The sequence below is a fragment of the Sandarakinorhabdus sp. AAP62 genome (assembly GCF_000331225.1).
Classification (GTDB): Bacteria; Pseudomonadota; Alphaproteobacteria; order Sphingomonadales; family Sphingomonadaceae; genus Sandarakinorhabdus.
Genome location: NZ_ANFY01000004.1, coordinates 1 through 55,580, shown reverse-complemented (window position 1 = coordinate 55,580; position 55,580 = coordinate 1). Strand labels below are relative to the sequence as shown.

The 55,580-nt window shown below is 65.4% G+C and carries 57 protein-coding genes (1 of these 57 running past the window's edge); 27 read left to right on the top strand and 30 right to left on the bottom strand.

The window, feature by feature from the left end; translation table 11 throughout:
* On the top strand, positions 1–193 hold the final stretch of the coding sequence (locus D619_RS0103630) for an MBL fold metallo-hydrolase (protein ID WP_017667208.1). The gene continues 857 nt to the left of window position 1, outside the view; 193 of the gene's 1,050 nt are visible here — the last part of the coding sequence; its start codon lies off the left edge, out of view; it ends in the stop codon at positions 191–193.
* A gap of 1 nt (position 194) precedes the next feature.
* Complete coding sequence (locus tag D619_RS0103625; protein WP_017667207.1) at positions 195–818, top strand: DUF1275 family protein; 624 nt, start codon at positions 195–197, stop codon at positions 816–818.
* Here the strand turns inward: D619_RS0103625 and D619_RS0103620 are convergent.
* Genes D619_RS0103620 through D619_RS15445 form a run of 4 tightly spaced genes read right to left on the bottom strand, consistent with a single transcriptional unit; the run spans position 815 to position 4,055 of the window.
* Complete coding sequence (locus D619_RS0103620; RefSeq protein ID WP_017667206.1) at positions 815–1,465, bottom strand: DsbA family protein; 651 nt, start codon at positions 1,463–1,465, stop codon at positions 815–817. The two genes, D619_RS0103625 and D619_RS0103620, sit on opposite strands and share 4 nt — an antisense overlap.
* Complete coding sequence (locus D619_RS0103615) at positions 1,462–1,899, bottom strand: DUF1330 domain-containing protein (RefSeq protein ID WP_243442602.1); 438 nt, start codon at positions 1,897–1,899, stop codon at positions 1,462–1,464. Before D619_RS0103615 ends, D619_RS0103620 begins: the two co-directional genes overlap by 4 nt.
* Positions 1,877–2,782 (bottom strand): haloalkane dehalogenase, encoded by a 906-nt coding sequence (locus tag D619_RS0103610; RefSeq protein WP_017667204.1) that lies wholly within the window; start codon positions 2,780–2,782, stop codon positions 1,877–1,879. Before D619_RS0103610 ends, D619_RS0103615 begins: the two co-directional genes overlap by 23 nt.
* A complete protein-coding gene (locus tag D619_RS15445; protein WP_243442601.1) occupies positions 2,757–4,055 on the bottom strand; it encodes an MFS transporter in 1,299 nt (432 codons plus the stop codon). The genes D619_RS0103610 and D619_RS15445 overlap by 26 nt, the downstream gene beginning before the upstream one ends.
* Positions 4,056–4,166: 111 nt before the next feature.
* On the opposite strand from D619_RS15445, the gene D619_RS0103600 reads away from it, so the two are divergent.
* From D619_RS0103600 to D619_RS0103580, 5 genes are all read left to right on the top strand, one after another.
* Positions 4,167–5,600, top strand: coding sequence for an NAD-dependent succinate-semialdehyde dehydrogenase (locus D619_RS0103600; protein ID WP_017667202.1), 1,434 nt, complete (start codon positions 4,167–4,169; stop codon positions 5,598–5,600).
* A 37-nt stretch (positions 5,601–5,637) separates the two neighbouring features.
* Entirely contained in the window at positions 5,638–6,369 is a 732-nt protein-coding gene (locus tag D619_RS0103595; protein ID WP_017667201.1) for a 3'(2'),5'-bisphosphate nucleotidase CysQ, read from the top strand.
* Positions 6,370–6,482: 113 nt separating this feature from the next.
* Positions 6,483–7,424, top strand: a complete 942-nt coding sequence (locus D619_RS0103590; protein ID WP_017667200.1) for a hypothetical protein — start codon at positions 6,483–6,485, stop codon at positions 7,422–7,424.
* Positions 7,421–7,969: a DUF2141 domain-containing protein gene (locus D619_RS0103585; protein ID WP_017667199.1), complete on the top strand. Its 549-nt coding sequence runs from the start codon at positions 7,421–7,423 to the stop codon at positions 7,967–7,969. The genes D619_RS0103590 and D619_RS0103585 overlap by 4 nt, the downstream gene beginning before the upstream one ends.
* A 56-nt stretch (positions 7,970–8,025) precedes the next feature.
* Positions 8,026–9,234 carry a glycosyltransferase gene (locus tag D619_RS0103580; protein WP_243442600.1) on the top strand — a complete coding sequence of 403 codons (1,209 nt, stop codon included), beginning with the start codon at positions 8,026–8,028 and terminating at the stop codon, positions 9,232–9,234.
* On the opposite strand, the gene D619_RS18005 is transcribed toward D619_RS0103580, so the two are convergent.
* Both D619_RS18005 and D619_RS0103570 read right to left on the bottom strand, forming a co-directional pair.
* Positions 9,235–9,402, bottom strand: a complete 168-nt coding sequence (locus D619_RS18005) for a hypothetical protein (protein ID WP_017667197.1) — start codon at positions 9,400–9,402, stop codon at positions 9,235–9,237.
* 49 nt (positions 9,403–9,451) lie between these two features.
* Complete coding sequence (locus tag D619_RS0103570; protein ID WP_017667196.1) at positions 9,452–10,588, bottom strand: aminotransferase class I/II-fold pyridoxal phosphate-dependent enzyme; 1,137 nt, start codon at positions 10,586–10,588, stop codon at positions 9,452–9,454.
* 338 nt (positions 10,589–10,926) lie between these two features.
* Between D619_RS0103570 and D619_RS0103560 the strand changes: the two genes are divergently transcribed.
* Positions 10,927–11,901 (top strand): nitronate monooxygenase family protein, encoded by a 975-nt coding sequence (locus D619_RS0103560; protein ID WP_017667194.1) that lies wholly within the window; start codon positions 10,927–10,929, stop codon positions 11,899–11,901.
* Complete coding sequence (locus tag D619_RS0103555; RefSeq protein WP_017667193.1) at positions 11,898–12,725, top strand: enoyl-CoA hydratase-related protein; 828 nt, start codon at positions 11,898–11,900, stop codon at positions 12,723–12,725. The genes D619_RS0103560 and D619_RS0103555 overlap by 4 nt, the downstream gene beginning before the upstream one ends.
* Here D619_RS0103555 and madM read toward each other — a convergent pair.
* The 10 genes from madM to D619_RS0103505 form a co-directional block, all read right to left on the bottom strand.
* Positions 12,722–13,483 carry a malonate transporter subunit MadM gene (gene madM / locus D619_RS0103550; RefSeq protein ID WP_017667192.1) on the bottom strand — a complete coding sequence of 254 codons (762 nt, stop codon included), beginning with the start codon at positions 13,481–13,483 and terminating at the stop codon, positions 12,722–12,724. The two genes, D619_RS0103555 and madM, sit on opposite strands and share 4 nt — an antisense overlap.
* A 10-nt stretch (positions 13,484–13,493) precedes the next feature.
* Positions 13,494–13,853 carry a malonate transporter subunit MadL gene (madL, locus tag D619_RS0103545; RefSeq protein ID WP_017667191.1) on the bottom strand — a complete coding sequence of 120 codons (360 nt, stop codon included), beginning with the start codon at positions 13,851–13,853 and terminating at the stop codon, positions 13,494–13,496.
* Positions 13,853–15,349, bottom strand: a complete 1,497-nt coding sequence (locus tag D619_RS0103540) for an amidase (RefSeq protein WP_033372898.1) — start codon at positions 15,347–15,349, stop codon at positions 13,853–13,855. The genes madL and D619_RS0103540 overlap by 1 nt, the downstream gene beginning before the upstream one ends.
* A gap of 123 nt (positions 15,350–15,472) precedes the next feature.
* Positions 15,473–16,237 carry a hypothetical protein gene (locus tag D619_RS0103535; RefSeq protein WP_193743245.1) on the bottom strand — a complete coding sequence of 255 codons (765 nt, stop codon included), beginning with the start codon at positions 16,235–16,237 and terminating at the stop codon, positions 15,473–15,475.
* 113 nt (positions 16,238–16,350) lie between these two features.
* A complete protein-coding gene (locus D619_RS0103530; protein WP_017667188.1) occupies positions 16,351–16,875 on the bottom strand; it encodes a hypothetical protein in 525 nt (174 codons plus the stop codon).
* Complete coding sequence (locus D619_RS0103525; protein WP_020480377.1) at positions 16,875–17,342, bottom strand: hypothetical protein; 468 nt, start codon at positions 17,340–17,342, stop codon at positions 16,875–16,877. Before D619_RS0103525 ends, D619_RS0103530 begins: the two co-directional genes overlap by 1 nt.
* A gap of 89 nt (positions 17,343–17,431) precedes the next feature.
* Entirely contained in the window at positions 17,432–17,959 is a 528-nt protein-coding gene (locus tag D619_RS0103520; RefSeq protein ID WP_026090677.1) for a hypothetical protein, read from the bottom strand.
* Between the two features lie 42 nt (positions 17,960–18,001).
* A complete protein-coding gene (locus D619_RS0103515; protein WP_017667185.1) occupies positions 18,002–18,292 on the bottom strand; it encodes a hypothetical protein in 291 nt (96 codons plus the stop codon).
* A gap of 399 nt (positions 18,293–18,691) precedes the next feature.
* Positions 18,692–19,750 carry an LLM class flavin-dependent oxidoreductase gene (locus D619_RS0103510; RefSeq protein ID WP_017667184.1) on the bottom strand — a complete coding sequence of 353 codons (1,059 nt, stop codon included), beginning with the start codon at positions 19,748–19,750 and terminating at the stop codon, positions 18,692–18,694.
* On the bottom strand, positions 19,747–20,682 hold the full coding sequence (locus tag D619_RS0103505; protein WP_026090676.1) for an aldo/keto reductase: 936 nt from the start codon (positions 20,680–20,682) through the stop codon (positions 19,747–19,749). The genes D619_RS0103510 and D619_RS0103505 overlap by 4 nt, the downstream gene beginning before the upstream one ends.
* 29 nt (positions 20,683–20,711) lie before the next feature.
* Between D619_RS0103505 and D619_RS0103500 the strand changes: the two genes are divergently transcribed.
* Entirely contained in the window at positions 20,712–21,797 is a 1,086-nt protein-coding gene (locus D619_RS0103500) for a Gfo/Idh/MocA family oxidoreductase (protein ID WP_017667182.1), read from the top strand.
* Positions 21,798–21,966: 169 nt separating this feature from the next.
* Positions 21,967–24,300: a TonB-dependent receptor gene (locus D619_RS0103495; protein WP_017667181.1), complete on the top strand. Its 2,334-nt coding sequence runs from the start codon at positions 21,967–21,969 to the stop codon at positions 24,298–24,300.
* 248 nt (positions 24,301–24,548) lie between these two features.
* Here D619_RS0103495 and D619_RS0103490 read toward each other — a convergent pair whose 3' ends face one another.
* Entirely contained in the window at positions 24,549–24,944 is a 396-nt protein-coding gene (locus D619_RS0103490; protein ID WP_017667180.1) for a metallopeptidase family protein, read from the bottom strand.
* A gap of 27 nt (positions 24,945–24,971) precedes the next feature.
* Between D619_RS0103490 and D619_RS0103485 the strand changes: the two genes are divergently transcribed.
* The gene (locus D619_RS0103485; protein WP_017667179.1) at positions 24,972–25,277 is read left to right on the top strand and encodes a 4a-hydroxytetrahydrobiopterin dehydratase; all 306 of its coding nucleotides are present in this window, start codon (positions 24,972–24,974) and stop codon (positions 25,275–25,277) included.
* Between the two features lie 71 nt (positions 25,278–25,348).
* Here D619_RS0103485 and D619_RS0103480 read toward each other — a convergent pair whose 3' ends face one another.
* From D619_RS0103480 to mutM, 7 genes are all read right to left on the bottom strand, one after another.
* Positions 25,349–25,528, bottom strand: a complete 180-nt coding sequence (locus tag D619_RS0103480; protein WP_017667178.1) for a YegP family protein — start codon at positions 25,526–25,528, stop codon at positions 25,349–25,351.
* A gap of 55 nt (positions 25,529–25,583) precedes the next feature.
* Entirely contained in the window at positions 25,584–26,465 is an 882-nt protein-coding gene (locus D619_RS0103475; protein ID WP_017667177.1) for an SIMPL domain-containing protein, read from the bottom strand.
* 409 nt (positions 26,466–26,874) lie between these two features.
* A complete protein-coding gene (locus tag D619_RS0103470) occupies positions 26,875–27,654 on the bottom strand; it encodes an SDR family NAD(P)-dependent oxidoreductase (RefSeq protein WP_017667176.1) in 780 nt (259 codons plus the stop codon).
* A 75-nt stretch (positions 27,655–27,729) separates the two neighbouring features.
* Entirely contained in the window at positions 27,730–28,590 is an 861-nt protein-coding gene (locus D619_RS16945) for a DMT family transporter (protein ID WP_017667175.1), read from the bottom strand.
* Positions 28,591–28,629: 39 nt separating this feature from the next.
* Positions 28,630–30,000 carry a chromosomal replication initiator protein DnaA gene (gene dnaA / locus D619_RS0103460; RefSeq protein WP_017667174.1) on the bottom strand — a complete coding sequence of 457 codons (1,371 nt, stop codon included), beginning with the start codon at positions 29,998–30,000 and terminating at the stop codon, positions 28,630–28,632.
* A 717-nt stretch (positions 30,001–30,717) separates the two neighbouring features.
* Positions 30,718–30,987, bottom strand: coding sequence for a 30S ribosomal protein S20 (rpsT, locus tag D619_RS0103455; protein ID WP_026090672.1), 270 nt, complete (start codon positions 30,985–30,987; stop codon positions 30,718–30,720).
* Between the two features lie 93 nt (positions 30,988–31,080).
* Positions 31,081–31,920 carry a bifunctional DNA-formamidopyrimidine glycosylase/DNA-(apurinic or apyrimidinic site) lyase gene (gene mutM, locus D619_RS0103450; protein ID WP_017667172.1) on the bottom strand — a complete coding sequence of 280 codons (840 nt, stop codon included), beginning with the start codon at positions 31,918–31,920 and terminating at the stop codon, positions 31,081–31,083.
* 71 nt (positions 31,921–31,991) lie between these two features.
* Between mutM and D619_RS0103445 the strand changes: the two genes are divergently transcribed.
* The 6 genes from D619_RS0103445 (at position 31,992) to D619_RS0103420 (ending at position 36,920) form a co-directional block, all read left to right on the top strand.
* Entirely contained in the window at positions 31,992–32,723 is a 732-nt protein-coding gene (locus tag D619_RS0103445) for a class I SAM-dependent methyltransferase (RefSeq protein WP_017667171.1), read from the top strand.
* A gap of 1 nt (position 32,724) precedes the next feature.
* Positions 32,725–34,263, top strand: a complete 1,539-nt coding sequence (locus D619_RS0103440) for an AarF/UbiB family protein (protein ID WP_017667170.1) — start codon at positions 32,725–32,727, stop codon at positions 34,261–34,263.
* 52 nt (positions 34,264–34,315) lie between these two features.
* Positions 34,316–34,546: a phosphoribosylformylglycinamidine synthase subunit PurS gene (gene purS, locus D619_RS0103435; RefSeq protein WP_026090671.1), complete on the top strand. Its 231-nt coding sequence runs from the start codon at positions 34,316–34,318 to the stop codon at positions 34,544–34,546.
* Positions 34,543–35,208, top strand: coding sequence for a phosphoribosylformylglycinamidine synthase subunit PurQ (purQ, locus tag D619_RS0103430; protein ID WP_017667168.1), 666 nt, complete (start codon positions 34,543–34,545; stop codon positions 35,206–35,208). Before purS ends, purQ begins: the two co-directional genes overlap by 4 nt.
* Before the next feature lie 226 nt (positions 35,209–35,434).
* Positions 35,435–36,358, top strand: a complete 924-nt coding sequence (locus D619_RS0103425; protein ID WP_017667167.1) for an MBL fold metallo-hydrolase — start codon at positions 35,435–35,437, stop codon at positions 36,356–36,358.
* Positions 36,359–36,638: 280 nt separating this feature from the next.
* Positions 36,639–36,920 carry a hypothetical protein gene (locus D619_RS0103420; RefSeq protein ID WP_017667166.1) on the top strand — a complete coding sequence of 94 codons (282 nt, stop codon included), beginning with the start codon at positions 36,639–36,641 and terminating at the stop codon, positions 36,918–36,920.
* 32 nt (positions 36,921–36,952) lie between these two features.
* Here D619_RS0103420 and D619_RS0103415 read toward each other — a convergent pair whose 3' ends face one another.
* Positions 36,953–37,735 carry a queuosine precursor transporter gene (locus D619_RS0103415; RefSeq protein WP_152417278.1) on the bottom strand — a complete coding sequence of 261 codons (783 nt, stop codon included), beginning with the start codon at positions 37,733–37,735 and terminating at the stop codon, positions 36,953–36,955.
* A gap of 95 nt (positions 37,736–37,830) precedes the next feature.
* On the opposite strand from D619_RS0103415, the gene D619_RS0103410 reads away from it, so the two are divergent.
* Both D619_RS0103410 and D619_RS18000 read left to right on the top strand, forming a co-directional pair.
* A complete protein-coding gene (locus D619_RS0103410) occupies positions 37,831–39,111 on the top strand; it encodes a hypothetical protein (protein ID WP_017667164.1) in 1,281 nt (426 codons plus the stop codon).
* Positions 39,112–39,227: 116 nt separating this feature from the next.
* A complete protein-coding gene (locus D619_RS18000; protein ID WP_017667163.1) occupies positions 39,228–40,442 on the top strand; it encodes an NF038122 family metalloprotease in 1,215 nt (404 codons plus the stop codon).
* Positions 40,443–40,509: 67 nt separating this feature from the next.
* On the opposite strand, the gene hemN is transcribed toward D619_RS18000, so the two are convergent.
* Both hemN and D619_RS0103395 read right to left on the bottom strand, forming a co-directional pair.
* Entirely contained in the window at positions 40,510–41,817 is a 1,308-nt protein-coding gene (hemN, locus tag D619_RS0103400) for an oxygen-independent coproporphyrinogen III oxidase (RefSeq protein ID WP_017667162.1), read from the bottom strand.
* A gap of 334 nt (positions 41,818–42,151) precedes the next feature.
* Positions 42,152–43,483 (bottom strand): NAD(P)/FAD-dependent oxidoreductase, encoded by a 1,332-nt coding sequence (locus D619_RS0103395; protein WP_017667161.1) that lies wholly within the window; start codon positions 43,481–43,483, stop codon positions 42,152–42,154.
* 276 nt (positions 43,484–43,759) lie between these two features.
* On the opposite strand from D619_RS0103395, the gene D619_RS0103385 reads away from it, so the two are divergent.
* The 3 genes from D619_RS0103385 to D619_RS0103375 all read left to right on the top strand — a co-directional run bounded on the left by D619_RS0103385 (position 43,760) and on the right by D619_RS0103375 (position 47,424).
* Positions 43,760–44,644 (top strand): TSUP family transporter, encoded by an 885-nt coding sequence (locus tag D619_RS0103385; protein ID WP_017667159.1) that lies wholly within the window; start codon positions 43,760–43,762, stop codon positions 44,642–44,644.
* Between the two features lie 32 nt (positions 44,645–44,676).
* Positions 44,677–46,881: a phosphoribosylformylglycinamidine synthase subunit PurL gene (gene purL / locus D619_RS0103380; protein WP_017667158.1), complete on the top strand. Its 2,205-nt coding sequence runs from the start codon at positions 44,677–44,679 to the stop codon at positions 46,879–46,881.
* 186 nt (positions 46,882–47,067) lie between these two features.
* On the top strand, positions 47,068–47,424 hold the full coding sequence (locus D619_RS0103375) for a DUF4112 domain-containing protein (protein WP_020480376.1): 357 nt from the start codon (positions 47,068–47,070) through the stop codon (positions 47,422–47,424).
* On the opposite strand, the gene nadC is transcribed toward D619_RS0103375, so the two are convergent.
* Genes nadC through D619_RS0103360 form a run of 3 tightly spaced genes read right to left on the bottom strand, consistent with a single transcriptional unit; the run spans position 47,425 to position 50,121 of the window.
* Positions 47,425–48,279 carry a carboxylating nicotinate-nucleotide diphosphorylase gene (gene nadC, locus D619_RS0103370; protein ID WP_033372884.1) on the bottom strand — a complete coding sequence of 285 codons (855 nt, stop codon included), beginning with the start codon at positions 48,277–48,279 and terminating at the stop codon, positions 47,425–47,427.
* Complete coding sequence (gene nadA, locus D619_RS0103365) at positions 48,248–49,240, bottom strand: quinolinate synthase NadA (protein ID WP_017667155.1); 993 nt, start codon at positions 49,238–49,240, stop codon at positions 48,248–48,250. Before nadA ends, nadC begins: the two co-directional genes overlap by 32 nt.
* Positions 49,240–50,121: an MBL fold metallo-hydrolase gene (locus tag D619_RS0103360; protein WP_017667154.1), complete on the bottom strand. Its 882-nt coding sequence runs from the start codon at positions 50,119–50,121 to the stop codon at positions 49,240–49,242. The genes nadA and D619_RS0103360 overlap by 1 nt, the downstream gene beginning before the upstream one ends.
* Positions 50,122–50,229: 108 nt before the next feature.
* On the opposite strand from D619_RS0103360, the gene D619_RS0103355 reads away from it, so the two are divergent.
* From D619_RS0103355 to D619_RS0103340, 4 genes are all read left to right on the top strand, one after another.
* On the top strand, positions 50,230–51,465 hold the full coding sequence (locus D619_RS0103355; protein WP_017667153.1) for an FAD-dependent oxidoreductase: 1,236 nt from the start codon (positions 50,230–50,232) through the stop codon (positions 51,463–51,465).
* Positions 51,466–51,478: 13 nt separating this feature from the next.
* Complete coding sequence (locus D619_RS0103350) at positions 51,479–52,597, top strand: histidinol-phosphate transaminase (protein WP_017667152.1); 1,119 nt, start codon at positions 51,479–51,481, stop codon at positions 52,595–52,597.
* A 78-nt stretch (positions 52,598–52,675) separates the two neighbouring features.
* Positions 52,676–54,313: a choline dehydrogenase gene (locus D619_RS0103345; protein WP_017667151.1), complete on the top strand. Its 1,638-nt coding sequence runs from the start codon at positions 52,676–52,678 to the stop codon at positions 54,311–54,313.
* Positions 54,310–55,452 (top strand): epoxide hydrolase family protein, encoded by a 1,143-nt coding sequence (locus D619_RS0103340; protein ID WP_017667150.1) that lies wholly within the window; start codon positions 54,310–54,312, stop codon positions 55,450–55,452. The genes D619_RS0103345 and D619_RS0103340 overlap by 4 nt, the downstream gene beginning before the upstream one ends.
* The last annotated feature ends 128 nt before the right edge of the window (positions 55,453–55,580 follow it).

Genomic DNA, 55,580 nt, shown 5'->3' with positions numbered 1-55,580 from the left:
CGTCGCCGCGCAAGCGGGTGTGCAGATGCTGATGCTCACCCACATCGTGCCGCAGGTGCCGAACCGCTTCTTTGAAGCCGCTTTCCTGGGCGATGCGCCGGCACGGTTCAGCGGCCCCATCCGCATGGCGCGTGACGGCAGCGTGCTGCACCTGCCGGCCGGCAGCACAGCCATCGCCGAAGACACGCTGTAGCATGCACGATCACCCGCGCCGCGATCAGGCGATTGCCGCCGCGCTGGCGGGCCTTGCCGGCTATGTCGATGCTGTCGGCTTCATCGCCACCGGCGGCCTGTTCGTCAGCTTCATGAGCGGCAACAGCACGCGGCTGGGCATTGGCCTGGCGCAAGCGCGCGAGATCGCGGCGCTGGCCGGCAGCCTGCTGGCGGCGTTCGTGGCCGGGGTGACGCTGGCCACGTTGTTCGGCCGCCGGCTGAACAGCCACCGAAGGCGGGGGCAGTTGCTGCTGGTGGCGGCGCTGCTGGCCGGCGGCTTCGGGCTGGGCCAATCGGGCTTCACCTGGCCGGGGCTGCTGCTGGCGGCGATGGCGATGGGCGCGGAAAATTGCGTGTTTGAAGCCGGCGGCGACGTACGGATCAGCCTGACCTTCATGACCGGCAATCTGGTCAAGATCGGCCAGCGCATCGCCCTCGCCTTCGCCGGTGGGCCAGTGTTGGCCTTCCTGCCGTGGCTGCTGCTGTGGCTGGCGATGATCGGCGGCGCCGTGGCCGGGGCGCTGGCCTGGCCGCTGCTGGGGCTGGCCAATCTCGGCGTGGCGGCGGCGGTGGCGGCGGGGCTGGCCGTGCTGATTGATCTCTAACGCGCCTCCAGCCCCTTCTGCTTGAGCCGCCACACCAGCTGATCAAAGCGGTCCTGGCCGAAGAAGGGTTCGCCATCCAGCGCCATCAGCGGCACGCCATAATGGCCGGCGGCGCGCTGCGCCTCCTGATTGGTCTCGATGGCGGCCCGATAATGATCGGGATTTGCGGCAATGGCGGCATCCAGGGCGGCCAGATCAAGCCCGGCGCGGGCGGCAGCTTCAGCCAGATGGTCGCCTTCGTGCCAGTCATCGACGGTGCCCGACCAGATGGTGTGGGACACTTCGCGGATGAATGCCAGGCCGCGCCCGGCTTCGGTCGCCGCGATGCCAAGATGCGACAGGCGGTGGATGTGCGGCTGTTCCGGCGGATAGAGCCGGGTTGCCGGGTCCATGTACACCGGGTCGGGCTTGGGCCAGCGATAGGGCATGCCCAGATATTCCGCCTCCCGGTAGGTGTCCCGCATCAGGTAGAAGACCCACAGCGGATCGACCTTCTGAAAGAAATCCGCCTGCCGCACCGCGATCGGATAGACGATGCGCACGTTGCAGACGACGTCGTGCGCCGCCACCAGTTCCACCACGCGCGGCAGCAGCAGATAGGAATAGGGCGAGCGGAACGACCAGAAGAGGTCGAAATTGAGGCTCATTGTGGCGCTTTCGTGCGGATGTTCAATTGCCCGGCCAGCCCGGCATAGCGGTGGATCTCGATGGCCTGATATTCCGGCAGCGCCACCATCTGCAGCATGGCCTGCGGGCTGGGATAATAGGCCAGCGCGACGGCATCCCACAGCTCCTCGACATCGCCGAGGATGATGCCCGAGACCGGCCCGGAATAGACCACCCGGCCGCCGACCTTTTCAAGACAGGCCACCACGCCGGCGCCATAGCGATCATAGGCCTCACGGCCCGAAAGTTCGTGATCGCGGCCATCGGGATAGGTTGCCTTGTCCTTGAACTTCAGCAGGTTGACCATCACCATCGGGCCATGATCGGCATCGCTGAAAAAGGCCTGGGCCAGTTCCGGTCGCGGCGCGGTTTCGTTCTTCACCTGCATGGTTTCAACCCCGGTTGATGTGGTCAAGGATGATGCGCACCAGTTCTTCGGGGGCATCTTCCTGCAGGAAGTGCCCGCCGCCCTTCACGATGGTGTGCGGCTGGCCGTGTGCGCCCGGCACGCGTTCGATGAAGACCTTCTCGCCGCCGTGGGTCACCGCATCCCTGTCGGAAAAGCAGGTCACCACCGGTTTCCCGAAGCGGCTCAGCACCTCCCACGCCGCCTTGTTTTCGGCGACGCTGGCATGTTCGGGCGTGATCGGCACCAGGGTGGGGAACTGGCGGGCGCCTTCCTTGAACGTCTCGTCCGGGAAGGGCGCATCATAGGCCGCCACTTCGGCCGGCGTCAGATCGCGGGTGCAGCCACCGTTGACGATGAAGCCAACGGGGAAGGTCTCCACCTTCTGGCTGAATTCCAGCCACGCCTTGAAGCCTTCGGACCAGCCGGTGCCGATGGGAAGGCCGGTGTTGCCGATGACCAGCCGCGCAAACCGCTCCGGAAAGGCCGCCACCAACCGGAGGCCGATCAGCCCGCCCCAATCCTGGCAGAACAGGGTGATGTCGGTGAGGTCCAGCGCCGTCAGCCAGTCGCTCATCCATTCGACATGGCGTTCATAGGTGTAATCATTGCGGTCCGCTGGCTTGTCTGACTTGCCGAAGCCGATCAGATCGGGCGCGACAACACGATGCCCGGCGGCAACCAGCGGCGGCACGAACTTGCGATAGAGGTAGGACCAGCTCGGCTCACCATGCATCAACAGCACGGGCGCGGCTTCGCGATTGCCTTCATCAACATAGTGCAGGCGAAGCGGCGTGCCGGTCGCGCGGTCCGTCAGCGCCAGATAATGCGGGGCAAAGGGATAATCGGTGATGCCGGCAAAGGCTTCATCCGGCGTGCGCAACACCTGCATCAGTCATGTCCTTTCCATTGGCTTCGCGGCCCAGCGCCCGCGCGCCAAGCCAGAACAGCAACGCCGGCACCAGCCCGGCCCAGGCGGCGAAATAGAGCACCATGCGCACCGACTGGATGCCATATTCGGGCTTCAGCATGTCAGACAATGCACCGAACAGCAGCGGCCCCAGGCCCAGCCCGATCAGATTCTGCGCAAACACCATCCACGCTGCCGCCATCGCCCGCGTGTCGGGCCTGGCCAGCACCTGCGCCGCGCCATAGGCCGGGCCGTAATAGGCGCTGTTGGCCACGGTGGGCAGGATCAGCAGCGCAATCGCCAGCCGCCAATCATCGACCATATAGCCGGCAAAGAGCACTGGCGCTGCCAGCACCATCGCCCAGGCCGGCAGGGTGAGCATGTGACGGCGATCCCTGGATCCGAACTTGTCGGCCGCCCAGCCGCCGAGCCATGTGCCGACGATCCCGGCAATCCCCAATATCACGCCCACCCACAGCGCCGTCTGCCCCACCGACAATTTGTGCGTGCGCTGGAAATAGATCAGCACCCACACGCCCTTGCCATAGCTGAGGAACGCCACCAGCGACGCACCCGACAGCACCAGGCAATAGGCCGGCGAGGTTGCCAGCAGTTTGAGACTCGCCCACATCGAAAGCCGCGGTGGCGCATTGGCCGGCGCCGCCCGACCCAGGCGCGGGTCCTTCAGGAAAAACCACACGAACACCGCCAGCAACAGCCCGGGGATGCCCACCACCCAAAAGGCTTCGCGCCAACCCAGCGCTTCGGCCATGCCGCCGCCGATCAGCGTGCCCATCAGGCCGCCAATGGGGATGCCCAGCCCGAAAAAGGCAATGCCGCCGGCGCGCTTTTCGGGGGGCAGGCTGTCGGCAATCAGTGCGTGGGCAGTGGGCGTGCAGCCCGCCTCGCCAACGCCAACGCCGATGCGGGCGAGCAGCAATTGCCAGAAATTCTGCGCCACCCCGCACAGCGCCGTCATCACCGACCACACCGCCACGAACAGGGCGATCATCCGGCTGCGGTTGCTGCGGCCATTATCGGCCACCCGCGCGATCGGTACGCCCAGCGTGGCATAGAAGAGCGCAAAGGCCAGCCCGGTGAGCAGGCCGAGCTGGCTGTCAGACAGATGCAGATCGCGCGAGATCGGTTCGGCCAGGATGGCGACAATCTGCCGATCGATGAAGTTGAAGATATAGACGACCAACAGCGTCCACAGCAAAAGCCGTGGGTGCCGGGTGGCTGGCAAACCCTCCATCCCCATCTCCCCAGAATGCGGCCGATTTCCACCGCGTTTGGCGCAGCCTGCCTGCGCCGCTCTTGGCTGGCAAGCTGCTTGCATTAGAGAGGATGCAAAGGAGTCGCTGCCATGACCGCTTATCCCGTCCGCCCTGCCCTGTTCATCGATGGCCGCTGGCTGCATGGCGAAGGCCGCGCCACGCACCAGGTGGTCAATCCCGCCACCGGCGCCGTACTGGCCGAACTGCCGCTGGCCACTGCGGCCGATCTCGATGCCGCGCTGGATGCCGCCGCGCGGGGATATAAATTGTGGCGGACGACATCGGTGGATGAAAAGGCCGCCGTGCTGGCCGGCGCGGCCCGATTGCTGCGCGAACGCGTGGAGACCATCGCCACCACCGCCACGCTGGAACAGGGCAAGCCGCTGGCCGAAGCGAAGGGCGAACTCGCCTACACCGCCGCCCTGGTCGATTTCTACGCCGGCGAGGTGCGCCGCAACTATGGCCGCGTGCTGGCCCGCCCCACCGGGCAGCGCAGTCTGGTCATCCACGAACCGGTGGGGCCATCATTGGCGCTGTGCCCGTGGAACTTCCCCATCCTCAACCCGGCGCGCAAGCTCGCCCCTGCGCTGGCCGCCGGCTGTTCGATGATCGTCAAGCCGCCCGAAGAAGCGCCGGGCACGGCCATATTGGTACTGCAATGCTTCCTTGATGCCGGCCTGCCCGCCAGCGTCGCCTCGATGGTGTTCGGCGTGCCCGACACCGTCTCGCGCCACCTGATTGCCAGCCCGATCATCCGCAAGATCAGCTTCACCGGCTCGGTGCCGGTGGGCAAGCATCTGATGCGGCTGGCCGCCGATGGCGCCAAGCGCACCACCATGGAACTGGGCGGCCACGGCCCCGTCATCGTCTGGGATGATTGCGACCTCGAAAAGACCGTCACCATGGTTTCGGCGTTCAAGTGGCGCAACGCCGGGCAGGTCTGCGTCTCCCCCACCCGCCTCATCGTGCACGAAGCCATTGCCGACCGCTTCGCCGCTGCGCTGGCCGATCGCGCCAAGGCCCTCACCGTCGGCCCTGGCCTTGATGCGGCCACCCAGATGGGCCCGCTCGCCAACCCGCGCCGGCCGGTCGCCATGGAAGGCCTGATCGGTGATGCGCTGACCCAGGGCGCCATCCTGCTGGCCGGCGGCGAGCGTATCAGCGGTCCCGGCAATTTCTGGGCACCCACCATCCTGGCGGATGTGCCGCTTTCCGCCCGCCTGATGAACGAGGAGCCGTTCGGCCCGGTCGCCACCGTGCAGCGCGTCGCCACACTGGATGACGCCATCGCCGAAGCCAATCGCCTGCCGTTCGGCCTTGCCGCTTATCTGTTCACCGAAAATGCCCGCACCGCCAATCTCCTGTCTGACGCGGTGGAGGCCGGCATGATCGGTATCAACACGATGGGCATGAGCGCGGTTGATGCCCCCTTTGGTGGGGTGAAGGACAGCGGCCACGGCAGCGAGGACGGGCCGGAAGGCATGCGCGCCTTTCAAGTGGTGAAGGCCATCCACCAGCATTGATCTTGCCGCCAGCGCCGCACGCTGGCAGGGAGCCCGCATGACTGACGCCGAACTCGCCCGCCACCTCGCCCAAGCTGCCGGGCAAATGCTGCTGGACCTGCGCAGCGGCCCGGCGGAAGGGAAGGCGCTGGGTGCCGAAGGCGACCGCATCAGCAACGCCTTCCTTGTCGCCGAGTTGCGCCGGCTGCGGCCGGATGATGCGATCCTGTCGGAAGAAGAGGCCCCCGATCTCGCGCGGCTGCAATATCGCCGCGTCTGGCTGGTCGATCCATTGGACGGCACCCGCGAATATGGCGAGCGCCGCGATGATTGGGCCGTGCATGTCGCACTCAGCATCGATGGCCGCATTGCCGATGGCGCGGTCGCGCAGCCCGCCTTGAATCAGACCATCTGCACCCAGCACCCGCCCGCACTTCATGCCGAAGCCGCACCTTTACGCATCGTCGTCTCGCGCAGCCGCCCGGCCGCGTGTGCCGATGCGCTGGCCGCCCGCATCGGCTGCGAACTGGTGCCGATGGGCAGTGCCGGAGCCAAGACGCTGGCGGTGCTGCGCGGCGAGGCTGACGTCTATCTGCACCAGGGCGACATGCACGAATGGGACAGCGGCGCCCCCGCTGCCGTGGCGCAAGCCGCCGGCCTGTGGGTCAGCCGTGTCGATGGCAGCCCGCTGGTGTTCAACCAGCCGCGTCCACTCACACCGGACATCCTGATCTGCCACCAGGCCCGCGCGCCGGCGTTGCTGGCCGCTATCGCGCCGCTGCTGGGATGAACCACGCATGAGGGAAACAAGGCGATATCCCCAATTTGCCCGCCGCCGTGCGGTCGTCAAATTGCCATATTGGGCCTCTAGGGCCGGCGAGAGTTAGGAATTTGGCCCCCGAGATGCTTCGAAGCGATGCTGCCACTGCCCCGGCAGGCCCCGAAGGCCTGCCCGAAGGCTTGCCAACTGGCCTGCCCGCCCTGCCGCGCACCGAACGTGGCTGGACCTGGTGGGTTGGCACCGCCATCACGCTGGCCGTGCTGGTGGCGGCGCTGACGCAGCTTGCCCAGCTCGATCTGGCGCAGGTTGCCGCCGTTGTGCCGTCGTCGCCGGCCTTCTGGATCGTGTTTGCCCTGTCCTATTTCGCCGGCGTGCTGGGCGATTTCGTCATTTTCCGCCGCCTGTGGCAGATCCCGGCGGCTGGCTTCTTCGCCCTGCTGCGCAAGCTGATCGGCAACGAGCTGGTCACCGGCTATGTTGGCGATCTCTATTTCTACACCTGGGCGCGGCAGCGGACGGCCATGATCTCGGCGCCGTTCGGCGCGGTGAAGGATGTCGCCATCCTGTCGGCGATGGCCGCCAATGCCATCACCATGGTGCTGATGCTGCTGGCCTATCCGCTGCTCGATCAGCTGCGGCTGGGTATCGATACCACCGCCTTCTTCGGTTCGGTTGCGCTGATGCTGGTGATTTCGAGCGGCGTGCTGCTGTTCCGCAAGAAGCTCTTCAGCCTGCCGGCGCCCGATCTCTGGTATGTCACCGGCATCCAGACGGCGCGCGTGATCGCCACGCTGGTGCTTACCGGCCTGTGCTGGCACCTGGCGCTGCCGGCGGAATCGGTGGAATTGTGGGTGCTGCTCTCGGCGATGCGCATGTTGCTGTCGCGCCTGCCCTTCCTGCCCAACAAGGATGTGGTGTTCGCCGCACTGGCCGTGTTCATGATCGGGCAGGATGCGCAGGTTGGCGCGCTGATGGCGATGATGGCCAGCCTGCTGCTGGCCACGCATCTTGGTTTGGGGCTGCTGCTGGTGGGCGGAGAAGCCTTTGGATGGCGAAAGAAATGACGAAAATCCGGTTGGCGGCGCTGCTGGCGCTGGCCCCCTTCACCATCGCTTCTGCGGTGCTGGCCCAGGTCGAATCCAATCCCAATCTGGGCAAGGCCGAAGGCCAGTGCCGGGCGGGTGAGGCCGGCCCCGCCGTGCTGATCACCGCGGTTGGCCTGAAGGATCGGCGCGGCGTGCTGCGGGCCGAGCTCTATCCGGACAATGACAAGGATTTCCTGCAGGATGACAATATCCTGATCAACGAAGGCAAGACCTTCCGCCGCGTGGAAATGCCGGTGCCGGCATCCGGTGCCGTGACCTTGTGCATCCGCACGCCGGGCCCCGGGGCCTACACGCTGTCGCTGCTGCACGACCGCGATGCCAACCGCAAGTTCGGCCTGTCCACCGATGGCGTCGGCTTTCCGGGCAACCCGCGCCTGGGGCTGAGCAAGCCAAAGGCTGCGGCAGCACGCTTCCAGACCGGGCCGGGGCTGACGCCGATCAGCATCCGCCTGAATTACCGCAAGGGGCTGCTGAGTTTCGGCCCGCTGCGCGAACGCGATTGAGGCGGCAAGCGCAATCTGGTCTTGACCACGGGGCCGACCCGGCGGATTGACGGTGAATGCAGCCCGCAATGGCGCGGGTGAGGAGTGATTTCACCGCGATGCATCTCGTCGACATCTCGGCGCTCTATTCCCCGCAGGGCGGCGGCATCCGCACCTATACCCACCGCAAACTGGAAGTGGCGGAAAAGCACGGCGTGCGCCTGACCGTGGTGGTGCCCGGCGCGGAGGACAATGTGCGCGAAGTCGGCAAGGCGCGGCTGATCAGCATCAAGAGCCCGCGCTTCCCGCTCGACCGCAATTATTTCTATTTCGCCAGCGACCGGATCATCCACGCCGCGCTGGACGAGCATCAGCCTGATTTCATCGAATGTTCCTCGCCGTGGGGCAGTGCGGCGGCCGTCGCCGATTGGCCGGGCGCAGCGCCGCGCAGCCTGTTCATGCACGCCGAACCGCTGTCGGCCTGGGTCTATCGCTATCTCGATGGCTTCCTGCCGCGCCAGACGATCGATCGCAGCTTCGATTGGTTCTGGCGCTACCTGCGTCGGCTGGATGCCCGCTATGATCAGGTGATTTCGGCGGCGCCCAGCCTGTCGAAACGGCTGCGTGATGGTGGGCTGACCCATGTGGTCGATAACGCGCTGGGCGTGGACCCCGGTGTCTTCTCGCCCGCCAACCGCGATGAAGAACTGCGCGCCCGCCTGCTGGCCCAGTGCAGCCTGCCGCCCGAAGCCACGCTTCTGATCGGTGTGGGCCGCCACAGCCATGAAAAACAATGGCCGATGGTGATCGCCGGGGTGACCGCTGCCAGCTATGGCCGGCCCATGGGTCTGATCATCCTGGGCGATGGCCATGCCCGCGCCGCCGTGGTGCGCGCGGTGGGCGAAAATCCGCATATCCAGCTGATCGCGCCGGTGCGGGATCGCCCGGAATTCGCCCGCATCCTGGCCAGTGCCGACATGATGGTGCACGGCGCCCCGGCCGAAACCTTCGGCATCGCCTGCGCCGAAGCCCGGGCCAGCGGGCTGCCGCTGATCGTGCCCGACGAAGGCGCAGCGTACGACCAGCTGGAGCCCGGCCTGGGCCTGGCCTTCAAGTCGCTCGATGCCGCCAGTCTCGCCAGCACCATTGCCGAGGCCATTCCGCAACTGCCGGCGATGCGCAGCCGGGCCATTGCCGCGGCCCCATCGGCACGCACCATCGACGCCCATTTCGAAGCCCTGTTCAGCGGCTTTGCCGGCGTGCTGGAAGGCCGCCGCGCCGCCTGATCAGCGCGTGATGGCGTAATAGATCACGTAGAACCACGACAAAAGGCCATGGAAGATGGCCCACAGCAGGCTCTTGTGCAGGCTCCAGCTGATGGTGACGGCGAGCGCCGAGCCGAGGCCAATGCCGGTCCGCACCACTTCCCCACTGCGCAGGCGCTGTTCGGCCATGTCGTCTCTCCCGATCCTGAAGAAATAGTGACTTAGCGTTGCAATACAGTCAAGTTCCGAACTGCCGCCGCGCCGCGTTCAACCGTTCGGCCCCGGCATCCAGCACCGCGTCGGACTTGGCAAAGCACAGCCGGATGAACCGTGTCTGCGCCGCATTGGGCATGAAGGCGCAAAGCGGAATGGCCGCAACGCCGGCCTGGGCCACCGCCGCCTCACAGAAATCATGATCGCCAAGGCCAATGCCGGACGCGGCCAGATCGGCCATGAGGAAATAGCTGCCCGCTGTCGGCAGCAGCACCCAGCCACCGGTGGTGAGCGCGGCGGCCAGCCGGTCCCGCGCCACCACAAAGCGCGCGCGGCCGGCATCATACCAGGCGTCGGGCAGATCGAGCCCGGTGGCGACCGCCACCTGCAACGGCGGCGGCGTGGTGAAGGTAAGGAACTGGTGCACCTGCGCCACACGCTCGGCCAGTGCCGGCTCGGCCACCACCCAGCCGACCTTCCAGCCGGTCAGCGCCAGCAGTTTGCCAGCCGAACCGATCTTGATGGTGCGTTCGGGGGCCAGGCTGAAGGGCGAGATGTGCGGCGCGGCGCCGATGATCACTTCCTCCCACACTTCGTCGCTGATGATGGTGAGATCGTGCGCGCGGGCAAGACTGGCGATGGCGGCCAGCATCGCCGGGCTGGCAATGCCGCCGGTGGGATTGTGCGGCGTGTTGATCACCAGCGCGCGCGTCGCCGGCGTGATGGCCGCTGCAATGGCTTCGGCACTGGCCTGCCAATCCGGCGGCTGCAGATCGACCCACACCGGCTGCGCCCCGGCGCGGCGCACCAGCGGCGCATAGGCATCATAGGCCGGCGCAAACAGGATCACCTCGTCGCCGGTGCCGGCCACCGCCATGATGCTGGCCGCCAGCGCCTCGGTGGCGCCGGAGGTGACGATCACCTGCTCCGGCGTCACTGCCAGCCCCTGCCGGCGCCGGTAGAAATCCGCCACCGCGCGGCGCAGTTCGGGCAGGCCACGCATCGGCGGATATTGGTTGTATCCGGTGGTGATCGCCGTGGCGCCAGCTGCAAGCACTTCGGCGGGCCAGCCGAAATCCGGAAAGCCCTGGCCCAGGTTGATGGCGTCATGGGCGCGGGCCAGGCCCGACATATGTTCGAAAATGGTCGTGCCAGCCTGCATCCCCGTGTCTTGCCATGTCAGCGGGCGGGGTGCCAACCCTTCAGGCGGCGGGCCGCAACTGATAGCTGTGGCGCATGATGAACGGCAGATCTCGCGCACCATCAGCTTGCGGCCATTTTCCCCGCCCATGCCATCGGCAACCAATGTCACCGCGCCGCCCGGTTGACCGGCGCACGCCACAGCATCAGTGCCAGCACGAGTCCCTGCGCCGTGCCGACCAACAATGTGATGCTCAACACGCCGAATTCGATCACGTTCCAACCCTCCCACATTCGCGGCATTGCTGCCAGCCTGAGCGCGGGTTAGCTTTTGGCCATATTCACTTGGGGAACCACGCCATGAAGACGCGCATCACTGAATTGTTCGGCATTGAACATCCGGTCATCCAGGGCGGCATGCATTATGTCGGCTTTGCCGAAATGGCCGCCGCCGTCTCCAACGCCGGCGGGCTGGGCGTCATTACCGGCCTCACCCTGGGCACGTCGGAAAAGCTGGCCGCCGAAATTGCCCGCTGCCGTGAGATGACCGACAAGCCGTTCGGCGTGAACCTCACCTTCCTGCCCAGCGTGACGCCGCCCGATTATCCCGGCCTGATCAAATCGATCATCGAAGGCGGCGTGAAGGTGGTGGAAACCGCCGGCAACAACCCGGCGAAATGGCTGCCGGTGCTGAAGGAACATGGCATCAAGGTCATCCACAAATGCACCAGCGTGCGCCACAGCCTGAAGGCCGAAGCCATCGGTTGTGACGCCGTTTCGGTGGACGGTTTCGAATGCGGCGGCCACCCCGGCGAGGATGATGTCGGCAACTGGGTGCTGCTGCCGCGCGCCGCCGAGGAGCTGAAGATCCCCTTCGTGGCCAGCGGCGGTGTCGCCAACGGCAAGCAACTGGCCGCCGCCCTGTGCATGGGCGCCGATGGCGTCAACATGGGCACCCGCTTCATCGCCACCAAGGAAGCCCCTGTGCACCAGAATGTGAAGGACGCGCTGGTCGCCGCCACCGAACTTGATACCCGCCTGATCATGCGCCCGCTCAGGAACACCGAGCGCGTGCTCAACAACGCCGCTGTCGAGCGCCTGCTGGAAAAGGAGCGCACCAAGGGCGCCGACCTGAAGTTCGAAGACATCATCGCCGAAGTCGCCGGCGTCTATCCCAAGATCATGAAGGACGGCGACATGGATGCCGGCGGCTGGTCGTGCGGCCAGGTGGTGGGCCTGATCCACGATATCCCGACCTGCAAGCATCTGATCGAAACCATGGTGCGCGAGGCCGAAGAGATCATCCGCGGCCGGCTGCAGAAGCTGGTCGCATGAGCGACACCCCGATCCGCTATGATCTGGCCGACGGGGTGGCGACGATCACGCTGAACCGGCCAGACAAGTTGAACGCGCTCACGCCCGCCATGCTGACCGATTTCTTCGCGGCGGTGGCAAGGGCCGGCGCTGATCCCGAAGCCAGGGTGATCGTGGTCACCGGCGCCGGCCGCAGCTTCTGCGCCGGGCTTGATCTGGCCATCATCGGTGGCGGCGGCAGCGGCGATGTGAACCCGTTTCCCGACACCGCGCCGCAATGGGGTGACGACATCGGCCCGGCGCTGGCCCCCTATTACAGCGGCGGCTGGCCCGCCCTGATCACCTGCCGCAAGCCCACCATCGCGGCGGTGAATGGCCCGGCGTTCGGCTGGGGCTTCATCCTGTCGCTCCACTGCGACATCCGCTTCGCCAGCACCTCGGCCCTGTTCAACGCCACCTTCGCCCGCATCGGCGTGCCCGGCGAAAAGGGTTCGGCCTGGCTGCTGACACGGCACATCGGTCAGGCGAAGGCCATGGACCTGCTCTACACTGCCCGGCGGTTCGACGGCACGGAGGCCAAGGCGCTGGGGCTGGTGAACGACGTGTTCGACGACGAGGCGCTGCTGCCGCACGTGATGGACTATGCCCGCAGCATCGCCACCTTCAGCGCCCCGCGCAGCCTCGCAGCGATGAAGGCGCAAGTGTGGACGGCGCTGGACGAGGACTATGCGACTGGCTTTGCCGCTGCCGACAAGGAACAGCATCTGGCCACCGGCACCAACGACTTCCGCGAAGCCTTCAGCAGCTACCGCGAAAAGCGCGCTCCGCGTTACACCGGCAGTTAAACCAGCGCCTTCACCGCCAGATACAGCACCGATGGCGCCATCAGGCAGCCAAGGCCGGTGTAGAAGGTGGAGGTCATCGCGCCATAGGGCACCAGCCTGGGGTCGGTCGCCGCCAGCCCGCCGGTGACGCCGCTGGTCGTGCCCATCAGCCCGCCATAGATCATCGCACTGGCCGGATTGTCGAGGCCGATGCGGCGGGCGACCAGCGGCGTTGTCACCATCACCAGCACCGCCTTCACCAGCCCGGCGGCGATGCTGAGCGAGATGATGCTGGACGAGACGCCCAGTGACGCGCCGGTGACGGGGCCGACGATATAGGTGGCCGCGCCAGCGCCGATGGTGGCGATCTCGGCCGGATCGGTGATGCCGAAACCGATGGCGACTGCGGCCCCCACCGCGAACGACAGCACGACGCCGATCAGGATGGAAAGGGCGCCCACCAGCCCGGCGGCGCGCAGATCCGCCAGCCGCACGCCAAATGCCGTGGCGACAATGGCGAAATCGCGAAACATGTTGCCGCCCAGCACGCCGATACCAGCCAGCAGCGGCCAATCCGCCACGCCATTCGTGCCGCCGGTATCGGCACCCGCCCAGAAGGCCAGCAGCAACCCCAGCGCGATGGCGATGGCCGAACCATGCACCGTGCCCCGCGCGACATGGCGGGACAGAGCGTAGGCCACTGCCATGACCAGGCCCACGAAGACGAACGCGACCAGCAGGCCGTTGTCGCCAGCAAAATCAGCCAGCCGTGCCGTCATGATCGCACCATCAAGGCCTTTGGGCCCAGCGGCTGAGCACCGGCACCAGCGCAAACGCCGCCAGCACGGCCAGCGCGCCTGCCGTGATCGCCATCACCCCGCCTGAAACCGCCGCAAACACATTCTGCCTGGCCGCCATGGCAACGATGATCGGGATATAGAGCAGGCTCCAATATTGGACGCCGCTGCCCGTGGGCGAACCTGGCTCCAGCCGCCGCCCCGGCAGGTTGGTGAGGGTGATCAGCAGCAGCATGGCGATGCCAACCCCACCAACATTGGCCTCCAGGCCCATTGTGGCCCCGATCAGATCGCCAACGAACAGGCCAACCAGCGTGCAGGCGGCCAGCAGCGCCACGCCATAGATGGGCATCAGGCCGCCAATCCGGGCGGCCGCTGCCGCACCACGGCGCTCGCCGCCTGTTCATAGGCGTGCGCCAGTTTCAGGCAGGCCAGTTCCGCACCGCGTCGGCCGATGATCTGGATACCCGCCGGCAGGCCGTCCGCCGAGAAGCCCGCCGGCGCGGCGAGTGCGGGCAGCCCGGTCATCGTCACCAGGAAGGTGCCGAGCATCCATTCGTGATAGGTGCGCATGCGTTTCCCGGCCACTTCGGTGGGCCAATTCTGCGCCACCGGGAAGGGCAACAACTGCACCGCCGGCGCGATCAGGAAATCATGGCGCTCGAACAGGCGGTCCACTGCCCGGGTCCACGCGCTGCGCACGGCCGACGCATTCAACACCTGCGCGCCGGTGATGGTGCGGCTGTTGGCGATTTCCCAATGCGCCTGGCTGCCGATCAGGTCGCGCGTCGCCGGATCATCGGCCAGTCGCTGCAGGCCGGTGCCCGACATCCAGCTGCGCAGCACCAGCAGCGCCTGCCACACGGGCTCGATCTCATGATCCACTTGCGCCACATCGACCGTGCAACCGATGCTGCGGAACGCCGGCAGCGCCGCCTCGCAAATCCGCAGCACCTCGGGCTCATGCGGCACGCGCCCGCCCCAATCACCCAACCAGCCGATGCGCACGCCCTTCAAATCCGCATCGAGCGGCCCGGCAAAGGCCCGTGCATCAACATTGATCGATTGCAGCGACTGCGGGTGCTTGCCCGCCATCACCGACAGCACCAGGCCCAGATCGGCAACATGCCGCGCCATCGGGCCCGGCACGCCCATCCGGCCAATCCATTGCTCATTGCCTTCGGGCGGGATCACCCCGGTGCCGGTGCGAAAGCCGAACACATTGTTCCACGCCGCCGGGTTGCGCAGGCTGCCGCCGAAATCCGACCCGTCGGCGAGCGGCAGCATCCTGAGCGCCAGGCCCACGCCTGCGCCGCCACTGCTGCCGCCAGCCGATTTGCTGGGATCGAAACTGTTGCGGGTCGGGCCATAGACGCGGTTGATGGTGTGGGAGCCAAAGCCGAATTCGGGCGCGTTGGTCTTGCCGATGAAGATGGCGCCGGCGCGGCGCAGCCGCTGCACCATGATGCCTTCACAGGTGGGGATCCTGTCCTTGTTGACCAGCGAGCCGCCGGTCGAGCGGATGCCGATCACCTCCGCAAGGTCCTTCACCGCCCAGGGCAGGCCGAACAATGGCCCCGGCGTCTCGCCTGCGCCCAGCCGCGCATCCATCGCCCGCGCCTGCGCCAGCAATTGGTCACCATCCTGCAGCGCGACAATGGCATTGTGCGCCGGATTGTGCGCGCCAATCTGCGCCAGCACGGCGCGCATCACTTCTTCGGCACTGGCCTTGCGCGCCGCGATCAGCGCCGCCAGGTGGCGGCCCGGCATGGCCAGCAGCGGATCGAGCGGCTTGCGCGGCTGGGCGACCGCCGCCGGTGCCAGCGCAAGCGCGCCTGCCTGCGCCATGAATTGCCTGCGCGTGCTGTCAAACATCCCCATGCTGCCCCTCGCGCCACGGGCCCAACCGGGCCGCTGCTGCGGCACAGACTGTGCGCAGTTATGGGAGTGGGCGCAAGCGCTGCCCTTGCCTCAGCTTTTCGGGTCGAGCCGCAAGCGCAGTTCCTGCAACACGCCAGGGGCAGGCCCCGTCGCCGAAGGCAGCACGAAGCGCGCGCCCGTGGCTGTGGCTGCCACGCCGGCCTTCAGCACCATTTCTCCGCCGGCAAGGCTGAGGGAGCCCATCCGGCTGTTGAGGCTGCCGACGAACTTGTCCACCAGCTCGGCAAAGGCCTCGGCACCCACCGGCTGCGTGCCATCGGCGGCCGGCTTTTCGGCCAGTTCGGCAATGCGGGCCTCGGCCCGGGCCAACGCCCTGGCCGCGCGCGCCAGTTCCTCGTTCAGCCCGGATTCCCGGGCCCGCGCCGCGGCCAATTCCTTCACCGTGGCATCCATGGCCGCCAGCGCGTCCGCCAGGCTGGCGCGCAGGCCGGCGACCGAGGTTTCACTGGCCTGCCGCGCCGCCGCCAGATCCTTTTCCAGTGCGGCGAGGCGCGATTGATGTTCGGCGCGCACCTCGGTCAGGCTGCGGGCCACCAGCGCGACAATCGGATCGGCGGCCTTGCCCGTATCGGGCGTTGCGACGCCCTTGATCACCGCATCCAGCCGGTCGCGCAGCAGCATCACATCCGCCGCCGACATCAAGCCGGCGCTGGCCGGTGCCGAAGTGCGGTCGGAAAGCGGGACCACGGGCTTCACGGCGGGCTTGGCCGGCTCCCTGGCGGGTACGGCAGCGGGCGCTGCCGCTGTCACGGCCGGTTTGGCGGGCGCCGCTGCCGGTGCGGGCGTGGCAGCCACAGGCCTGGGTGCGGCAGCCGGTGCCGCGGGCGGCGCCTTGCCGGCAGCGGCAGGGCGGGCAGGCAACGGCTGGGCCGGCGCCTTCGTGGGCGGTCTGGTCGGCTTCCTGGCCATCACTTCAATCCATCGAGCAGGCGCACGGCCAATATTTCACCCTGGTCCGACAGCGCCCGGACCAACGTGCGATCGGCACTGATGGCGGTATAATCCAGGCGCACCTCCTTGCCGGCCGCCAGCACGGGCGACACGTCGGGCAGTTTCAGCATCTGCGCCTGCATCTCCGCCCGCGTGAGCGGCCGGCGGGGCGGCGCTGTGCCGCCCGATGGCGGCGAGGCGGACGTTGGACCGGGTGCGGGCGCAGCAGCGCCCAGTGGATCCGACATCGCCACAAAACGCATGGTCACCCGCGACAGCGCCTCGGCATTGACCGTGCCGGTGCGGGCCAGGGCAGCGTTGACGGCGGCGACCTGCAAGGCTTCGCCCCTGGTGCCTTCCACCGTCACCATCATGTCCATCGTCGCTTCGGCGATCGCCATGCGGGTCGGCGCTTGCGGCGCATTGCCGATCAGTCCCACCTGCGCGTCGCCCAGCGATGCGCCGGCGGCCCGCATCAATGCATCGAGATTGACGGTCGGCATCAGCCATCCTCCCGCGTGGTGCGCCGCTCCGGTTCGATGCGGATCGGCGATGGCACTGGCACCAGAACGGCGGTCAGGCGCGATGCCACCCTGGTTTCGCGGTTGAAGCGCCGATCGAGTTGCACTTCGCGCGTGGAGGCGAACAGGCCCAGCCGCTTCTGCTTGGTCTGCTCATTCTCGCTCTCGACGATGTGCACATCCATCGATACTTCGACCGTGGCTTCGCGGAACTGATAGAAGGTCGGCATGATGCCGATTTCCAGCAGCGAGACTGTCTGGGTTTCGGCCCTGCTGAACTTGATGTTGCCGTCGGCATCCACCGTCTCGATGATCGCGGGAACGATTTCGACCTGGGATTGGGCCAGTTCCAGCGCCATTTCCGCACTGGATCGATCCAATGCCAGCTGGGCATCGGCGATGCCTTCGGCGAGCATGCGCACGAGATCGCCAAAGCTGACGTTGGCCACTTCCGGCAGGGGTTGGGCGGGGGATACCAACGGGGCCCGAAAGCCGGGCACCCCCCGCTTGATCGGTGGGACCGCCATGGTTCGATCCCTCAGGGTGTCGGCGGCGTGGCGACGCGATTATCCACCGTCTTGATCTGCGGAAACAGCCGGGCTGGCGGCGGCACCGGCACCATGCGGGTGAGCAGCCGGCTGGTGCCACGCACTTCCTTGGAAAATTTGCGGTTGTGCGCCACATCGACCCGTACGCTGGCGCTCCACATCGCAAAGCCCACCTTGGCCTTGGTCCCCACCTTGATGCTGGTCTCGGTGTTGAGCGAAGTCTTGATGTCCATCGTCACTTCGATGGTGGCTTCGGCAAATTGGTAGAAGGTCGGGAACAGGCCGACCTGCATCAGCGACATTTCCACCGCCGGCGCCGTCACAAAGCTGACATTGCCATTGGCCGCGATGGTTTCGGTGATCTGCGGAATGATCTCGATCTTCTCTTCCGCCAGCGCCTTGGCGGTTTCGATGCTGTTGGTGTCCAGCGCGCGCTGCGCCTCGGCGATGCCCAGCGCCAGCTTCAGCACCATTTCCGGCAGGGGCACATCAAGTAGTTCTTGTCCGACACTTGCCATGATCACTGCTCCTTCACTGTCAAACGCGAATGCGTGCCGGGATCAGGGCCGGGCACCCACAAGTTTCTGAAAAGCTGCAAAACGCTGCGGATCGATCGAGATCGGGCCGGCCACCCGCACATCCTCATGCCGCTGCAACAGCGGCAGGTTCCGCAGATCGACGATGGCGACCACGCGATGGTTCGGCAGAGCCGCAACGGCGGTGCCGCCCACCATATTGATGGCGGCAAGCGGCGAACGGTGGCCAATGACGAGGCACATCGCACGACCTTCTGCGGCGGCCGAGACATCGGCACCAAAATGGTCAGCAAACTGATTGTGCAGTTGCGGCATGAAAATTCCCCACAACCGAAGTGTCCGTGATTCGCCAGTTGGAGTCAAGCAGTCGAGCTTGCAGTAACGGCGACAGCAGATGTGCTGCAGAATTCGGGACGTGTTGCGGGGATTCTTCGAGAAATTGGCACTGGGTCGCCAATATCTTCAACGTCGCTGCCTGTTAAGATTTTCATCACGCCACATTCAGGCCCGATTCCGCAACCAACTGTCACATTTGTGCAATTTTCGCGGCGGATCAGGTCGGGCGCGCTTGTGTCCTGGGTGAATCGAAGAATGCGCTCATCCTGAACCTGTCGAAGAGCGCACCTGTCCAAGCGCGTGCCGCGACAGGCGCGGCCCGGGCGGTTCAGTCTGGCTGCACATGCGCCCAGGCGCTGGCCTCAGCCAGCGCGCCGCTCACATCACCAGCGGGCCGTGTGCCAGTTTCGGCAGCACATGCCGGCTGAACAGATCAGCTTCACGGGCATGGGGGTAGCCGGAGAGGATGAAGGCTTCCATGCCGGCGGCCTGGTAGGCCTGCAGCTTGGCGACGATCTGATCGGGATCGCCGACCAGCGCGGCGCCGCAGCCCGACCGGGCACGGCCGATGCCGGTCCACAGATTGTCCTCGACATAGCCGTCCGACGCCTTGTCGCGCAGCTCGGCCTGGCGCTGGACGCCGACGGACTGGCTGTCGAGCGACTTGGCGCGGATGGCGTCACCGGTGGCGGCGTCGAGCTTGGACAGCAGGTGATCGGCGGCGTTCCGGGCCTCAGCCTCCGTCTCGCGCACGATGACGTGGACGCGGTAGCCGAACTTCAGCGTGCGGCCACGCTTGGCGGCGCGGGCGGTCATGTCGGCGACGACTTCCTTCACCTTGTCCATCGTGTCGGGCCACATCAGATAGACGTCAGCGGCTTCGGCGGCGGCCTCGCGCGCGTCTTCGGACAGGCCACCGAAATAGAGCGGCGGGCATTTGCCGGAAACGGTCTTCACATTGGGCGGCGGCAGCTGCAGCTTGTAGAACTCGCCCTGGTGGTCGAGCGCGTTGCCGTTGAGCAGGACTTTAAGAATCTTCATCACTTCGACCGTGCGATCATAGCGCGGCTTGGAAGCCAGCACTTCGCCCGGCATGTCAGACGAGATGATGTTGACGGTGAGGCGGCCACCCAGGATCTGGTCGAGCGTGGCGATCTGGCGAGCCAGCTGCGGCGGCCAGGTTTCACCGACGCGGATCGCCATCAGCAGGCGGATGCGCGTGGTGAGCGCAGCGATGGCGCCGGCAAACATCTGCGTGTCGATGCCGAGCTGATAGCCGGACGGCAGCAATATATTGTCGAACCCGCCCTTTTCGGCGGTCAGCACGATATTGCGGCAATGTTCCCAGCTGGAGCGCAGGCCCGGATCAGGCACGCCCAGAAACTCATAATCATCGTCGCACAGCGCGGAGAACCAGCTGATTTCGGGCCCACTCACGGCAAATTCTCCCCAAGCGATGCGACCAGGATGGCGTACCATTCCGCCCGCGTGAACGTCACCTTGAAAGCATCGGCCGCTTCGGCAATGCGGGCCGGGTTCTGGCTGCCCACGATCGGCGTGATGCCGGCCGGATGCGCCAGCACCCACGCATAGGCCGTGGCGGCGATGCTCACGCCGAACTTCTGCCCGTGGGCGGCAAGCGCCGCCTTGACGCGGATCAAGCGGTCATCCTCGGCTTGTCTGCGTCCCGGGCGCGGATCGCCATCGCCCAGCCGGCCCTGGCCCAGCGGCGACCAACCGAGCACGGCCTGACCCATTTCCATGGCGAGATCGAGCGTGCCGTCGAACAAGGGCGCCAACGCCAGCACCGAGAATTCCGGCTGCGTGGAAACCAGCGGCGCTTTCAGATGCGCCGCCAGCGCGCGCGTCTGCGCCGGGGTGAAGTTGGAGACGCCGACCGCGCCGATCTTGCCGGCCTGCACCTGCTCGTCGAGCGTGGCGGCGACATCGGCCCAGTGGGTAAGCATGTCGGGCCGGTGGATCTGCCACAGATCGATACGTTCGACGCCCAGCCGCGTGAGCGAGGCATCAATGGCGGAAACCAGATATTCGGGCGACGAGTCGTAGGGAACACCCATGCTGATGCCGCCCTTCGAGGCCAGCACGATCTGCCCGCGCAGGGCCGGGGCGGCCTTGAACACGCGGCCCAGCAGTGCTTCGGAAGCGCCGAACGGCTCGTCATTGTCGGGCCCGTAAATATCGGCCGTATCGAAGAAATTGATCCCTGCCGCCAGCGCCGCCTCGCAGCGGGCCTGGGCGGCGGCAACATCATCGCCGGCAAAGCGCCACATCCCCCAGGCCAACGGGCTCACCTGAAATTCGGACTTGCCCAGCGGGCGGCGATTGGGGCTAAGGGCTATCTGCGACATTTTGGTCTGATAGCGCGAGGAACTGGCAAATGGGAAGCACCGATACGATCCGCTGGGGCATTGTGGGCACCGGCATGATGGCGCTGGAACATGTCGCCAATATCCAGCTGCTGGGCGGCGGCAGCATCACGGCCATCGCCGATCCGGTGCCCGCCTGCCTCGATCGGGCGGAAAAGGCCATTGGGCACGCCGTGGCACGTTTTCCTGATGCAGCGGCGCTGGCGGCGTCGGGCCTGTGCGATGCGGTTGTCGTCGCCTCGCCCAATTTCACCCATCGCGCCGTGCTGGGGCCTCTGATGGACGCTGGCCTGCATATCCTGTGCGAAAAGCCGCTGGCGACGACGCTGGAAGACGCCAAGGCCGTGGCAGCTTCCGTGGCGGGCTATGACAAGACCTTCTGGACCGCGATGGAATATCGCTTCATGCCGCCGGTCAGCGAGTTCGTGTCGCACATCCACGCCGGCAAGGTCGGCACGCTGCAGATGCTCTCCATCCGCGAACATCGCTTTCCCTTCCTGGTGAAGGTGGGCGACTGGAACCGCTTCTCGGTCAACAGCGGCGGCACGATGGTCGAAAAATGCTGCCACTTCTTCGATCTGATGCGCCACATCGTGCAGGCCGAACCGGTGCGGGTCTATTGCAGCGGCGCGATGGACGTGAACCACAAGGATGAACGCTACGACGGCAAGACGCCCGACATCATCGACAACAGCTATACGGTGGTGGATTTCGCCAATGGCGTGCGCGCCATGCTCGATCTGTGCATGTTCGCCGATGGCGCCGAGCAGCAGGAAGAAATCCTCGCCACCGGCGACAAGGCGCGCCTGGACGTGCTGATCCCGGCTGGCGACATCATCCACAGCCCCCGCGTTGGCTTCATGAATCCCAAGCAGGCGACGCGCTGGCATGTCGAAACCCCGCCTGATGCGCTGGCCGCCGGGCAGCACCATGGTTCCACCTTCTTCCAGCACCGCCATTTTGCGGCGGCCGTGCGGGGCAACGGCCCGGTGATCGTGACCGCCGATGATGGCCTGCGCGCCGTCGCCATCGGCCTTGCCGCCGAAATTTCGGCAAAGGAACACCGCGCCGTGACCATGGCGGAACTTGGCCTGTAGCGCGCCGTTTCGAGTGTGACTCTGTTACCACAGCGTGGCCGGAACTGCACAAGAACGTTCCCAACCCAGATTGACCTCGGTCAAGAAAGCCTGTCTTGGCAATGCAACACGCCGCAGTGAAGCTGCGCGATGAAGCCGGCAATCGTCCGGTCAATTGAAGGGGAGTGACATGATCCGCAGCATCCTGATGAGCAGCGCCGCCTTGTTCGCCTTGGCCGCCGCACCGGCCCTGGCCCAGACCGTGGCCGAAGACAATGAATCAGTCGAAATCATCGTCACCGCGCAAAAGCGCAGTGAAAAGCTGCAGGACATTCCGCTCGCCGTGTCGGTGGTGGGTGGAGACCAGCTCGCCCGCCAGGGCGCGCTCAACCTTGAAAACGCCCAATATCTTGTGCCGTCGCTGAACTTCCGCAAGTCGGGCACCAGCATCAACCAGTCGCTCTATATTCGCGGCGTTGGCACGGCGACCTTCTCACTGGCCGGCGAACCGTCGATCTCCACCGTGCTTGATGGCGTCGTACTGGCCCGCGCCGGCGAAGCCTTCTCCGATCTGGTCGACATTGATCGCATCGAAGTGCTGCGCGGCCCGCAAGGCACGCTGTTCGGCAAGAACTCCTCGGCCGGCGTGGTCAACATCGTCTCCAAGCGCCCGGGCGATAAACTCGGTGGCTATGCCGAAGGCGGCTGGTTCTTTGGCAACGGCAATGAATATCGCGTGCGCGCCGGCGTTGACGTGCCGCTGAGCGACAACGTCCGCACCCGCCTGACCGCCTTCTACAGCAATTATGACGGCAACATCTTCAACGATGCTGCCGGCGTGAACCGCCGCGTCAACGGCTATGACCGTTACGGCGTGCGCGGCATCATCGAAGCCGACCTGACCGAGACAGTGAAGCTGACGGTGATCGCCGATTGGCGCAAGGCCAACGACGATTGCTGCGCCGAAGTGATCGGCACCACGCCCACCGGCGTGGCCGCACTGGCGCTGGCCGGCATCAATTTCCAGGGCGATGAAACCCGCACCGTGCGGCACAATCTCGTTACCCGCACTGAAGAAGAAAGCTATGGCATCTCGGCCCAGGTGGATGCCGAAGTCGGCACCCACACGTTGACCTGGATCAGCGCCTGGCGTCGCTATGACAACCGCGAAATCCGTGAAGGCGATTGGGTGGGCGGCGCCTTTGCCGGCCTGGCCCAGCTGCACGATGATGGTCCGCAAACCGGCACCACCTTCAGCCAGGAACTGCGGCTGACCTCGCCGGCTGATCAGGCCTTCACCTATGTGGCCGGCGCCTTCTTCAGCCGCGCCGTCACCGAACGCACCTTCAGCCGCTTTGTCACCCGCTGCGGCAACGCGCCGTCGCCGGTGGCGCTGGTCACCTGCGGTTCGCCCGGCTTCCCGGCCGAAAATGTCAGCGGCACCGCAACCTTCGGTTCGGCCTTCGACAACTATGCGCTGTTCGGCCAGGGCACCTATGCCTTCAACGACCGGCTCCGCGCCATTGTCGGCCTGCGCTTCACGGCGGATGAACTGTCGATCTTCCACAGCCGCGTCGCCTCGCCCAACATCGGCGGCCTGCCCGGCATTGCCCGCAACTTCGATCAGGGCGTTTATGACAGCTCGAACTTCGGGCAGAACAACGGCGATCCGACCCTCAGCAATGGCACGCCGTTCCGCGCCAAGACCAGCGCCACCAACCTGTCGGGCAAGCTGGGCCTGCAGTATGATTTCAGTGACGATGTGATGGCCTATGGTACCTACAGCCGCGGCTACAAGGGCCCGGCCTACAACACCTTCTTCAACCTCAACCCGACTGGCACCAACGTCATCGCGGCGGAAATCGCCGATTCCTATGAAATCGGCCTGAAGAACACGCTGTTCGGCGGCTCGCTGACGCTGAACCTCGCTGCCTTCTATGCGAAGTACAAGAATTTCCAGGCCAACAACCCGGATCTGGTGGCTGGCGTGGTGGTGACCCGCTTCACCAACGCTGGTGACGTGTCGACCCGCGGCGTTGAACTGGACTTCGTGTGGCGCCCGGCCAAGGATCTGAATTTCGTGGGCGGCCTTGCCTACACCGATGCGCAGGTTGATGCCTTCCGTGCACCGCCGGGCGCTGCCGTGATCCCGGCCGGCACCCCGCTGGGCTTTGCGCCCAAGTGGAAGGGCAGCCTGGGTATGGATTACCGCTATCGCACCGGCGGCGCAGTTGATTTCACCCTCGCCGGCAACGTCTCGACCCAGTCGAGCCAGCTGTCGTTGTTCGATGCCAGCCAGGCGATCCGCGATGCCGGCACGATCCGGCCCTACAGCCTGGTTGATCTGCAGTTCGGCCTGGTAGAAAAGGATGACAGGTTCCGCCTGACCTTCATCGTCAAGAACCTGTTTGATCAGAGCTTTGCGGCGCAGATCACCAATGGCGGCCCCGGTGGGGCGTTCCGTTACCTGATCCCACGTGAAGCGGATCGCTATTTCGGCATCACGGGCCGGGTGAATTTCTGAGCAGTGCGGCGCGTGGCTAACGCGCAGCGTTAGCCACCGACTCGCACAAGCACGGACGGCGAGCGAAAAGGGCGGCCCCTCAGGGCCGCCCTTTTTGACTCGTCCGACGGCGTGGCTCCGCCACGCACTGTCTTGCTCACTTCCTGCTCACCCCAAACGGACTCGGCGGCTCCGCCGCCGGCCGTGGCCAAAATGGCATTTTCGTGGGCGCCCTCGGCCGAGCTTGCGCTAGTCTGCGAATAGCTGCGCTATTCGCTCGCCGCGCTGCTCTCGATCTCGTCCATCGCCTCGTCGCTCAACCCGAAATGATGCCCCACTTCGTGCACCAGCACATGGGTCACCAGCAGTTCCAGCGTCTCGCCGCTTTCGGCCCACACATCGAGCATCGGCCGGCGATAGAGGAAGATCATGTCCGGCAGCGCGCCGGTCGGCACATCGCCCTTCATGCCGACATGCCGGCCCCAATAGAGGCCGAGCAGATCCCATTCCGTCTCGAGGTTCATTTCGGCCATCACCGTTTCGTCGGGGAAATCCTCGACCTTCAGAATGACGCTGGCGAGGTGGCGACGGAACTGGTCGGGCAAGCGCTCCACGGCGGCTTGTGCGAGGCGTTCGATATCGGCAAGGGAGGGGGCAAGCAACATGCAGCCACCATAGAGGGGAAGCCGGCCATGGTCGAGAAGCTGGATGAGACCGCCCGCGCCGCCCTGGGCCACCAGGTGCCGGGCTGGCAAGTGGACGGCGAACATCTGAAACGCAGCTTCCGATTCAAGGACTTCAGCGCGGCCTGGGGCTTCATGAACCGGGTGGCGCTGCTGGCCGAGGCACAGGATCATCACCCCGAATGGTTCAATGTGTACAACAAGGTGGAGATCGCACTGACCACGCATGATGCCGGCGGGCTTTCGGCGCGCGATGTGCGGCTGGCGAAGGCGATCAACGCGCTGCTGAGCCAGCGTCTCTTGCATCAGGACTGAGCCGCTCATGCCCAGAATCAACAAGGGCGGCACCTTGCGGCACCGCCCCCGTCAATCACAATCGCGGTGGATCAATCTTCCTGTTCGACCGTCGGCGCGCCGGGGCCGTTCTTCTTGATCGATTCGATGGCGTTCACCGCCGAGGCCTTCGACGAATAGCCCTGCGTGGAGAACATCACCTCGCTGTTGTACATAAAGCGCACGCGAAACTCGCCGGCCTTGTCCTTGTAGATTTCGAACTTGTGAGCCATTTGCGCTTCTCCTCCCCTTAATCGCTGCTGAAGCTATAACGCTGATTCCATGCCGTCAACCGGGTGGCAGCAGGCCATAGATCACACAGGCCTGGGCGGTGAGCGAATGGAGCGGCGGCTGCAGCGTCACCTGCACAGCCCCGGCCAGTTTCTCCAATCCCGGCGGCGGCGGCGCGGCCATCATCGCTGGTGCGGCATCGGCATGGCGCGCCATCGAACCCGACACCTGCACATCGGTGGCCGGGCTTTCGCCGGCATAGCTGGGCCAGCCGGCCAGCACCTGCGTCTGGCAGACGCCGCCCGATGGATCGATCAGCTTCACCATCCCAAGCCGGCTGCCGGCCGCCACCGTGGCGAGGCGGGCGCGGCGCGCGGCATCCTTCACGGCGGCTTCAAACAGCCAGGTCTTCAACTCGTTTTCCGGCTCCAGCTGGAAGGCAGGCGTGTCGATGGCCGATGGCCGGGCCGCCACGGCCAGGCGATAGGCGCGCTCCAGCAGCGCAGTGTCGCGCACTTCCACGCTGAGCACCGCCGTCACCTCATAAGCCTCGATCATGTCGGCGCGGCTATTTTCGACCAGCGTGCCATCCTTCTGGCGATACTGGTCATACAGCGGCCGGGTGGAAAGGCTGGTGGTCAGCCGCACCCGTTCCTTGCCGAGCGCGGCGAGCGCCGCATCGAGTTCCTTCGCCTTGACGGTCGCCGCGGTGGTGGCGCCGGCCGCGGTCTTCTCGACGGCGGAGAAGCGGGCGGCAAAATGGGCGCGATTGGCCGGCACTTCGGTGCGGACATGGCCCATCGATGCGATCACCGGGTCTTTCATCCACCACGGCGCCGGGATGAAGGGCTGGCCGATGCTGGCGGGCGGGGTCTGGGCAAAGGCGGGCGCCGCGATCAGAGCGGCGAGGAGGGCGGCGGGAAGCAGGGCGTGTTTCATGGGAACGACTTTGGGGCGCGATGTGTTGCGGGATGATGAATGAGCGGCCTCTGTCCTACAGGGGCAAGGCCTGTCATGCTGGCCACCGAGCCGGGGTTTTGACGTCGGGCCGGACGACTCGGTGAACATGTCTGAAAACGCCCATAATGCGGAAAAAGTGTCAAATCTGGCTGCGCTGTACCGAACAATTGGTTCTTTGAAAATTGAAGGGAAAAGGGCGCTGTTTGGGCGCGGCCGGCGGCAAGGCCGCCGAGTCCGCTTGAGGTGTCAGACAAAAGAAGAATGAGCGCGGCAAAGCCGCGCCGTCGGACGAGTCAAAAAGGGCGGGGAAGTGCCCCGCCCTTTTCGCTCGCCGTCCGATCTTGCCGGAGTCGGAAAATAGCGCTGCTATTTTCACGCCCGGCTGCGATTACCGCGGCGCCATCCGGATCCCGCCATCCAACCGCACATCCTCGCCGTTGAAATAGGAATTCCGGCACATCTCGACGGCCAGCGAGGCATATTCCTCCGGGCCGCCCAGACGCTTGGGGAACAGCACGGTGGCCGCCAGCGCCGCCTTCACATTGTCCGGCGCACCCTGCAGCAGCGGGGTGTTGAAGATGCCGGGCAGGATGGTGTTGACGCGAATGCCCTCGCTCGACAGGTCGCGGGCAATGGGGAGCGTCATGCCGACGACGCCGCCCTTCGACGCGGAGTAAGCCGCCTGGCCGATCTGGCCGTCTTCGGCAGCGACCGAAGCGGTGTTGACGATGGCGCCACGTTCGCCGTTTTCCATCGGCGGCAGGCTCATCATGCCAGCGGCCGACTTGGCGATGCAACGGAAGGTGCCGACCAGGTTGATCTGGATGATGCGATCAAAGGCATCCAGCGGGAAATGCTTGATGCTGCCGTCCTCCTTGGAACGGCTGGCGGTCTTGATGGCGTTGCCGGTGCCGGCGCAGTTGATCAGGATCCGCTCCTGTCCGATGGCGGCGCGGGCCTTGGCGAAACCGGCATCCACTGACGCATCATCGGTGACGTTGACGTTGCAGAACACGCCGCCGATTTCGGCCGCCATGGCTTCGCCCTTCTCGGCATTCATGTCGAAAATGGCGACCTTGACGCCATGGCTTGCCAGCAGCCGCGCCGTTGCAGCGCCAAGACCCGATGCACCGCCGGTAACGACCGCCGAACAACCTTCCAGATTCATGTGAACCTCCCCATGTGTGAAATGTGATGACCGCTTATGAGCAGCGCTGCCAGCGCCCGCAACCTTTCCAAACAATCAGCCCAATTTCTTCAGCTGCGCCTCGCGCCAGGCCAGATAGATGGTGGAACCAAGGATCAGCGCCCCGCCCGCCAGCGTGAGCGCATCATAAGTCTCGTCAAACAGCAGGATACCGGCTGCGGTGATCAGGCCAAAGCGGACGAAATCCAACGGCAGCACGGCAGAGGCTTCGGCCAGCGAGAAGGCCCGGGTGAGGGTGAGCTGGCCGATGGCGGCGGCCGCACCAATGCCGGCCAGCAGCGGCCACACCATCAGCGGCGGCGTTTGCCAGACGAACAGTGCGACAGCGAGGCTGGGGATCGTTGTCAGGATGAAGGTCCAAGCCGCCACCGCGCGGGCATCATCGACCCCCACCAGGCTGCGCATGGCCACGATCGAGTAACCGGTGGACACCGCCGAGATGATGCCGGCCGCGATGCCGGGGGTTAGCGGCAGCTGGCCGGGCCGCAGCACCAACAGCATGCCGACAAAGCCGACGGCCAGCGCCGCGATGCGCCGGGCGCGGATGCGCTCCCCCAACACCAGCACGGCCCCAAGCGTGCCGAACAGCGGTGCCGTGTAGTTGATGGCCAGCGTGGTGGCGAGCGGCGCGTTGGCCACTGCGTAGAAGGTGCCCATCGTGGCGATGAAGCCCGAGGTGGCGCGGCCGAGATGCACCTTCATCCGATCCAGCCGAATAAGGCCGGGGGAGCGCAGGATCATCGGCAGCAGGAAGAGCAGGCCGAGGAAATTCCGGAAGAAGACGATTTCGAAGCTGTGCAATTCGCGCGCGGCGAAGCGGATCATCACCCACATCGACGCGAACGCGCAGCAGGACAGGACGAACCAGAACGGGCCGGAGTTTTTCAGGCGCTGCACACCATCGCCGATACCCGCTTGGAAACGGGCTGAGAAGCCTCAGCCGTCGAGCAGGCGCGTGAGGGTGGCGACGTCGCTGTCGATCTCGCGATCGTCGGCACGCAGTTGCTCCACCCGCTTCACCGCGTGCATCACGGTGGTGTGATCGCGCTTGCCAAAGCGGCGGCCGATTTCCGGCAGCGAGCGCGGCGTCATCTTCTTTGCCAGATACATGGCGATCTGGCGCGGCCGGGCGACTTCGCGGGCCCGGCGTTCCGACAGGAGATCGGCAACCTTCAGGCCATAATAATCGGCCACCTTGCGCTGGATCTCGTCGATGGTGAGTTTCTTCTCGTGGGCCCGCAGCAGATCGGCCAGGGTTTCGCGGGTGAAGTCCAGGCTGATCGGCTTGTTCACCAGCAGCGCGAAGGCGGTGACGCGATTCAGCGCCCCTTCCAGTTCCCGCACATTGGCGGTGATCTTGCGGGCCAGGAACTCGATCACGTCGTCGGGCACATGGGCGCGGCTGCCCAGCGCCGCCACCTTGGCGTGCAGGATATTCAAGCGCAGCTCGTAATCGGCCGGGTTGATATCGGCGACCAGGCCCCACGCCATGCGCGACAGGATGCGTTCCTGAATGCCTTCGAGGTTTTGCGGCGAGCGGTCAGCGGTGATCACCAGACGCTTTCCGGCACCGATGATCTCGTTCATCGTGTGGAAAAATTCTTCCTGGGTCGATTCCTTGCCGGCGATGAACTGCACATCGTCGATCATCAACAGGTCGACCGAGCGCAGCCGTTGCTTGAAGCTGATCGTGTCCTTGGCGCGCATGGCGGCCATGAATTCGACCATGAATTTCTCGGCCGACAGATAGGCGACGCGGGCGCTGGGATGGTGGGCCAGATAGGCATTGCCAATGGCGTGCATCAGGTGGGTCTTGCCGAGGCCGGTGGTGCCATGCAGGAACAGCGGGTTGAAACCGGGCGCGCCGGGTTCCGCCATGGCCAGCGCCGCGTTGTAGGCCAGCTCGTTCGACTTGCCGACGATGAAATTGTCAAAGCTGTAGCGCGCATCGACCGGCAGCGGCTGGCTGACGGCAGGTGCTGCAACCTTGGCCACCGGCGCTGCCGCCATGGCCTGGCCCTGCTGCACGGTCACACGGCGGATCGATGGCTGATGCTGCGACCAGTGGCGACGCAGCAGATCGGCATAATTGCTGGTCACCCAATCCGCGGCAAAGGCCGACGGCGCGGCCAGGCGCAGCGTGTCACCATCGCAGCCGACCAGCACCAATGGCGCCAGCCAGGCTTCATAGCTGTGATCACCGGCATCCACCTTCAGGGCCGCGCGCACCCGGGTCCACACGTCGCGTTCAGTAGCGGAAAAATCGATCGGACCACCCTGCGGCACCGGCTGAAAACCGGAAGGCATAACTGATGCAACAGCCGTCGACACGCACCCCACCCTTCCGCCGACCCCGGCAATTGACCCAAACCCCCGCACCGAGGGTCGCTCTTCCTTGCGCACGCGATGCCAGCCGGCCGTTTTCAGCCGAACGCAGTAGCCCCTCCGCACCTCAACCAAGGCACAGCCGGCGTCGCTTGTTGCGTGATCGGGACGTTTGACGTTCAACACGCCGGCCGCCCCAAACCCACCGCCAAATAAGCAGGGCAGGCACAGGGCTGCAAGCGACCAATTTCCATCCACAGCCAAATAAAGCTGTTGACAGCCCATCTGGAGACTTACCGTGGAGGGCGTCGTAACACTCTGGATTTACGCACCGAATCATTGCTGACGGTCGAAGCGCTCGAAGGCCGGCGGCAGCTAAGCGCTTGGATTTTTTGTGTCAGTCCAATGACGCTTTGATGACGTTGCTGACATTGACGCTGTCATTTTGCAGCGCAGCAATTCACCCCTTCGTTGCAGCAAGAAGCGGCTTGTTCCCCTTTGGGTCCACTTATCGACCGACAACAAGGGCGAATCAGCCCCTGTGGCTGCGAATCACCGCTGCAGACAGCGAATCGGTCACGGCATGGCGCGACATCGGGAACGGCTGTTCGCAGCCCCAAACGAAAACGGAGCGCCGCCTGTCGGCAGCACTCCGTTTCAATTCGGCAAGTCGGCGCGCCATCGGCAGGCCGGAACAGCTCAGGCGGTAGCCAGGCCCTTCACGCGCGCTGCGAGGCGGCTGATCTTGCGCGACACGGTGTTCTTGTGGAGCACGCCCTTGGCAACGCCACGCATCATCTCCGGCTGGGCCGCCTTCAGCGCTTCGGCAGCAGCGGCGGCATCGCCGGCGGCAAGGCTCGATTCAACCTTCTTCACGAAGGTGCGAATGCGGCTGACGCGCGCCTTGTTGATCGCGGCACGTCGGTCGTTGCGGCGGATACGCTTTTCAGCCTGGGGCGTGTTGGCCATGATTTCCTGCAAGTCTGTTCAATGATGGACAGGCACAAGCCCTTGCGGGGCCGCGCCGGAAGGTGAGCGCCATAAGCGAGGCCTCGCCTGCGGTCAAGTCTTTCGGCGTGGACCTGCCTTTGGCTGGCATGCAGGACAGAAGAAACTGGAGCGGCCAGATTGGACAATGCGTTCGACAGGAGTGGCACACACCATGCAGCCACTCCCATCCCGGCCGTAGACAGCAAAATCCTTCTGGAAATAGCCGAGCGTGCCATCAGGGGCCGCGTGGTCGCGCAAGGTGGAGCCGCCCGCCGCGATCGCCTCTTCCAGAACGGCCGGGATGGCGCTCTGCAGCCGTTTCAGCTGCGCCGCCGTTACCTGCCCACCTGGCATTTCGGGGTGAATGCCGGCTCGGAACAAGGCTTCGCAAACATAGATATTGCCCAGGCCGGCAATCAATCGCTGATCGAGCAGGATCGCCTTGGCCGGCGCCAACCGGTCGCCAAAGATGCGTTTGAGGAGCGCGGGGCCATAATCGGGCCCGAGCGGTTCGGGGCCGATGCCGGCGAGCAGCGGGTGGGCCGCCGCGGCTTCTGTTGCGACCAGATCAAGGCTGCCGAACCGCCGCGCGTCGTTGAACGCCACCACGCGGCCATTGGCGGTTTCGAATACGACATGATCGTGCTTTTCCCGTTCGTCGGGATCAACCCGCATCCGACCCGACATGCCGAGGTGGATGATCAGCGTGTCGCCGCGATCGGTTTCCACCAGCCCATATTTGGCGCGCCGGCCCAGCCGCACGACGGTTGCTCCAGTGAGCCGCTGGCCCAGCGCTTCGGGCAGTGGCCGGCGCAAATCGGGGCGATGGGCGACAACACGGGTGAAGCGCTGGCCTTCCCACACCGGGGTCAGGCCACGCATCACGGTTTCGACTTCGGGCAATTCAGGCATCCCCGCGACATAGGCGGCGTTTGCATGGCCGCCAAGCCTCGGCTAAGCCGCGCCCACAAGAAGGACAGACGATGACCGACACCGTCAGCTTTGGCTATGAACAGGTTGCCCCCGAGGAAAAGACCCGCCGGGTGGGCGAAGTCTTCCGTTCGGTGGCCAAGCGCTATGACATCATGAACGATCTGATGTCGGCGGGCATGCACCGGCTGTGGAAGGATGATTTCGTCCGCCGCGTGAACCCGCGCCCTGGTGAGGATATTCTCGACATGGCCGGCGGCACCGGCGATATTGCTTTCCGCATTGAGAAATCCGGTGCCAACATCACCGTGGCCGACATCAACCCCGCCATGCTGGAAGTCGGCATGGAGCGCGCCGCCGAACAGGGGCTGACCAGCCTGATCTGGCGCGAGGAAAATGCCGAAACTCTGAGTTTTCCAAGCTTTAGCTTTGATGCCTACACGATTGCCTTTGGCATCCGGAACGTCACCGATATTCCCGCCGCCCTGAAGGAAGCCCACCGCGTGCTGCGCTTTGGCGGGCGTTTCTTCTGCCTCGAATTTTCCACGACGACCTGGCCGGGCTTTGCCGAAGTCTATGATGTCTATTCGGAAAAGCTGGTGCCGCGCATCGGCGAGATGGTGGCCAAGGATGGCGATTCCTATCGCTATCTGATCGAATCGATCCGCCGCTTTCCCACCATGCCGGACTTTGCCGCGATGATCAGCGCGGCTGGCTTCACCCAGGTGCGCTACACGCCGATCCTGGGCGGCGCGGTGGCCATCCATTCGGGATGGAAGGTCTGAGTTGATCGCCATCGTCCACCTGTGGCGGCTGTTGAAATGGGGCCGGCGGCTGGCGCGCAGTGGCGGTCTGCGTCCGTTTGAGGACCGGCGGCTGCCGTTTGCTGTACGCCTGCTGGCGAAAGTCGCGCGTTTCGGTACCGGCGCCCCCACAACCCCGGATTTCGCTGCCGGCTTGGCCGCCGTTGGCCCGGCCGCCATCAAATTGGGCCAGGCGCTCGCCACCCGCCCCGATCTGATCGGGCTGGAAGCCGCCACCGATCTGGCCCGCCTGCAGGACGCCGTGCCACCAGCCCCGTTCAGCCAGATCGAGCCTGTCCTGAACGCGGCCTATGGCGGTGACTGGAAAAGCCGCTTTACCAAAATCGACCCGGTGGCCGTCGCCGCTGCCTCCATCGCGCAAGTCCACAAGGGCGTCACCAGCGATGGCCGCACGGTCGCCATCAAGCTGCTGCGGCCCGGCATCGAGGCCGACGTGACAGCGGCGCTCGCCACCTATGAATGGGGCGCCGGCCATCTCGAAACGCTGGGCGGCGAATTTGCCCGGCTGCGGCCACGCGCCGTCATCGCCACCTTCAAAAGCTGGATCGAAGCCGAACTCGATCTGCGCCGCGAAGCCGCCAACGCCTCGGAACTGGGCGAAACGCTGGCGGGCGAACCCGATTTCGTCGTGCCCGGCGTGGACTGGCAACGCTCCACCCGCCGCATCCTGGTGATCGACTGGATCGACGGCGTGAAAGTGTCGGACCGGGCGGCGCTGGCGGCGCTGGATATCGATCGCGCCAGGCTGGGCCGCGTGCTGGTCAACGGCTTCCTCGCCCAGGCCATTGCCAAGGGCTTCTTCCACGCCGATCTGCACCAGGGCAATCTGTTCGTCATCCCGCCGGACGAGCGCTGCGATCATGCCCGCATCGGTGTCATCGATTTCGGCATCATGGGCCGCATCAACCGCCGCGCCCGCCTCTATCTGGCCGAAATCCTGCACGGCCTCGTCACCGGCAATTATGCTCGCGTCGCCGAAATCCATTTCGAGGCCGGCTATGTGCCGCCGCACCACAACCCGGCCGCCTTTGCCACCGCCCTGCGCGCCGTGGGCGAACCCATCCGCGGCCGCCAGGCGAAAGACATCGCCATCACCGATCTGCTCGAAGGCCTGTTCTCCATCACCCGCAGTTTCGACATGCCGGTGCAGCCGCACCTCTTGCTGCTGCAGAAAACCATGGTGATGGTGGAAGGCGTGGCGCTCACCATCGATCCGCATGTGAACATGTGGGAAGTGGCCGAGCCCTATGTGCGCGACTGGGTGCGCGACGAAATGGGACCGGAAGCCGTGATCGCCGATCGGCTGGTGCTCAATGCCCGCGCGCTCAGCCAGTTGCCGCGCATCTTCCGCCAGTGGATCGCCGAAAATCCCATGCCCGGCGCCGCGCCGCCGCAGCCGCCGCTGCCGCCGCTGCCGGAAAAGCGCGCGGGCGGCTGGTCCACGCCTTGGCTGCTGCTGGCGGCCGGGCTGGGGGCAGCGGCCGTCGTGCTGCTGGGGTAATTCCACCCCTCCCCGCTTGCACCCGCAGCCCGTTCGGCCTATGGCCGCGCCCATGAAAGTCACCGTCACCGTCACCCTGAAAAATGGCGTGCTCGACCCGCAGGGCCGGGCCATTGAATCGGCCCTGAAGGGGCTGGGTTTCGACGGGGTCGGCGACGTCCGCGCCGGCAAGATCATCGAGCTGGAACTGGCCGAAGGCACCTCCCGCGAAACCGTCGAAGCCATGGCCCGCCAGCTGCTCGCCAACACAGTGATCGAGAATTTCCGGATCGAAATGCCGTGAAGGCCGCGGTCATCGTCTTCCCCGGTTCCAACTGCGATCGGGATCTGGCCGATGCCATCACCAAGGTGACCGGCACCGCGCCCCAGATGGTTTGGCACGCCGAAACCACCCTGCCGGAAGGCCTTGATTTCATCGGCATCCCCGGCGGCTTTTCCTATGGCGATTATCTGCGCTCCGGCGCCATGGCCGCCCGCTCCCACGTCATGCAGGCCGTCGTCCAGGCCGCTGGCGAAGGCCGCACCGTGCTCGGCATCTGCAATGGCTTCCAGGTGCTCACCGAAACCGGCCTGCTGCCCGGCGCCCTGATGCGCAACGCCGGCTTGGGCTTCGTCTGCCGCGACGTGCGCCTCGAAGTCGCCAACAGCCAGTCCATCTTCACCAGCCGCTATGCGCAGGGCGAAACCGTCACCATCCCCGTCGCCCACCACGACGGCAATTATTTCGCCGACGAAGACACGCTGAACCGCCTTGAAGGCGAAGGCCGCGTCGCCTTCCGCTACGCCGAAGCAGTGAACGGCTCGGCCCGCGCCATCGCCGGCATCCTCAACGATGCCGGCAACGTGCTCGGCATGATGCCCCACCCGGAACGCCTGATCGAAGCCGCCCAGGGCGGCACCGATGGGCGGCGGCTGTTCGAGGCTGTGCAGGCGGCGCTGGGCTGAAGTTCAAGGAAGAGTGATACCTCCGGCGGGCAGGGGTGACCCCTGCACCCGTTTGATTTTGCGCGGCCTCAAACCATTTAGCCTGCGCCAGCATGACGCGCGATTATTGAGCAGGGCCGCCCGACAACAGACGGGTGCAGGGTCTGCGACCCTGCCCGCCGGAGGCACACTAATTTCTTGCCTCCCATTGCGCCCTCCCCCAACCTGCCAATGGGGAGGCAGCAACATGCACACGCGCCGACAATTGATCGCCATGGCCGCCGGCGCCGCATTGGTGCCGCGACGTCTCGCCGCCCAGCCCGTGCCCGATCAGCTGGTGCTGCTCGGCACCGGTGGCGGGCCGACTCCCAAGGCGCTCAGGGCGGCGCCGGCGATGGCATTGATGATTGGCGGGCAGTTGCACATCATTGATGCCGGCAATGGCGTGGCGCGGCAGGCGGCGTTGGCGGGGTTGCCGCTGAAGAACCTGGCGCATGTGTGGATCACGCATCTGCACAATGATCATGTGGCCGATGCCTTCACCCTGCCGTGGCTGGCGTGGAGTGGGGCGCTGACCACGCCGGTGACGGTGCATGGGCCCAGGGGCATGAAGCAGATGGCGCGGGATTGGCTGCGCTTTGCGCGGGTGGATATCGAGACGCGCATGGCCGATGAGGGCCGCCCGGATTTGCGCAAGATGATCAGCGTGGCCGAGGTGCAGCCGGGGGTGCAGCTGGATGCGGGTGGCCTGAAGGTGGCGGCGGCGCGGGTGGAGCATCCGCCGTTGTTCGACAGTTTCGCCTACCGGTTCGACTGGGCGGGCAAATCGGTGGTGTGGTCTGGCGACACGCGGCCGTGCCAGGCGTTGATCGATCTGGCGCAGGGGGCGGATTATCTGGTGCAGGAAGTGATGTATCTGCCGGCGATGGAGCGGTTGATCCAAGCCGAATCCAACGCGCCGAGCTTGCGCGCGCATCTGCTGGCCAGCCACACGCTGGCGGAGCAGGCCGGCGAGATTGCGGCGGCGGCCGGGGTAAAGACGCTGGTGCTCAGCCATTTCGTGCCGGGCGGCGATGCCAGCGTGACCGATGAAATGTGGCGCGATTCGGCCGCGCGGGCGTTTTCGGGATCAATCGTCGTTGGCCGCGATCTGATGCGCCTGGCGCTCTGAACGCCCTTGCGTTGGCAAAGTCCGCTGCACTGCTGAAAATCACCTCCGATTCAGTGGCATACCGCCGGCAAGTGCATCCATTCCGGCGTAACCGCTGCCGCCGAGAATCCAGAATATTTTGCAATATCAGATATTTGCATCTTAACGGCCAGGAAGCACATTCTCGATATCCATAGAAAATTAACTCTAAAGTTATTTTTTCGATTGAATGGGGCCCCAGCAAACGGTAGATATTGCGCTCGCAGTCACTCGATCGAGGCGCTGCGGGGGAGACTGCATCATGCCCATTCAGGCTTTTCATGGCGAAACCCTGCCCGGCTCGGCTCTGGCCCACAGCAACGCCATGCTGCCGGCAATGCCGCAGATTCACCCCAATATGCTGTTGACTGGGCTGGGCCGAATCGGCCTCGCCATCGTCACCGCGCCGCTCTGGCTGGCGATGGTGCTCTTTGCTGCCGTCATGCTGGTGGTGATGCTGGTCACCGAGCCGCTGTTGATGGCTGTTGATGCCGTGCGCCCGGGCCAACCCGTCCGCCGCTGGCGTACGCGCGTCCTGCGTTGAAACCCGGCTGAGAATCCCGGCTGATTGCAGCGCTAAACCCGTGTCTTGAACGGGGTGAAATCCGTGCCCGCGTCGAACACGTCCAGACCTTCCACAGCCTTGAACCACGCCACCACCCGATAGGTAACGGGCGTCAGCAGCGCTTCCCACAAGACTTTCAGCGCATAGTTGGTGGCCATCACGCTGAACACCAGCGCCGGTTCCCAGATGCCCCAGAACGCCAGCGGATAGAAGATCAGGCTGTCCACCCCCTGCCCCACCACGGTTGAACCGATGGTCCGCGTCCACAACATGCGGCCGCCGGTGAGCAATTTCAGCCTCGCCAGCACGAAGGCATTGGCCATTTCCCCCGCCCAGAAGGCGAGGATGGAGGCGAGGAAGATACGCGGCACCTGGCCGAATATCTCGGCCAGCGCCGCCTGGCCCTGCCACGTGGGATCTGGCGGCAGCGACACGACGACAAAGCTCATGGTGGCGGCAAACAACGACGCGGCAAAGCCGACCCACACAACCCGCCGGGCCCGGGCATAGCCATAGACTTCGGTGAGCACGTCGCCGAGCACATAGGACAGCGGGAAGAACAAGATGCCAGCGCCGAAGGTGACCGTGCCCCAGATCGGCACGTCGATCTGCGCCGGCTTGCTGGCGCCAATAAGGTTGGAGCAGATCAGGATGACGGCAAAGGCCGCCATGCAGAAATCATAATAGCGCAGCTGGCGACCGGCGAGCGCTTCGGCCGCGACGGCGCGCACGCCCGCCGGTTCATGGGCGGCGGCTTCGGCCAGAAGGTCTTGCGTTTCGCGATCGATCGACATGCGCTGCACCATACAGGCTGCGGTGGCAGACGGAAGGTGCCGGATGACGCAGCAATTTTGTTCTCTTTTTGTTCTCTTTGTGGTAGAGACTCTGCATGGCTGATTCGCTGCCCCAGTCGCCTCCGCTCCGTTGGCTCTATCTCGATCTCAACAGCTACTTCGCCAGCGTTGAGCAGCAGTTGAATCCGGCGCTGCGGGGCCGGCCGGTGGTGGTGGCGCCGGTGGCAACCGACAGCACCAGCGCGATCGCGGCGAGCTATGAGGCGAAGGCCTATGGCATCCGCACCGGCACCAGGATCTGGCAGGCGAAAGCCATGTGCCGCGATCTGGTCGTGGTGCCGGGCCGCCACGACGAATATGTGCGCTTTCACCATCAGGTGATCGCGGAAGTGAACCGGCACGTGCCGGTCACCAAGGTCTGCTCCATCGACGAAGTGGCATGCTGCCTGATGGACAATGAGAACAGCCCGGCTTCGGTCGCCGCCCTCGCAACGGCGATCAAGGCCGGGCTGGCCGCCAATGTAGGTGAATGCCTCACCGCCTCCATTGGCGTCGCTTCCAACCGGCTGCTGGCAAAGATGGCAGCCGACATGCAGAAGCCCGACGGGCTGACCATCCTGACCGAGGATGTGCGCCGCGCCCGGCTGGAGGCGCTTCAGCTGTCGGACATTCCCGGCGTGGGCCGCGCCATGGAAAAGCGGCTGGCGGCCGCCGGGCTGGTGACGATGGCGCAGCTATTTGCCATGAGCCCGGCTCAGGCCCGCCTGGCCTGGGGCAGCGTCTGGGGGGAGCGTTTGCACCGTCAGTTGCATGGCCATGAAGTGGCCGATCTCGATACCCAGCAGCACAGTATTGGCCACAGCCATGTGCTTGGTCCCGAAAAGCGGCCGCTGCCGGTGGCACGGCTGGTGGCGCGGCGGCTGGTGATGAAGGCCGGCACCCGCCTGCGCCGCGCCGAACGCCGGGCAGGCTGGCTGGGATTGATGGTGAAAGGCGAAACGCGCGGCAGCAAGTGGAAGGCCGGCCTGAAGCTGCCCCAGGTGATGGATTCGATCAGCCTGGTGGAAGCGATGGAGCGGCTGTGGGCCCGGATGGCAGCCGAGTTTCCGCACCGCCGCCTGCTGCAGGTGGGGGTGGTGCTGGCCGACCTGACGTCCGCCCATGCGGCGCAGGCCGATCTGTTCGATAATGATGCGCTGCTGTGCGCCCGCACCGATGGGCGCCGGCTGGCGCTCTCCCAGGCGATGGACCGGATGAACCAGCGCTTTGGCCGGGATGCCGTGACGCTGGGCCATCACGAAGGCGGCGCCACGCGGTCGCGCGGGCCGGCGATTGCTTTCACGCGAATCCCGGAATTGGCCGAATTCGACGAATGACGCACAAGGGGCCACAAACATGACCAAAAAAGTAAAATTTATATGAATTTTACGCTTGTCGACAGAACGCTTTCTCCCTAACTCACCCTAAGTGTTTGGAGTACAGGGGGTTTCTAATGTTGTATCGTATCATCGCCATGGCCGCCATGGCAACGTCTGTCGCCGCTCAGGCTCAGCATGTTCACACCATCACCTGCGGTCACCAATTTGTGGAAGACCAGGGCGTACTCACCGTTGGCTCGCTTGTCGCCAACGCAGCCAGCCAGTCGACGCCGCAAAAGATGACCTTCATCTTGAACGATCTGGGCGGCGTGGGTGCGGGCACCCAGGCGCGTGCAGGCTTTGAAATGGCCGCCAACATGTGGTCACGGGTGCTCAAGGACCCGATCACCATTCGCCTCGACGTGCGCTTTGCCGCTCTGGGTCCGAACATCCTGGGATCCACCGGTTCAACAACCAATACCGTGGACTATGCTGGTCTGCGCGGCCTGCTGGCTTCCGACGCGTCCTCCACTTGGGATGCCAAGGCTGTTGGCTCATTGCAGACCGGCCCGCTGTCGTTCGTGAGCAACGAACCGCCGACGACCGGCGCCATAGATGCGCGCTTGCGCTTCCTCGACAACAACAACAGCTTCGACAACAACAACATCCAGATCAACACCGCGCAGGTGAAGGCACTTGGCCTGAACCCGCTTTATAACGCCACCACCAATCCGCTTGGCCGCGACGGGTCGGTGTCGTTCAGCACATTGTTCAATTGGGACTTTGACCCGACTGACGGCATCACGCCGGGCACCATCGATTTCGTCGGCGTGGCCGCGCACGAAATCGGCCACGCGCTGGGCTTCCGTTCCGGGGTCGATCTGGCCGATGCCAATGCCTTGCCAAACCGGCAGGCGCCCAACGGCGCGCGCGGCCTGAACAACCTGGGCTGGGGCACGGTGCACGATCTGCAGCGCTATGGCAGCTTCGGCGGCCAGACGGCGCTGGACTGGTCGATCGGCGGCAACCCCTGCTTCTCGGTCAATGCCGGCAAGAGCTGCCTTGCGCTGCTGTCAACCGGTGCGTTCAATGGTGACGGCCGCCAGGCCAGCCACTGGAAGGACGATATCATCACCGGCAACCTGCCGCTGGGGATCATGGATCCGACCGCGACCGGCCCGGGTGGCACCCGCCCGTTCATGCAGATCTCGCGTTTCGATCTGATCGCGTTCGATACCATGGGCTATGATCTGGGTGTGCCGGAACCGTCGACGTGGGCGATGTTGATCGCCGGCTTCGGCCTCACAGGTGCCGCGATGCGTCGGCGCCGCCGCACGGTCGCTGCCTGAATCACCTGAAGTCCGACAATGGGCGCGGCTGCCGGCAACGGCGGCCGCGCTTGTTTTTTGCCGGCTCCTACACAGAAGTTGAATGACGCCTTGCTGCGTGCTGGTGGGCATCGAAGGCCGACGCGATCAGCCTGGCATAGGGCCAGCCATCAGGCGTGAGCGCCACGTGCCGGCCATGCAGCTGCACCAATCCGCGCGCGGCATGTTTGGCAAGGCTGGGCAGCGCATCGACCATCGGTTCCGGCACATCCACCCGGCCGTCACACAGCAGCCGGGCAATCATGTCACTGCGCTGGGCGTCATCGTCCGTCACCGCCACACCGCGCCCGCCGGCCAGACGCCCGCCATTCACCGCGGCTTCCCATTGGCCCAGATGTTTTTCGTTCTGGACGATCAGGCCGGGGAACTGGCTGATGGCGGTGGCACCCAGACCGATCAGCGCGACACCCGCCTGCGTGGCATAGCCCTGAAAGTTGCGGATCATCTCACCCGAAGCCGCAGCCTGCGCCAGGCTGTCGTGGGGCTTCGCAAAATGATCGAAGCCGATGGCGGCATAGCCGGCGGCGGTGAACAGCCGGTGCGCCACCGTGCTCATGGCAAAACGTGCCGCCAGGCCCGGCAGATCAAGATCGGAGATCATCCGCTGCCGCGCAATCGCCGATGGCATATGGGCATAGCCGAACACGGCGACGCGATCAGGCCGCAACAGCAACGCCTGTTCGATGGTCTCGGTGAGATCAACGACACTCTGGCCGGGCAGGCCGTACATCAGATCGAAATTGATGGCGCTGATACCGGCAGCCCGGAACTGCTCCACCGCGCTCATGATGGTATCGAAAGACTGCAGCCGGTTGATCAGTTTCTGCACGTGCGGCGCAAAGGTCTGCACGCCCAGGCTGATGCGATTGACGCCCGCCGCGGCCAGCACAGCGGCATCGCCGGGCTGGATGGCGCGCGGATCAAGCTCCATGGCGATTTCGCACATATCCGCCATATCGAAATGGCCGCGCAGCGCGGCGATGATGCGGGCCAGCACCGGTGCCGCCAGCGCATTGGGGCTGCCGCCGCCGAACTGCACGGAAATCACGCGGCCTTTCATCCGGCCGGACACCGTGGCGATTTCGGCCAGAAGCGCCTTTTCATAACGGCGCAGCCGATCGCCCGCCGCCACCCCGGTGTTGCAGCCGCAATACCAGCAGATCTGCCGGCAGAATGGCACATGGAGATAGAGCGATACCGGCGCGCCCGCAGGGATGGCGACCAGCGCTCGCGCCTGATCAGCCGCGCCAACGCCCTCGTGAAACTGCGCTGCCGTCGGGTAGCTGGTGTAGCGCGGCACCGGCAGCGCAGCGAGATCGGGATGGAAAGTGGCCATGGCGGGACTGTATGGCCGCGATGGCTGCGCCGGCGTTGATCTGGATCAAGTGCGTGGCTGCCTGCAGAGGAAAGAAGGCAGCCTCCGGCGGGCAGGGACTCGTCCCTGCGCCCGTCTGCTTTGAGGCGATTCCTCTCCCGAAAGCGCATGTCATGCTGGCGCAGGCCAGCATCCACGGTGGTGCCAGGGTTACAGCGGTTGCCCGAGACGCCATGATGGATGCTGGCCTGCGCCAGCATGACACGCACGTGGCGACAACAGGCCAACCCAACAAAAGCGTGCAGAGGCCTCACCCCTGCCCGCCGGAGGCCCCCTTCTCTGCCTCTTCAACCGCTCAATGCAGCTTCAGCTTCGGTCGCACCACCTGGTTCACATGGCCCATCACGATCAGGAACAGGCCTTTCAGCCAGCCGTGAATGGCGATCAGGTGCAGGCGGTAGAGCGAGGTATAGACGAACCGCGCCAGCCGGCCTTCGATGGCCATCTTGCCGCCAACCAGATTGCCCATCAGGCTGCCCACGGTGGAATAGCGCGCGAGATTCACGAGCGCGCCCTTGTCCTGATAGACGAAGGGTTTCAGCGGTTTGCCTTTCAGCGTGGCCTTGATGTTGGCAAACACCGTCTGCGCCATCTGGTGCGCGGCCTGGGCGCGCGGCGGAATCGGGCGCGCTTCCCCGGGCGGCGTGTAGCTGGCGCAATCACCGATGGCGAAGATGTGGTCGTCCAGCGTCGTCTGCAGCGTGTCGCGCACCAGCAACTGGTTGGTGCGGGTGGTTTCCAGCCCGCCAATGCCCGACAGGAAATCGGCACCCTTCACGCCGGCCGCCCACACCTTGATGTCGGCCGGGATGATGGTGCCATCCTTGACCGTGATCGCATCTGCGGTGGCGGCGGTGACCTGCGTGTTCGGCAGCACCTTCACACCCAGATTTTCCAGTTCGGCATGTGCGGCAGCCGCCAGTTTTTCCGGCAGCATCGGCAGGATGCGCGGCCCGGCTTCGAGCAGGGTGACCTGCAGGCGCAGGCGATCAAACACTTCAAGGCCATAGAAGCCCAGCGCATCGGCAGCGGAATAAAGCTCGGCCGCGAGTTCGACGCCGGTCGCACCGCCGCCAACGATCACCACTTTCACCGTGGCATCGCTGCCGGCATCGGCGACCATCGCGCGCGAAACGCGCAGGCACTGGTTGAGCAATTTGCGGCGGAAACGATCGGCATCGTTGCGGGTTTCCAGCGCGAGGCAATGATCCTTCACGCCCGGGATGCCGAAATCGTTGGAAATGCTGCCCACCGCCAGCACGAGGAAATCGTAGCGGATGCGGTGGCGGCCGATCACTTCGCTGCCATCTTCATCGATGATCGGCGCAATGACGATCTGCCTGGCCTCGCGGTCGATCGCTTCCAGCGCGCCATCGAAATAGCGATAGCCCCAGCGATAGGCGTGGCCGCGATAGCCAACTTCGTCCAGATTGGCATCAAGGCTGCCGGCGGCGACTTCGTGCAGCAGCGGCTTCCAGATATGGGTGGGGTTGCGATCGACCAGGATGATGTCGAAATCATCGCGCGGAAAATGCGCGCCCAGCCGGGTGACAAGCTCCAGCCCGCCGGCCCCGCCGCCAACGACGACGATCTGCGTTTTCTTTCCGTCTGCGCGCGTGCGTGGCATGGCCGCCCTTCAAGCTGTTGCACTGCCCCTTAGCCGCCTCGGACGATGAGCGGAAGCGGGCAAGCAACGCAATCGGTGGCGAAGTGCGGCCAGAGCGCGATGGCGCAGGCGCAACTCGCGGATTTGGCGATCGTCGATGATGTCGAGCGCGCCCGCGCCGCTGCTGTCCAGCGAAGTTGCGATGCGCGCGCGACAATTGTGCGCCCGCCACGCTTGACGGCGGCCAGATGGATGGCCTTGGGTGGCATGGCGTGAAGTCGGGTGGGGGATGTTGTGATGCTGATGGTGCTGCTGGGCCTGCTGCTGCTGTTTGCAGGCGGCAACGCCATCGTGATGGTGCGGGCAGCGATCGCGCAGCGGGCGTGGCCACGGGCCGAAGCGGCCGTGCTGGGCGCGGTGGTGAATTTCCTCGACACGCTGGGCATCGGTTCGATGGCGCCCACCATGGCCTGGTTCAAGTTCCGCAAGATGGTGCCCGATCAACTGATCCCGCACACGATGATTGCCGGCTTGACGTTGCCCACGGTGGTGGAAGGGCTGATCTTCCTGCAGCTGCTTGGCGTGTCGGTCGATCCGGTGCTGCTGATCGGCTGTATCCTGGCGCTGCTGGCCGGTGGCTGGTGCGGCATCCCGCTGGTGTCGCGCGCGCGGCTGTGGGTGGTGCAGGCGCTGGTGGCGGCGGCGCTGCTGCTGGCGGCCACCTTCTACATCCTCTCCAATCTCGATCTGATGCCACTGGGCGGCACGGCGAGCAGCCTGCCGCCGGGGCTGACGATCGTGGCCATCCTCATGAACTTCGGCTTTGGCGTGCTGCTCAATTTTGGCGTGGGCAATTATGCGCCCACGCTGGCGCTGCTCAGCCTGATGGGGCTGGATCCGCGCCTGTGCTTTCCGATCATGGCGGCCGGCGCCTCCTTCACCGGGGCGGTGATCGGCGGGCGCCAGATGCACGACGGCAAGATTGATCTGCGGATTGCCGGGGCCATGGTGCTGGCCGGCATCCCGGCGGTGCTGGTGGCGGCGCTGGTGGTCAAATCGTTGCCACTGGTGTCCCTGCGCTGGCTGGTGAGCGTGGTGATCATCTACACCGGGATCGTGATGCTGCGCGCGGCGGCGGCAAGCCGGCGGGCCGAACGCGAAAATGCAGCTGCTGGTGCATGACAAAGCCGCTGCCGCAGGCTATGCGCGCCGCTATGAGCATCACCCCCGACATCGTTGCCGCCCACGGTTTCACGCCAGAGGAATATGCCCGCGTGCTGGGCGCGATGGGGCGGGAACCCAACCTGCTGGAACTCGGTATTTTTTCGGTGATGTGGTCGGAGCATTGCTCCTACAAGTCCTCGCGCCTGCACCTCGCCAAGCTGCCGACCAAGGCACCCTGGGTGATTCAGGGGCCGGGCGAGAATGCCGGCGTGATCGACATCGGCGACGGCGACGCTGCCATCTTCAAGATGGAGAGCCACAATCACCCGAGCTATATCGAGCCCTATCAGGGCGCGGCCACCGGTGTGGGCGGCATCCTGCGCGACGTGTTCACCATGGGCGCGCGGCCCGTCGCCAACATGAACGCGCTGCGTTTCGGCGACATTGATGCCCCCAGGATGCGCCACCTGGTGAAGGGCGTCGTTGGCGGCATCGGCGGTTATGGCAATTGCGTCGGCGTGCCGACGGTGGGCGGCGAGACGATCTTCCACCCCAGCTACAACGGCAACATCATCGTCAACGCGATGACCGTGGGCCTGGCGAAGGCCGACAAGATTTTCTATTCGGCTGCCGCCGGTGTGGGCAATCCGGTCGTCTATGTCGGCTCCAAGACCGGGCGCGATGGCATCCACGGTGCCACCATGGCCAGCGCCGAGTTCGACGAGAACAGCGATGAAAAGCGCCCCACCGTGCAGGTTGGCGACCCGTTCACCGAAAAATTGCTGATCGAAGCCTGTCTGGAACTGATGGCATCGGATGCGATCGTCGCCATTCAGGACATGGGCGCCGCTGGCCTGACCAGCAGCAGCGTGGAAATGGCGTCGAAGGGCGGCGTGGGCATCCGTCTCGATCTGGACAAGGTGCCGTGCCGCGAGACCGGAATGACGCCCTATGAAATGATGCTGTCCGAATCCCAGGAACGGATGCTGATGGTGCTGAAGCCGGGCCGCGAGGATTTCGCAGCTGCGATCTTCCGCAAATGGGAACTGGATTTCGCCGTGATCGGCGAAGTGGTTGAAGGCGGCGATCTGATCATGACCTTCCACGGCGAGACCGTGGGCCGCATCCCGCTCGATCCGCTGGCCGATGCCGCGCCGAAATATGACCGGCCGCATGTGCCCACGCCCAAGCGCGCGCCGCTGGCCGATGTGCCGATGGGCACCGATATCGTCGGCGATCTGAAAACACTGCTGGGCAGCGCCGATCTCTGCTCGCGGCGGTGGATCTGGGAACAATATGACCACATGGTGGGCGCCGACACCGTGCAGCGCCCGGGCGGCGACGCCGCCGTGGTGCGGGTGCACGGCACGAAGAAGGCGCTGGCGATCGCCACCGATTGCACGCCGCGCTATTGCTTTGCCGATCCGCACGAGGGCGGCAAGCAGGCGGTGGCGGAGACCTGGCGCAACATCATCGCGGTGGGCGGCAAGCCGCTGGCCATCACCAACTGCCTGAACTTCGCCAGCCCGCAGAATCCGGTGATCATGGGGCAGCTGGTCGGCTGCATCGAAGGCATCGCCGAAGCCTGCCGGGCGCTGGATTACCCGGTCGTTTCGGGCAACGTCTCCCTCTACAACGAGAGCAGGGCAACGGGTGGTGGCAACGCCATCCTGCCGACGCCCGCGATTGGCGGCGTGGGCCTGCTGGCCGATTACGAGAAGCAGATGGATCTGGCCTTCAAGGCCGCGGGCGAGACGGTGATCCTGCTGTGCCACAGTGACGGCCATGTTGGCCAATCGCTGTGGCTGCGCGAAGTGCATGGCCGCGAGGATGGCCCGCCACCGCCGGTTGACCTGGCGGCCGAACGCCGGGCTGGTGAGCTGGTCAGTGCGCTGATTGCCGCCGGCATGGTGAGCGCCGTGCATGATGTGAGCGACGGCGGGGCCGCGGTCGCGCTCGCAGAAATGGCGCTGGCCAGCGGCATCGGCATGACGATGACCATCGTGCCGCAGATCGCCAACCCGGCAGCGACGCTGTTTGGCGAAGACCAGGGCCGCTATATCGTCAGCACCAGCGATGCCGCCGCGGTGATGGCGCAAGCGCGCAGCGCAGGCGTGAACCCGGTGCCGATCGGTGTGACCGGCGGCAGCGACCTGGTGTTCGATCTGCCCGGGCGTGGCGGCGAGCAGCGTGTGGCCCTGGCCGAACTGCGCACAATCCACGAAACGCGGCTGCCGGCGATGCTGAACGGCTGATTGCCGCGCTGCTGTAACAAGGCGATGGTCTGCTCGGGCATTCAGAAGCCGGCGCACGAATCATGGGCATGCGCGGGAAGCAGTGAGCCGCTCTTGCAATTCCGGTGGCCGGGGCCAGATTCTCATCTGTCGCGGCTCCCGGCCGCCGGAGTTTCCCCTGAATTGATCAACCATGCCTCTGCCCCTGTGTCGATTACTGGCCTGAGCCCGCGTGACCGCACCCGCGCCCGGATCGTGGCGCTGGAGCATGTGCTTGAGGGCCTGGTCAAAGTGCCGCTCATCGGGCGCCGGATCGGTCTTGATGCGATCATCGGACTGGCGCCCGGGCTCGGCGATGCCGCGACTGCCGCGCTTGGCCTCTATCTGATCTGGGAAGCCCGCAATCTCGGCGCGTCGCGCGGCACGTTGCTGCGCATGCTGGCCAATGTCGGCGTGGATACGGCGATCGGCAGCGTGCCGATTGCCGGCGACCTGTTCGACCTGTTCTTCCGGTCCAACAGCCGCAACCTGAAACTGGTCAAGCGGCTGCTCGACCAGCGCTGATCAGGCGAAATCCAGGCCGATATCGGCGGCCGGCGCACTCTGGGTGATGCGGCCAACGCTGATGAAGGTGACACCGGTTTCGGCAATGCCGCGGATCGTGTCGAGCCGGACACCGCCCGAGGCTTCGGTGGGCACCCGGCCGGCGATCAGGGCAACGGCCGCCTTCAGCGTGGGCACATCCATGTTGTCGAGCAGCAGGCGATCGGCTCCGGCAGCCAGCGCCGGTTCGATCTGATCGATGCGGTCCACTTCCACCACCACCCCCTGCAGGCCGGCGGCCTTGGCGGCGCGCACGGCCGGTTCCACGCCGCCCGCCACGGCGATGTGATTGTCCTTGATCATCACGCCATCATCCAGCCGCATGCGGTGGTTGGTGGCGCCGCCCATCCGCGTCGCATATTTTTCCAGCGCGCGCAGGCCCGGCAGGGTCTTGCGCGTGTCCAGCAGCACGGCGCCGGTGCCGGCGATGGCATCGACATATTGCCGCGTCATGGTGGCGATGCCGGTGAGATGCTGCACCGTGTTGAGCGCCGAGCGTTCGGCGGTGAGCAGGGCACGCGCATTGCCTTCGATGCGCATCAGATCGGTGCCGGCCGGCACCGCATCGCCATCGCTGGCGAGCAGGGTGATGGTGCAGCCCGGATCGAGCGCCCGGAAGAACGCGGCCGCCAGCGGCAGGCCCGCCACCACGATGGGGTCGCGGCTGTCCATCACTGCCGTCAGCCGTGCATTAGCCGGGATGACGGCAGCGGACGTGATGTCACCGCCCTGCCCCATATCCTCGGCCAGGGTAGCGGCGACAAAGGCTTCGATGTCGAACCCGTCAATCACCGCGCACCGGCACCGGCGAGACATTGCCGGCCATTTCCAGCATGCGATCAAGGCTGCGCTTGGCCTTCACCCGCACGTCTTCGTCCAACTCGATCTGCGGCTTCAGATCGCGCAGGGACAGATAGAGTTTCTGCATCGTGTTGAGCGCCATGTAGGGGCACATGTTGCAGCCACAGTTGCCGTCAGCACCCGGCGCGCCGATGAAATTCTTGTGCGGGGCCGCCTTCTGCATCTGGTGGATGATATTGGGCTCGGTCGCCACGATGATGGTGGGTTCGGGCGAATTCAGCGCATAGTTCAGGATGCCGCTGGTCGCGCCGACATAATGCGCCAGATCAAGGATCGCTGCCGGGCATTCGGGGTGAGCGAGCACCGGCGCGGCGGGATACTGGGCCTTCAGCTTGAGCAATTCGGTCACCGAGAATTTCTCGTGCACCATGCAGGTGCCATCCCACAACAGCATGTCGCGGCCGGTCTTGCGGTTGAGCCAGGCGCCCAGATGCTTGTCGGGCGCGAACAGGATCTTCTGATCGGCCGGCAGCTGGTTGATGATCTTTTCCGCCGACGAGGAGGTGACGATGATGTCGCTCTCCGCCTTCACCGCCGCCGAACAGTTGATGTAGGTGAGGCTGATGTGATCCGGGTGGGCGCGGCGGAATTTCGCGAAGGCTTCCGGCGGGCAGCTGTCTTCCAGGCTGCAGCCGGCCTTCAGATCGGGCAGCACCACGGTCTTCTGCGGGGAAAGGATCTTGGCCACTTCGGCCATGAACTTGACGCCACAGAAGGCGATCACATCGGCATCGGTTGCCGCGGCCTTCTTCGACAGATCAAGGCTGTCGCCGACATAATCGGCAATGTCCTGGATTTCCGGATCCTGATAATAATGCGCCAGGATGACGGCGTTGCGCTCCTTTTTCAGGCGCAGGATTTCGGCCTTCAGATCGATGGCCGGGCCGCTGCCGAGCGGGTTCAATCGCGCGTCCATCACGCCTCTCCTTGGGTCTGCCAGTGGTCCCCAGCGCGGATCACCTTGCCGCGCCGTTCCAGATCAATCAGATGCGCCAGCACGCTGCGGCCGGCGGCCGGGTGCAGGCGCTTGTCCACCATGGCATACATGGCCGCCACCATCTGCGGAATGCTGGTGAGGCCTTCGCCAATCGCGCGCAGCACCTGCGTTTCGCGCTGGCGGCGATGGCCAAGCAGATGCTTCACGAAACGCTGCGGATCGGTCACCGCCTCGCCGTGGGTGGGGTGATAGATAACATCATCACGGGCCATCAGCTTTTCGAGGCTCGCCATGTAATCGGCCATGTCGCCATCGGGCGGCGCGACCACGGTGGTGCTCCAGCCCATGACATGGTCACCCGTGAACAGCGCCTTCTCCTCGGCAAGGGCAAAGCACAGGTGATTGCTGGTGTGGCCGGGGGTGGCAACGGCGGTGAGCGTCCAGCCGGGGCCCGCCACGCTTTCGCCATCGGCAAGCACGCGATCGGGCGCGTAGGTCGCATCGAACCCGGCATCAGCACGCGGGCCATCGTCGCTCAATACCAGCGGCGCACAACCCACGATGCTGGCACCGGTGGCTGCCTTCAGCGCTGGCGCGGCGGGCGAATGATCCATGTGGGTGTGGGTGATGACGATGTGGCTCACCGTCTCGCCGGCCAGCGCATCGATCAGCGCGCGGATGTGCGCCGGATCATCCGGGCCGGGATCGATCACCGCGACCGTGCCTTGCCCCACGACGAATGTGCCCGTGCCGGTGAAGGTGAAGGGCGACGGATTCTTCGCCAGCAGCCGGCGCACCAGCAGCGAGCGTGGCTGCAGATGCCCATAGGCGGCGCTGTCAGGGTGGCTGGCGAGATCCATGTTTCCCATGTGGCAGCGCCGCCGCGCGATGTGAAGGGCGGATAAGCAACAACCCGGCTTGGCAAGGCCGCGCTGTTGCCGCATGCCACGTGGAAACGGGAGGAAATCATGCAATTCGACGTGGTCATCGTGGGCGGCGGGCATGGCGGCGCAGCACAGGCGGCGCAGTTGCGGCAGAAGGGCTTCACCGGCAGCCTGGCCATCATCACCGCCGAACCGGAACTGCCCTACGAACGCCCGCCGCTCTCCAAGGAATATCTGGCCGGCGAGAAGAGTTTCGAGCGCATGCTGCTGCGTCCACCGGCCTTCTGGGCGGAGCGCAGTGTCGAGGTGTTGACGGCCACGCGCGTCGCGGCGGTGGATGCAGCGGCGCACACGCTGGCAACGACGGCGGGAGAGATCGGCTATGGCCAATTGGTGTGGGCAGCGGGCGGTGACCCGCGCAAGCTGAACTGCCCCGGCCATGAACTGCCCGGCCTGCACGCCATCCGCACCCGCGCCGATGTCGATGCGCTGAAGGCCGATCTGCGCCCCGAATCACGGGTTCTGGTGGTGGGCGGCGGCTATATCGGGCTGGAATCCGCCGCGGTGCTGCGCAAGCTGGGCCATGAGGTGACCGTGATCGAGGCCATGGACCGCGTGCTGGCGAGGGTGGCCGGGCCGGAACTTTCCGCCTTTTATGAAGCCGAACATCGCGCCCACGGGGTGGAGATCGTGACTGGCGCCGGGCTGGCCAGTCTGGCCGCCGTCGGCGACGCCAGGCTTGCCACGCTGACGGACGGGCGGCAGATCGTGGCCGATGTGGTGATCGTCGGCATCGGCATCGTGCCCGCCGTGGAACCATTGCTGGCGGCCGGTGCGAGGGGCGGCGCTATTGGAAGTCCTGGGGGCGTCTGGGTGGATGATCACTGCCGCACCAGCCTGGCCGACGTGTTTGCGATCGGTGATTGCGCGTTGCACGCAAACGCCTTTGCCGGCGGCGCCGAAATCAGGCTGGAATCGGTGCAGAATGCGGCCGACATGGCCATCACGGTGGCCCGCGTCATCACTGGCGATCCCGCGCCCTATCACGCGGTGCCGTGGTTCTGGTCGAACCAATATGATCTGCGGCTGCAAACCATGGGCCTGAGCATCGGCCACGACCAGACGGTGCTGCGCGGCGATCCGGCCACGCACAGTTTCAGCCTGATTTATCTGAAGGCCGGCAAGGTGATTGCGCTGGACTGCGTCAACGCCGCGCGCGACTATGTGCAGGGCAAGGCCTTGGTGGAAAAGGGCGTTGCGGTGCCGACAGCAGCGCTGGCCGATACCGAAACGCTGCTGAAGACCTGGCATCCGACCTGAGGGGGAGACGGCAATGGCAATTTCGCGGCGGGGCTGGCTGGGGCTGGCCGGCGTGGCAAGCGCGGCAGCCGCTTCGCGGGCCAGTGCCATCACCATCCGCACCGCCGATCCGACGGGCTTTGCACCGGCGCCGGGCATTGCGCACCTGAAGTATAATGAAAATCCGTTGGGACCGCCGGCTTCGGCACTGCAGGCCATGGCTGATCTTGCCCGCCAGGCCTGGTATTATGCCGATGACGCCGAAGCGCGGCTGGCGGCGATGATCGGCAGCCGCCTTGGGGTGCCGGCCACGCAAATTGTGCTTGGCCACGGCAGTTCGGAAGTCATCACCAGTGCGGCGCTGGCGTGGGGCAAGCGCGGCACCATCCTGCTGCCGGCGCTGCAATTTGATGAGCCCTTGCTCTATCCGATGGCCCAGGGGCTGAACTATCGCCGGGTGGCGATGGCGCCAGATCTGGGCATTGATCTGGGCGCGCTGGCCCGCGCTGCCGCTGCTCCAGACGTGGCGATGGTGTATCTGTGCAATCCCAACAACCCGACCGGCATGATGCTGAAGGCAGCGGATCTGGTGGCGTTCGCCAAGGCGCTGCCGCCGCGCGTTACCCTGCTGGTGGATGAAGCCTATATGGAACTGGCCGACGATCCGTCGGGTTCGACCATGCTGCCGCTGGTCCGGGCCGGCGCCAATGTCATCGTCACCCGCACCTTTTCCAAATTGTTCGGCATGGCTGGCCTGCGCATCGGCTATGCTGTCGCCGCGCCCGCCAATGCCGCCGAACTGAAGCGACACCGCGTCACCATCAGCCTGAATGCGCCCGGCCTCGCCGCTGCCATCGCCGCCTGGGATGACAACGCTTTCCAGACACAGAGCCGCGCCGCCATCACGGCCGCACGCCGGGTGTTGCAGGCCGGTGTCGCCAGGGCCGGCACCATTGCCCTGCCCAGCCAGACCAATTTCCTGTTCGTGAAAGTGGCCGATGCCAACCGCTTTGCCACCGCCATGGCCCAACGCGGCATATTGGTGCGCGGCGCGTGGGGGCCGGCCTGGCCCGAATGGTCGCGCGTGTCGACCGGGCGCATGGCCGATGTCGAACGCTATGCCGCCGCGCTGCCGGAGTTGATCAAGGCCTGACCCGCCCTCCCCAAGCTGGCGGTTTGCGCGCGTCCGGCAAGGCGAGTAGCTTGAGCAAAATCTGATAGGGGATGGTGCGTGACCGAGGCGTTTGATTTCATCATCGTGGGTGCAGGTTCAGCCGGGTGCGCTCTGGCCAATCGCCTGTCGGCCGATCCCGGCACGCGGGTGGCACTGCTGGAAGCCGGCGGCAATGACAACAACATGCTGATCCAGATGCCGGCTGGCATCGCCCAGATCATCCCGCCGGAAAAGCCCAGCCCTTATGATTGGGGTTTCTGGACAGAGCCGCAGGCGCATCTGGGCGGCCGCCCGCTCTATTGGCCGCGTGGGCGGGCACTGGGCGGTTCGTCGTCAATCAACGGCATGGTCTATATCCGCGGCCACGCCAGCGATTATGACCGCTGGAGCCAATTGGGCCTGACCGGCTGGGGCTGGGCCGATGTGCTGCCCTATTTCCGCAAGGCCGAGGATTCGGAACGCGGCAGCGATGATTTCCATGGGAGCGGCGGCCCGCTGCACACCAGCCGCAAGGGCGCCCTGCCCAATCCGCTGAACGCGGCCTTTGTCGAATCGGCGGTGCAGGCCGGTTACAAGCGCACCGACGATTTCAACGGGCCGCAGTTTGAAGGCGTTGGCCAATATGACGCGACCATCAAGGATGGCGAGCGTTTCTCTGCCGCCAAGGCCTACCTGACGCCCGAAGTGCGCAAGCGGCCCAATCTGCAGATCATCACCGGCGTGCAGGCGCGGCGCGTACTGCTGGAAGGCAAGCGCGCGGTGGGCGTGGAATATGCACAGGGCGCGTCGGTGCAATCCGCGATGGGCCGGGAAATCATCCTGTGCGGCGGCGCCGTGAACAGCCCGCAATTGCTGATGCTGTCCGGCATTGGCCCGGCGGCGCATCTGCGGCAATTCGGCGTCGACGTGGTGGCCGACAGCCCGGATGTCGGCGGCAATCTGCAGGATCATCTGGATGTGATCGTGCAATGGCATTGCAGCCAGCCGGTGACGCTCAACAATAATTCGAAGTTCATCAACAAGATGATGGCGCTGGGCAAATGGGTGTTCACCCGCAGCGGCAACGGCGCCCATATGCCAACGCCGATGGGGGCGTTCCTCTCCACCCGCGAAGGCCTGGCCGCGCCCGATATCCAGATGCACTTCATGCCGGTGCGCGGCAATCCGCATGGCCGCGGCACGATGGATGGCCGGCATGGCTACCAGCTGCACGTCTGCCAACTGCGCCCGGAAAGCCGCGGCACCATCCGGCTGAAATCGGCAGACCCGCTGGCACCGCCGGCAATTGATCCGAATTATCTTTCGGCGCCAGAAGATGTCGAAACGCTGGTGCGCGGTGTCGAAATGGCACGCGAAATCGGCCGACAGTCAGCATTTGCGCCATATAATGATGGTGAAGCCTGGCCGGGCCGGGATGTGACCGACAGGACGGCGCTGTTGGAGAAGATGCGTGGTTGGGCTGAAACCATCTATCACCCGGTCGGCACCTGCCGGATGGGCGTGGATGAACACGCCGTGGTTGATGGCCAGTTGCGCGTGAACGGCGTCGAAGGCCTGCGCGTCATCGATGCCAGCGTGATGCCGTTCCTGGTGTCGGGCAACACCAACGCTCCGACCATCATGATCGCTGAAAAGGCCGCCGACATCATCGCGGCCCGCACCAGGCTGGAACGCAAGCTGGGGCTGGCGGCATGAGCAGCACGCCCTTCACCATCCCGGTGAACGAGGCCGAGTCCGCCTGGATCCGCGACCGTGTCGCGGCCTACCGCTGGTTTGAAGAGCCGCCGAACGCCGGCTGGCGGCACGGTGCCAACCGCGACTATCTGCAGCGCCTGCAGGCGCACTGGCTGAACAGCTACGATTGGGCCGGCACGGTGGCGCATCTCAATCGGTTGCCGCATGTGCGGGTGCCGGTGGGGGAAGACGGCGGCCAGCCCTTCCATCTCCACTGCGTGCATCTGCGCTCCAGCCGGCCCAATGCGCGGCCACTGCTGATTGCGCATGGCTGGCCGGGATCGATCCTGGAATTCGATGCGATCATGGAGCGCCTGGCCGAACCGGAAGATCCGGCGGCGCCCGCCTTCCATGTCGTGGCGCCATCGCTGCCCGGCTATGCCTGGTCGGACCGGCCTTCAGCACCGATCGGCCCGCGCGAGGTAGCCCGCCGCTATGATACGCTGATGGGCGCGCTGGGTTATGATCGCTTCCTCTATCAGGGCGGCGATTGGGGCTGCGTGATCGGCGGCTGGATGGGGCTTGATTCACGTCGGGTCGAAGCCATCCACCTCAACGGCTATGGCCTGCGCAGCGCCGACATGACACCGAAGACGGCGGATGAAATGGCCTGGATGCAAAAGGCGGTCGCCATGCGCGAAACCGAAACCGCCTATCTGCAACTGCAGGGCACCAAGCCGCAAAGCCTGGCCTTTGCCATGATGGATTCGCCGATGGGGGTGGCCGCCTGGTTTGCCGAAAAATTCGTCGGCTGGTCGGATGTGGCCGGCGACTATACCGATCCGCCGTTCACGATGGACCAGATGCTCACCAACATCATGATCTATCTGAGCACGCGCAGCTTTCTCACCGCGACCTGGATCTATCGTGGGCTGTTCCTGGAAGGCGGCTTTGCAATGCCGGCGGATCGGCGCGTCGAGGTGCCTGTTGGCGTGGCAGCCTTCCCGCGCGATCTGCTGGCCTTTCCGCCACGATCGATGGTGGAACGCGGCTATAATGTCGCCCACTGGACGACCATGCCGCGCGGCGGCCATTTCGCCAGCCTTGAGGAGCCCGAGCTGTTCCTGGCCGATCTCAGGGCCTTTGTCGCCGGCCTGTGAGCATGGCTGACCCGATTTGGGAAATTTCGCCGGGGCTGACCGCGTATCCCGAAGCGCTGGATCGCATGCAGTCGATCGCAGCCGGCATTCGCGCCGGCCGCGAATCGGAACGGATATGGCTGGGGGGG

What these genes read in the sequence shown, in the direction of transcription:
- hemN (WP_017667162.1), bottom strand. Translation starts at nt 41,817, where the DNA reads ATGGCCACTTTCCATCCCGATCTCGCTGCGCTGCCGGTGCCGCGCTAC.
- D619_RS0103445 (WP_017667171.1), top strand. Translation starts at nt 31,992, where the DNA reads ATGACCGACACCGTCAGCTTTGGCTATGAACAGGTTGCCCCCGAGGAA.
- mutM (WP_017667172.1), bottom strand. Translation starts at nt 31,920, where the DNA reads ATGCCTGAATTGCCCGAAGTCGAAACCGTGATGCGTGGCCTGACCCCG.
- D619_RS0103555 (WP_017667193.1), top strand. Translation starts at nt 11,898, where the DNA reads ATGAGCGACACCCCGATCCGCTATGATCTGGCCGACGGGGTGGCGACG.
- D619_RS0103590 (WP_017667200.1), top strand. Translation starts at nt 6,483, where the DNA reads ATGCTTCGAAGCGATGCTGCCACTGCCCCGGCAGGCCCCGAAGGCCTG.
- D619_RS0103580 (WP_243442600.1), top strand. Translation starts at nt 8,026, where the DNA reads ATGCAGCCCGCAATGGCGCGGGTGAGGAGTGATTTCACCGCGATGCAT.
- D619_RS0103585 (WP_017667199.1), top strand. Translation starts at nt 7,421, where the DNA reads ATGACGAAAATCCGGTTGGCGGCGCTGCTGGCGCTGGCCCCCTTCACC.
- D619_RS0103620 (WP_017667206.1), bottom strand. Translation starts at nt 1,465, where the DNA reads ATGAGCCTCAATTTCGACCTCTTCTGGTCGTTCCGCTCGCCCTATTCC.
- D619_RS0103500 (WP_017667182.1), top strand. Translation starts at nt 20,712, where the DNA reads ATGGGAAGCACCGATACGATCCGCTGGGGCATTGTGGGCACCGGCATG.
- D619_RS0103350 (WP_017667152.1), top strand. Translation starts at nt 51,479, where the DNA reads ATGGCAATTTCGCGGCGGGGCTGGCTGGGGCTGGCCGGCGTGGCAAGC.
- D619_RS0103610 (WP_017667204.1), bottom strand. Translation starts at nt 2,782, where the DNA reads ATGCAGGTGTTGCGCACGCCGGATGAAGCCTTTGCCGGCATCACCGAT.
- D619_RS0103560 (WP_017667194.1), top strand. Translation starts at nt 10,927, where the DNA reads ATGAAGACGCGCATCACTGAATTGTTCGGCATTGAACATCCGGTCATC.
- D619_RS0103490 (WP_017667180.1), bottom strand. Translation starts at nt 24,944, where the DNA reads ATGTTGCTTGCCCCCTCCCTTGCCGATATCGAACGCCTCGCACAAGCC.
- D619_RS0103520 (WP_026090677.1), bottom strand. Translation starts at nt 17,959, where the DNA reads ATGGCAAGTGTCGGACAAGAACTACTTGATGTGCCCCTGCCGGAAATG.
- D619_RS0103420 (WP_017667166.1), top strand. Translation starts at nt 36,639, where the DNA reads ATGCCCATTCAGGCTTTTCATGGCGAAACCCTGCCCGGCTCGGCTCTG.
- D619_RS0103530 (WP_017667188.1), bottom strand. Translation starts at nt 16,875, where the DNA reads ATGCCGACCGTCAATCTCGATGCATTGATGCGGGCCGCCGGCGCATCG.
- D619_RS0103570 (WP_017667196.1), bottom strand. Translation starts at nt 10,588, where the DNA reads ATGCAGGCTGGCACGACCATTTTCGAACATATGTCGGGCCTGGCCCGC.
- D619_RS0103480 (WP_017667178.1), bottom strand. Translation starts at nt 25,528, where the DNA reads ATGGCTCACAAGTTCGAAATCTACAAGGACAAGGCCGGCGAGTTTCGC.
- D619_RS0103505 (WP_026090676.1), bottom strand. Translation starts at nt 20,682, where the DNA reads ATGTCGCAGATAGCCCTTAGCCCCAATCGCCGCCCGCTGGGCAAGTCC.
- D619_RS0103395 (WP_017667161.1), bottom strand. Translation starts at nt 43,483, where the DNA reads ATGCCACGCACGCGCGCAGACGGAAAGAAAACGCAGATCGTCGTCGTT.
- nadC (WP_033372884.1), bottom strand. Translation starts at nt 48,279, where the DNA reads ATGTCTCGCCGGTGCCGGTGCGCGGTGATTGACGGGTTCGACATCGAA.
- D619_RS0103485 (WP_017667179.1), top strand. Translation starts at nt 24,972, where the DNA reads ATGGTCGAGAAGCTGGATGAGACCGCCCGCGCCGCCCTGGGCCACCAG.
- D619_RS0103600 (WP_017667202.1), top strand. Translation starts at nt 4,167, where the DNA reads ATGACCGCTTATCCCGTCCGCCCTGCCCTGTTCATCGATGGCCGCTGG.
- dnaA (WP_017667174.1), bottom strand. Translation starts at nt 30,000, where the DNA reads ATGCCTTCCGGTTTTCAGCCGGTGCCGCAGGGTGGTCCGATCGATTTT.
- rpsT (WP_026090672.1), bottom strand. Translation starts at nt 30,987, where the DNA reads ATGGCCAACACGCCCCAGGCTGAAAAGCGTATCCGCCGCAACGACCGA.
- D619_RS18005 (WP_017667197.1), bottom strand. Translation starts at nt 9,402, where the DNA reads ATGGCCGAACAGCGCCTGCGCAGTGGGGAAGTGGTGCGGACCGGCATT.
- purS (WP_026090671.1), top strand. Translation starts at nt 34,316, where the DNA reads ATGAAAGTCACCGTCACCGTCACCCTGAAAAATGGCGTGCTCGACCCG.
- D619_RS0103475 (WP_017667177.1), bottom strand. Translation starts at nt 26,465, where the DNA reads ATGAAACACGCCCTGCTTCCCGCCGCCCTCCTCGCCGCTCTGATCGCG.
- D619_RS0103415 (WP_152417278.1), bottom strand. Translation starts at nt 37,735, where the DNA reads ATGTCGATCGATCGCGAAACGCAAGACCTTCTGGCCGAAGCCGCCGCC.
- D619_RS0103360 (WP_017667154.1), bottom strand. Translation starts at nt 50,121, where the DNA reads ATGGATCTCGCCAGCCACCCTGACAGCGCCGCCTATGGGCATCTGCAG.
- D619_RS0103625 (WP_017667207.1), top strand. Translation starts at nt 195, where the DNA reads ATGCACGATCACCCGCGCCGCGATCAGGCGATTGCCGCCGCGCTGGCG.
- madL (WP_017667191.1), bottom strand. Translation starts at nt 13,853, where the DNA reads ATGCCCATCTATGGCGTGGCGCTGCTGGCCGCCTGCACGCTGGTTGGC.
- D619_RS0103515 (WP_017667185.1), bottom strand. Translation starts at nt 18,292, where the DNA reads ATGCCGCAACTGCACAATCAGTTTGCTGACCATTTTGGTGCCGATGTC.
- D619_RS0103385 (WP_017667159.1), top strand. Translation starts at nt 43,760, where the DNA reads ATGCTGATGGTGCTGCTGGGCCTGCTGCTGCTGTTTGCAGGCGGCAAC.
- nadA (WP_017667155.1), bottom strand. Translation starts at nt 49,240, where the DNA reads ATGGACGCGCGATTGAACCCGCTCGGCAGCGGCCCGGCCATCGATCTG.
- D619_RS0103470 (WP_017667176.1), bottom strand. Translation starts at nt 27,654, where the DNA reads ATGAATCTGGAAGGTTGTTCGGCGGTCGTTACCGGCGGTGCATCGGGT.
- D619_RS0103540 (WP_033372898.1), bottom strand. Translation starts at nt 15,349, where the DNA reads ATGGCGCAGGCAGGCGCGCTTGCGCTGGCACCGGCGGCGGTCGCCCAG.
- D619_RS0103595 (WP_017667201.1), top strand. Translation starts at nt 5,638, where the DNA reads ATGACTGACGCCGAACTCGCCCGCCACCTCGCCCAAGCTGCCGGGCAA.
- purL (WP_017667158.1), top strand. Translation starts at nt 44,677, where the DNA reads ATGAGCATCACCCCCGACATCGTTGCCGCCCACGGTTTCACGCCAGAG.
- D619_RS18000 (WP_017667163.1), top strand. Translation starts at nt 39,228, where the DNA reads ATGTTGTATCGTATCATCGCCATGGCCGCCATGGCAACGTCTGTCGCC.
- D619_RS0103410 (WP_017667164.1), top strand. Translation starts at nt 37,831, where the DNA reads ATGGCTGATTCGCTGCCCCAGTCGCCTCCGCTCCGTTGGCTCTATCTC.
- D619_RS0103495 (WP_017667181.1), top strand. Translation starts at nt 21,967, where the DNA reads ATGATCCGCAGCATCCTGATGAGCAGCGCCGCCTTGTTCGCCTTGGCC.
- madM (WP_017667192.1), bottom strand. Translation starts at nt 13,483, where the DNA reads ATGACGGCACGGCTGGCTGATTTTGCTGGCGACAACGGCCTGCTGGTC.
- D619_RS0103355 (WP_017667153.1), top strand. Translation starts at nt 50,230, where the DNA reads ATGCAATTCGACGTGGTCATCGTGGGCGGCGGGCATGGCGGCGCAGCA.
- D619_RS0103425 (WP_017667167.1), top strand. Translation starts at nt 35,435, where the DNA reads ATGCACACGCGCCGACAATTGATCGCCATGGCCGCCGGCGCCGCATTG.
- D619_RS15445 (WP_243442601.1), bottom strand. Translation starts at nt 4,055, where the DNA reads ATGGAGGGTTTGCCAGCCACCCGGCACCCACGGCTTTTGCTGTGGACG.
- D619_RS0103340 (WP_017667150.1), top strand. Translation starts at nt 54,310, where the DNA reads ATGAGCAGCACGCCCTTCACCATCCCGGTGAACGAGGCCGAGTCCGCC.